This window comes from Roseivivax sediminis, from assembly GCF_900112685.1.
Lineage (GTDB): Bacteria > Pseudomonadota > Alphaproteobacteria > Rhodobacterales > Rhodobacteraceae > Roseivivax > Roseivivax sediminis.
In genome coordinates this window covers 62592-117071 of the sequence record NZ_FOMS01000009.1, presented here as the reverse complement: position 1 = coordinate 117071, position 54480 = coordinate 62592, and the positions used below count along the sequence as shown (strand labels likewise).

Annotated in this window: 57 protein-coding genes (1 of these 57 cut by a window edge); 36 read left to right on the top strand and 21 right to left on the bottom strand. The window is 69.9% G+C overall.

Going from position 1 to position 54480, the window contains the following annotated elements:
- Positions 1–32 precede the first annotated feature (32 nt).
- From ispH to F3H57_RS14770, 5 genes are all read left to right on the top strand, one after another.
- Entirely contained in the window at positions 33–983 is a 951-nt protein-coding gene (gene ispH / locus F3H57_RS14790; RefSeq protein ID WP_149756696.1) for a 4-hydroxy-3-methylbut-2-enyl diphosphate reductase, read from the top strand.
- Positions 984–1048: 65 nt separating this feature from the next.
- Complete coding sequence (locus tag F3H57_RS14785) at positions 1049–1663, top strand: LysE family translocator (RefSeq protein ID WP_149756695.1); 615 nt, start codon at positions 1049–1051, stop codon at positions 1661–1663.
- 50 nt (positions 1664–1713) lie between these two features.
- Complete coding sequence (locus F3H57_RS14780; protein ID WP_149756694.1) at positions 1714–2166, top strand: DUF3429 domain-containing protein; 453 nt, start codon at positions 1714–1716, stop codon at positions 2164–2166.
- A 118-nt stretch (positions 2167–2284) separates the two neighbouring features.
- Entirely contained in the window at positions 2285–2749 is a 465-nt protein-coding gene (gene rnhA, locus F3H57_RS14775; RefSeq protein WP_149756693.1) for a ribonuclease HI, read from the top strand.
- Positions 2746–3390 (top strand): trimeric intracellular cation channel family protein, encoded by a 645-nt coding sequence (locus F3H57_RS14770; protein WP_149756692.1) that lies wholly within the window; start codon positions 2746–2748, stop codon positions 3388–3390. Before rnhA ends, F3H57_RS14770 begins: the two co-directional genes overlap by 4 nt.
- A gap of 3 nt (positions 3391–3393) precedes the next feature.
- On the opposite strand, the gene F3H57_RS14765 is transcribed toward F3H57_RS14770, so the two are convergent.
- Genes F3H57_RS14765 through F3H57_RS14755 form a run of 3 tightly spaced genes read right to left on the bottom strand, consistent with a single transcriptional unit; the run spans position 3394 to position 5256 of the window.
- Positions 3394–4602: a MalY/PatB family protein gene (locus F3H57_RS14765; protein WP_149756691.1), complete on the bottom strand. Its 1209-nt coding sequence runs from the start codon at positions 4600–4602 to the stop codon at positions 3394–3396.
- 37 nt (positions 4603–4639) lie between these two features.
- Positions 4640–4846 (bottom strand): helix-turn-helix transcriptional regulator, encoded by a 207-nt coding sequence (locus tag F3H57_RS14760; RefSeq protein ID WP_149756690.1) that lies wholly within the window; start codon positions 4844–4846, stop codon positions 4640–4642.
- Complete coding sequence (locus tag F3H57_RS14755; RefSeq protein WP_149756689.1) at positions 4843–5256, bottom strand: hypothetical protein; 414 nt, start codon at positions 5254–5256, stop codon at positions 4843–4845. Before F3H57_RS14755 ends, F3H57_RS14760 begins: the two co-directional genes overlap by 4 nt.
- 116 nt (positions 5257–5372) lie before the next feature.
- Between F3H57_RS14755 and def (F3H57_RS14750) the strand changes: the two genes are divergently transcribed.
- From def (F3H57_RS14750) to radC, 8 genes are all read left to right on the top strand, one after another.
- On the top strand, positions 5373–5891 hold the full coding sequence (gene def / locus F3H57_RS14750; RefSeq protein ID WP_149756688.1) for a peptide deformylase: 519 nt from the start codon (positions 5373–5375) through the stop codon (positions 5889–5891).
- On the top strand, positions 5888–6340 hold the full coding sequence (locus tag F3H57_RS14745; protein WP_149756687.1) for a hypothetical protein: 453 nt from the start codon (positions 5888–5890) through the stop codon (positions 6338–6340). The genes def (F3H57_RS14750) and F3H57_RS14745 overlap by 4 nt, the downstream gene beginning before the upstream one ends.
- Positions 6340–6837: a peptide deformylase gene (gene def / locus F3H57_RS14740; RefSeq protein ID WP_149756686.1), complete on the top strand. Its 498-nt coding sequence runs from the start codon at positions 6340–6342 to the stop codon at positions 6835–6837. Before F3H57_RS14745 ends, def (F3H57_RS14740) begins: the two co-directional genes overlap by 1 nt.
- Positions 6834–7331: a peptide deformylase gene (gene def, locus F3H57_RS14735; protein ID WP_149756685.1), complete on the top strand. Its 498-nt coding sequence runs from the start codon at positions 6834–6836 to the stop codon at positions 7329–7331. Before def (F3H57_RS14740) ends, def (F3H57_RS14735) begins: the two co-directional genes overlap by 4 nt.
- Before the next feature lie 172 nt (positions 7332–7503).
- Positions 7504–7953 carry a peptide-methionine (R)-S-oxide reductase MsrB gene (gene msrB, locus F3H57_RS14730; protein WP_149756684.1) on the top strand — a complete coding sequence of 150 codons (450 nt, stop codon included), beginning with the start codon at positions 7504–7506 and terminating at the stop codon, positions 7951–7953.
- Entirely contained in the window at positions 7950–8456 is a 507-nt protein-coding gene (msrA, locus tag F3H57_RS14725; RefSeq protein WP_149756683.1) for a peptide-methionine (S)-S-oxide reductase MsrA, read from the top strand. Before msrB ends, msrA begins: the two co-directional genes overlap by 4 nt.
- Before the next feature lie 315 nt (positions 8457–8771).
- A complete protein-coding gene (locus F3H57_RS14720; RefSeq protein WP_149756682.1) occupies positions 8772–9137 on the top strand; it encodes a hypothetical protein in 366 nt (121 codons plus the stop codon).
- A 50-nt stretch (positions 9138–9187) separates the two neighbouring features.
- Positions 9188–9946: a RadC family protein gene (gene radC, locus F3H57_RS14715; protein WP_149756681.1), complete on the top strand. Its 759-nt coding sequence runs from the start codon at positions 9188–9190 to the stop codon at positions 9944–9946.
- A gap of 126 nt (positions 9947–10072) precedes the next feature.
- Here the strand turns inward: radC and F3H57_RS14710 are convergent, their stop codons facing one another.
- The 3 genes from F3H57_RS14710 to truA all read right to left on the bottom strand — a co-directional run bounded on the left by F3H57_RS14710 (position 10073) and on the right by truA (position 13163).
- Positions 10073–11599, bottom strand: a complete 1527-nt coding sequence (locus tag F3H57_RS14710) for a cryptochrome/photolyase family protein (protein WP_149756680.1) — start codon at positions 11597–11599, stop codon at positions 10073–10075.
- Positions 11596–12261 carry an SDR family NAD(P)-dependent oxidoreductase gene (locus F3H57_RS14705; RefSeq protein ID WP_149756679.1) on the bottom strand — a complete coding sequence of 222 codons (666 nt, stop codon included), beginning with the start codon at positions 12259–12261 and terminating at the stop codon, positions 11596–11598. The genes F3H57_RS14710 and F3H57_RS14705 overlap by 4 nt, the downstream gene beginning before the upstream one ends.
- A gap of 131 nt (positions 12262–12392) precedes the next feature.
- Positions 12393–13163, bottom strand: a complete 771-nt coding sequence (truA, locus tag F3H57_RS14700; RefSeq protein ID WP_149756678.1) for a tRNA pseudouridine(38-40) synthase TruA — start codon at positions 13161–13163, stop codon at positions 12393–12395.
- Positions 13164–13271: 108 nt separating this feature from the next.
- Here truA and F3H57_RS14695 point away from each other — a divergent pair, with 108 nt between their 5' ends.
- The 10 genes from F3H57_RS14695 (at position 13272) to F3H57_RS14650 (ending at position 24330) form a co-directional block, all read left to right on the top strand.
- Positions 13272–14687, top strand: a complete 1416-nt coding sequence (locus tag F3H57_RS14695) for a YcjX family GTP-binding protein (RefSeq protein ID WP_149756677.1) — start codon at positions 13272–13274, stop codon at positions 14685–14687.
- Complete coding sequence (locus F3H57_RS14690; protein ID WP_316633400.1) at positions 14684–15127, top strand: GNAT family N-acetyltransferase; 444 nt, start codon at positions 14684–14686, stop codon at positions 15125–15127. Before F3H57_RS14695 ends, F3H57_RS14690 begins: the two co-directional genes overlap by 4 nt.
- Complete coding sequence (locus tag F3H57_RS14685) at positions 15124–16137, top strand: YcjF family protein (RefSeq protein WP_149756676.1); 1014 nt, start codon at positions 15124–15126, stop codon at positions 16135–16137. Before F3H57_RS14690 ends, F3H57_RS14685 begins: the two co-directional genes overlap by 4 nt.
- A 340-nt stretch (positions 16138–16477) precedes the next feature.
- Positions 16478–18238 (top strand): heparinase II/III family protein, encoded by a 1761-nt coding sequence (locus F3H57_RS14680; protein WP_149756675.1) that lies wholly within the window; start codon positions 16478–16480, stop codon positions 18236–18238.
- Positions 18239–18257: 19 nt separating this feature from the next.
- A complete protein-coding gene (gene purH / locus F3H57_RS14675) occupies positions 18258–19844 on the top strand; it encodes a bifunctional phosphoribosylaminoimidazolecarboxamide formyltransferase/IMP cyclohydrolase (RefSeq protein WP_149756674.1) in 1587 nt (528 codons plus the stop codon).
- A 55-nt stretch (positions 19845–19899) separates the two neighbouring features.
- Positions 19900–20394, top strand: coding sequence for a signal peptidase II (gene lspA / locus F3H57_RS14670; RefSeq protein ID WP_149756673.1), 495 nt, complete (start codon positions 19900–19902; stop codon positions 20392–20394).
- A 72-nt stretch (positions 20395–20466) separates the two neighbouring features.
- Positions 20467–20997: a DUF3035 domain-containing protein gene (locus F3H57_RS14665; protein ID WP_149756672.1), complete on the top strand. Its 531-nt coding sequence runs from the start codon at positions 20467–20469 to the stop codon at positions 20995–20997.
- An 85-nt stretch (positions 20998–21082) separates the two neighbouring features.
- Positions 21083–22513, top strand: coding sequence for a M16 family metallopeptidase (locus tag F3H57_RS14660; RefSeq protein ID WP_149756671.1), 1431 nt, complete (start codon positions 21083–21085; stop codon positions 22511–22513).
- Entirely contained in the window at positions 22510–23838 is a 1329-nt protein-coding gene (locus F3H57_RS14655) for a M16 family metallopeptidase (RefSeq protein WP_149756670.1), read from the top strand. The genes F3H57_RS14660 and F3H57_RS14655 overlap by 4 nt, the downstream gene beginning before the upstream one ends.
- A gap of 66 nt (positions 23839–23904) precedes the next feature.
- A complete protein-coding gene (locus tag F3H57_RS14650; protein ID WP_149756669.1) occupies positions 23905–24330 on the top strand; it encodes a DUF4174 domain-containing protein in 426 nt (141 codons plus the stop codon).
- 140 nt (positions 24331–24470) lie between these two features.
- On the opposite strand, the gene dapA is transcribed toward F3H57_RS14650, so the two are convergent.
- Complete coding sequence (gene dapA / locus F3H57_RS14645) at positions 24471–25346, bottom strand: 4-hydroxy-tetrahydrodipicolinate synthase (protein WP_149756668.1); 876 nt, start codon at positions 25344–25346, stop codon at positions 24471–24473.
- Between the two features lie 142 nt (positions 25347–25488).
- Between dapA and F3H57_RS14640 the strand changes: the two genes are divergently transcribed.
- The gene (locus F3H57_RS14640; RefSeq protein ID WP_149756667.1) at positions 25489–27462 is read left to right on the top strand and encodes a lytic transglycosylase domain-containing protein; all 1974 of its coding nucleotides are present in this window, start codon (positions 25489–25491) and stop codon (positions 27460–27462) included.
- A 132-nt stretch (positions 27463–27594) separates the two neighbouring features.
- Here F3H57_RS14640 and F3H57_RS14635 read toward each other — a convergent pair whose 3' ends face one another.
- Both F3H57_RS14635 and mnmD read right to left on the bottom strand, forming a co-directional pair.
- Positions 27595–28464, bottom strand: coding sequence for a DMT family transporter (locus F3H57_RS14635; RefSeq protein ID WP_149756666.1), 870 nt, complete (start codon positions 28462–28464; stop codon positions 27595–27597).
- Positions 28461–29144: a tRNA (5-methylaminomethyl-2-thiouridine)(34)-methyltransferase MnmD gene (mnmD, locus tag F3H57_RS14630; protein WP_149756665.1), complete on the bottom strand. Its 684-nt coding sequence runs from the start codon at positions 29142–29144 to the stop codon at positions 28461–28463. The genes F3H57_RS14635 and mnmD overlap by 4 nt, the downstream gene beginning before the upstream one ends.
- 47 nt (positions 29145–29191) lie before the next feature.
- Between mnmD and F3H57_RS14625 the strand changes: the two genes are divergently transcribed.
- The 4 genes from F3H57_RS14625 to F3H57_RS14610 all read left to right on the top strand — a co-directional run bounded on the left by F3H57_RS14625 (position 29192) and on the right by F3H57_RS14610 (position 32620).
- The gene (locus F3H57_RS14625) at positions 29192–30232 is read left to right on the top strand and encodes an NAD(P)/FAD-dependent oxidoreductase (RefSeq protein ID WP_149756664.1); all 1041 of its coding nucleotides are present in this window, start codon (positions 29192–29194) and stop codon (positions 30230–30232) included.
- Positions 30233–30313: 81 nt separating this feature from the next.
- Positions 30314–31021, top strand: coding sequence for an ABC transporter permease (locus F3H57_RS14620; RefSeq protein ID WP_149756663.1), 708 nt, complete (start codon positions 30314–30316; stop codon positions 31019–31021).
- The gene (locus F3H57_RS14615) at positions 31014–31775 is read left to right on the top strand and encodes an ATP-binding cassette domain-containing protein (RefSeq protein WP_149756662.1); all 762 of its coding nucleotides are present in this window, start codon (positions 31014–31016) and stop codon (positions 31773–31775) included. Before F3H57_RS14620 ends, F3H57_RS14615 begins: the two co-directional genes overlap by 8 nt.
- Before the next feature lie 17 nt (positions 31776–31792).
- Positions 31793–32620 carry a substrate-binding domain-containing protein gene (locus F3H57_RS14610; RefSeq protein ID WP_149756661.1) on the top strand — a complete coding sequence of 276 codons (828 nt, stop codon included), beginning with the start codon at positions 31793–31795 and terminating at the stop codon, positions 32618–32620.
- A gap of 107 nt (positions 32621–32727) precedes the next feature.
- Here F3H57_RS14610 and F3H57_RS14605 read toward each other — a convergent pair whose 3' ends face one another.
- From F3H57_RS14605 to F3H57_RS14590, 4 genes are read right to left on the bottom strand one after another with little or no spacing between them, the layout of a single operon-like run.
- Positions 32728–33726: a YeiH family protein gene (locus tag F3H57_RS14605; protein WP_149756660.1), complete on the bottom strand. Its 999-nt coding sequence runs from the start codon at positions 33724–33726 to the stop codon at positions 32728–32730.
- 30 nt (positions 33727–33756) lie between these two features.
- Entirely contained in the window at positions 33757–34263 is a 507-nt protein-coding gene (locus tag F3H57_RS14600) for a flavin reductase family protein (protein ID WP_149756659.1), read from the bottom strand.
- 13 nt (positions 34264–34276) lie between these two features.
- Positions 34277–35173: an aldo/keto reductase gene (locus F3H57_RS14595; RefSeq protein WP_188129708.1), complete on the bottom strand. Its 897-nt coding sequence runs from the start codon at positions 35171–35173 to the stop codon at positions 34277–34279.
- Positions 35170–36327 (bottom strand): LLM class flavin-dependent oxidoreductase, encoded by a 1158-nt coding sequence (locus tag F3H57_RS14590; RefSeq protein ID WP_149756657.1) that lies wholly within the window; start codon positions 36325–36327, stop codon positions 35170–35172. The genes F3H57_RS14595 and F3H57_RS14590 overlap by 4 nt, the downstream gene beginning before the upstream one ends.
- A gap of 128 nt (positions 36328–36455) precedes the next feature.
- Here F3H57_RS14590 and F3H57_RS14585 point away from each other — a divergent pair, with 128 nt between their 5' ends.
- Positions 36456–37538 (top strand): Gfo/Idh/MocA family protein, encoded by a 1083-nt coding sequence (locus F3H57_RS14585; protein WP_149756656.1) that lies wholly within the window; start codon positions 36456–36458, stop codon positions 37536–37538.
- 64 nt (positions 37539–37602) lie between these two features.
- Here F3H57_RS14585 and F3H57_RS14580 read toward each other — a convergent pair whose 3' ends face one another.
- The gene (locus tag F3H57_RS14580) at positions 37603–40470 is read right to left on the bottom strand and encodes a patatin-like phospholipase domain-containing protein (protein WP_149756655.1); all 2868 of its coding nucleotides are present in this window, start codon (positions 40468–40470) and stop codon (positions 37603–37605) included.
- A gap of 261 nt (positions 40471–40731) precedes the next feature.
- Between F3H57_RS14580 and F3H57_RS14575 the strand changes: the two genes are divergently transcribed.
- From F3H57_RS14575 to F3H57_RS14560, 4 genes are read left to right on the top strand one after another with little or no spacing between them, the layout of a single operon-like run.
- Positions 40732–41382 (top strand): paraquat-inducible protein A, encoded by a 651-nt coding sequence (locus F3H57_RS14575; protein ID WP_149756654.1) that lies wholly within the window; start codon positions 40732–40734, stop codon positions 41380–41382.
- Positions 41352–42014: a paraquat-inducible protein A gene (locus F3H57_RS14570; RefSeq protein ID WP_188129698.1), complete on the top strand. Its 663-nt coding sequence runs from the start codon at positions 41352–41354 to the stop codon at positions 42012–42014. Before F3H57_RS14575 ends, F3H57_RS14570 begins: the two co-directional genes overlap by 31 nt.
- Positions 42011–44845: an MlaD family protein gene (locus tag F3H57_RS14565; RefSeq protein WP_188129697.1), complete on the top strand. Its 2835-nt coding sequence runs from the start codon at positions 42011–42013 to the stop codon at positions 44843–44845. The genes F3H57_RS14570 and F3H57_RS14565 overlap by 4 nt, the downstream gene beginning before the upstream one ends.
- Positions 44846–44850: 5 nt before the next feature.
- A complete protein-coding gene (locus tag F3H57_RS14560; RefSeq protein ID WP_149756651.1) occupies positions 44851–45408 on the top strand; it encodes a PqiC family protein in 558 nt (185 codons plus the stop codon).
- A gap of 28 nt (positions 45409–45436) precedes the next feature.
- On the opposite strand, the gene F3H57_RS14555 is transcribed toward F3H57_RS14560, so the two are convergent.
- From F3H57_RS14555 to pip, 3 genes are all read right to left on the bottom strand, one after another.
- Positions 45437–47026, bottom strand: coding sequence for a hypothetical protein (locus F3H57_RS14555; RefSeq protein ID WP_149756650.1), 1590 nt, complete (start codon positions 47024–47026; stop codon positions 45437–45439).
- Between the two features lie 131 nt (positions 47027–47157).
- Positions 47158–48711, bottom strand: coding sequence for an ABC transporter substrate-binding protein (locus F3H57_RS14550; protein WP_149756649.1), 1554 nt, complete (start codon positions 48709–48711; stop codon positions 47158–47160).
- Positions 48712–48915: 204 nt separating this feature from the next.
- Entirely contained in the window at positions 48916–49884 is a 969-nt protein-coding gene (gene pip, locus F3H57_RS14545; protein ID WP_149756648.1) for a prolyl aminopeptidase, read from the bottom strand.
- A 52-nt stretch (positions 49885–49936) separates the two neighbouring features.
- On the opposite strand from pip, the gene ubiG reads away from it, so the two are divergent.
- Positions 49937–50677, top strand: coding sequence for a bifunctional 2-polyprenyl-6-hydroxyphenol methylase/3-demethylubiquinol 3-O-methyltransferase UbiG (gene ubiG, locus F3H57_RS14540; RefSeq protein WP_149756647.1), 741 nt, complete (start codon positions 49937–49939; stop codon positions 50675–50677).
- Here the strand turns inward: ubiG and F3H57_RS14535 are convergent.
- The 4 genes from F3H57_RS14535 to F3H57_RS14520 are packed head-to-tail and all read right to left on the bottom strand — an operon-like array spanning position 50674 to position 52966.
- Positions 50674–51120 (bottom strand): MarR family winged helix-turn-helix transcriptional regulator, encoded by a 447-nt coding sequence (locus tag F3H57_RS14535; protein ID WP_149756646.1) that lies wholly within the window; start codon positions 51118–51120, stop codon positions 50674–50676. The genes ubiG and F3H57_RS14535 overlap by 4 nt on opposite strands.
- Positions 51120–51953, bottom strand: a complete 834-nt coding sequence (locus tag F3H57_RS14530) for a carbon-nitrogen hydrolase family protein (RefSeq protein WP_149756645.1) — start codon at positions 51951–51953, stop codon at positions 51120–51122. Before F3H57_RS14530 ends, F3H57_RS14535 begins: the two co-directional genes overlap by 1 nt.
- Positions 51950–52207: a glutaredoxin 3 gene (gene grxC / locus F3H57_RS14525; RefSeq protein WP_149756644.1), complete on the bottom strand. Its 258-nt coding sequence runs from the start codon at positions 52205–52207 to the stop codon at positions 51950–51952. The genes F3H57_RS14530 and grxC overlap by 4 nt, the downstream gene beginning before the upstream one ends.
- A gap of 30 nt (positions 52208–52237) precedes the next feature.
- Positions 52238–52966: a double zinc ribbon domain-containing protein gene (locus F3H57_RS14520; RefSeq protein ID WP_223163094.1), complete on the bottom strand. Its 729-nt coding sequence runs from the start codon at positions 52964–52966 to the stop codon at positions 52238–52240.
- Between the two features lie 18 nt (positions 52967–52984).
- Between F3H57_RS14520 and F3H57_RS14515 the strand changes: the two genes are divergently transcribed.
- Positions 52985–53812: a methyltransferase domain-containing protein gene (locus tag F3H57_RS14515; RefSeq protein ID WP_149756642.1), complete on the top strand. Its 828-nt coding sequence runs from the start codon at positions 52985–52987 to the stop codon at positions 53810–53812.
- A gap of 58 nt (positions 53813–53870) precedes the next feature.
- On the top strand, positions 53871–54480 hold the 5' portion of the coding sequence (gene hemH / locus F3H57_RS14510; protein ID WP_149756641.1) for a ferrochelatase. 452 nt of this gene lie beyond the right edge of the window; only the first 610 of its 1062 coding nucleotides appear in the window; its start codon is at positions 53871–53873; its stop codon lies beyond the right edge, outside the window.

Genomic DNA, 54480 nt, shown 5'->3' with positions numbered 1-54480 from the left:
CCTTAGGTCTGGGGCAAACAACGAGGTGCTTCATGTCCCTGCCCCCGCTCACGCTCTATCTCGCGGCGCCGCGCGGCTTCTGCGCCGGCGTCGACCGCGCGATCAAGATCGTGGAAATGGCCCTCGAGAAATGGGGCGCGCCGGTCTACGTGCGTCACGAAATCGTACATAATAAGTACGTGGTCGACAGCCTGCGCGACAAGGGCGCCGTCTTCGTCGAGGAGCTTGAGGAATGCCCGCCCGATCGGCCGGTGATCTTCTCCGCCCACGGTGTGCCCAAGGCGGTCCCGGCCGAGGCGGCGGCGCGCGAGATGGTCTATGTGGACGCGACCTGCCCGCTGGTGTCGAAGGTCCATATCGAGGCCGCGCGCCATTCGGAAAACGGCCTGCAGATGATAATGATCGGCCATGCCGGCCACCCCGAGACGGTCGGCACGATGGGCCAGCTCCCCGACGGCGAGGTGCTGCTGGTGGAGACGCCCGAGGACGTGGACCACGTGGAGGTCCGCGATCCCGACCGACTCGCCTTCGTCACCCAGACGACCCTGTCGCTCGACGACACCGCGGAGATCGTGGCGGCGCTGAGGCAGCGCTTCCCGAACATTATCGGGCCGCACAAGGAAGACATCTGCTACGCCACCACCAACCGGCAGGAGGCGGTGAAGGCGATGGCGCCCGAGTGCGACGCACTGCTCGTCGTCGGTGCGCCCAACTCGTCCAATTCGAAGCGCCTGGTGGAGGTCGGCGCCCGCGCCGGCTGCCGCTACGCGCAGCTCGTCCAGCGCGCCGCCGACATCGACTGGCGCGCGCTCGAGGGGATCGGGTCGATCGGCATCACCGCCGGCGCCTCCGCCCCCGAGATCCTGATCGACGAGGTCATCGACGCGTTCCGCACCCGCTACGACGTGACCGTGGAGACCGTGACCACGGCCGAAGAGAACGTCGAGTTCAAGGTCCCGCGCGTCCTGCGCGAACCGGCCTGAGGCACCTTGCCAGCGCGGCAGTGCCGGGGCACCGTGCCGGTCTGTTCACCAGCAAGGGCCGCCTCATGTCGCTGCAGTTCCTCCTGACCGCCTTCGTCGTGGTGATCGCGCCGGGAACCGGGGTTCTCTACACGCTGGCCGTGTCGCTCGGGCAGGGGTGGCGCGCCGGGCTCTTTGCGGCGCTCGGCTGCACCTTCGGCATCCTGCCGCATCTCGCCGCCGCGATCCTCGGGCTCGCGGCCATCCTGCATACCAGCGCGCTGCTCTTCGCGGTCGTGAAATGGGCGGGCGTCGCCTACCTTCTGTGGCTCGCCTGGCAATCGGCCCGGTCGGGCGGCGCGCTCAACGTTACCGAGGACCGGCAGGCCGAATCCGCCCTGCGCATCGCCCGGCGCGGCGCGCTGATCAACGTGCTCAATCCAAAGCTGTCGATCTTCTTTCTGGCGCTGCTGCCGCCCTTCCTCTCCGGCGACCCGGCGCGCGCGGCCGCGGAAATGAGCGCCCTCGGCGCCGTCTTCATGGGCCTCACCTTCGCGGTCTTCGCGCTCTATGCCGCGCTGGCGGCGGCGGCGCGGGACCGGCTCCTGGCGTCCGAACGGGCGATGCGATGGATCAGCCGCAGCTTCGCCGGGCTCTTCGCGGCGCTCGCCGGGCGGCTGGCGCTCGAGCGGGCGGCGTGACAGCGCCCGCGCGCGACCTACCCTGCGCTGCGCACGAGATGTGAGGCGCCATGACACAGATCCCCCGCTCCGCCCTGATCCTCGGCCTCGCCGGCGTGATCCCCTTCGCCTGGGGCGCGCTGACGCTGGCGGTACCGGCCGCCGCCGCCTGGGGGCAGGCCAATCTCGGCCCGCGCTTCATCGGCCCCTACGTGCAGCTCTACTACGGTGCCATCATCCTCAGCTTCATGTCCGGCGTGCTCTGGGGCTTCGCCACAAAGACCGAAGGCACCCGCGCCGCCACCGGCTACGCATTGTCGGTGATCCCGGCACTCTGGGCGTTCTTCATGACAGGGGGCGGCCCGGTCTCCGCCGGCATGAACCTGATCTTCGGCTTCGCCGGCCTCCTCGCGCTCGACTACGCGTTCTGGACCTGGGGCCTCGCCCCACGCTGGTGGATGCAGCTCAGGGTCCTTTTGACCGGCCTCGTGATCGCCTGCCTCTCCATCGGTGTCTTCACCTGAGACAAGCGCGCCCCGCCCCTCCCTTCTTCTCGTTCCAAGTACTCCGGGGGTGCGGGGGCGGAACCCCCGCGCGATGCCGCCCTTGACGCCGCCCGAACGCCGCGCGACAGAGCCGCCGATGCCCGAACTCTATGCCTTCACCGACGGAGCGTGCTCCGGCAATCCCGGCCCCGGCGGCTGGGGCGTTCTCATGCGCGCGATGGACGGAAACACCGTCGTCAAGGAGCGTGAGCTTTCCGGCGGCGAGGCCGCGACCACCAACAACCGGATGGAGCTTCTGGCCGCGATTTCCGCGCTGGAGGCGCTGAAGCAATCCTCGTCCATCACCATCGTCACCGATTCGGCCTATGTGAAGAACGGCGTGACCGGCTGGATCCACGGCTGGAAGAAGAACGGCTGGAAGACCTCCGCCAAGAAGCCGGTGAAGAACGAGGAGCTGTGGCGCCGGCTCGACGCCGCGCAGGCGCGTCACGACGTGCGCTGGGAATGGGTCAAGGGTCACGCCGGCCACCCTGAGAACGAGCGCGCGGACGAGCTTGCCCGCGCCGGCATGGCCCCGTTCAAGGAAAAGGGCCGGGCATGACCCTGGTCGCGGTTCTCGACTACGCTGCGATCACCATGTTCGCGCTGACCGGCGCCTTGGTGGCGAGCCGCGAACAGCTCGACATCGTCGGCTTCGCCTTCCTCGCCTGCCTGACCGGCATGGGCGGCGGCACGCTGCGCGATCTGCTCCTGGACCGGGACGTGTTCTGGATCGCCGACCCGGTCTACCTCGTCTCCGCGACCCTCGCCGCCGTGGGGGTGTTCTTTCTCGCCCACCGGCTCGAATCGCGTTGGGAAACGCTGAAATGGCTCGACGCCGCCGCCCTGTCGGTGGCGGTCGCCGCCGGCGCGGTCATCACCGCCGACGCGGGCGAGGCGCTGCCAGTGATCGTCGTCATGGGCATGATCACCGGCTGCGTCGGCGGGCTCGCGCGCGACGTGGTGTCCAACGAGGTCCCGCTGATGCTGCGGCCGGGTCAGCTCTACGTCACCTGCGCCTTCTCGGGGTCGCTGGCGTTGGCGCTCGCCGACCTCGCCGGCGCCCCCTCGGCCCTCTCGGCGGTGCTCGCGGCGGTCGTCTGCTTCGTTCTGAGGGCAGGCGCGATCCGTCGGGGGTGGGAGCTGCCGATCTACAAGCCCCGCCCGAAGACCGACGCCTCCCACCCCGACAACGACAAGTAAGTGCTATTGCAGGTCCGCGAAGGCCCGCTGCAGCCGCGTGCCCGCCTCCTCCACCCGCGCCCGAGGCGTGGCGAGGTTGAAGCGCAGGAAGCTCTCGCCGCCGGTGCCGAAGGTCTGCCCGTGGTTCACCGCGATCCGCGCGTCGCCCTCGACCCGCCGGGTGAATTCCTCGGCCGCCATGCCGGTGCCGGAGAAGTCCACCCAGGCCAGGTACGTCGCCTCCAGCGGCATGGAGCGCACCCCGGGGATCGCGTTCACCATCTCGTCGAAAAGGCGCCGGTTGCCCTCGAGATAGGCGGCCAACTCGTCCACCCAGGCCGCGCCCTCCGGCGAATAGGCCGCGGTCGCCATGACCACGCCGAAGGCGTTGGGCGACACGCCCATCGCGCCCAGGCGCTTCGCGAAGGGCTTGCGCAGGTCTGCGTCCGGGATGATGACGTTGCCGACATGCCCGCCGGCGAGGTTGAAGGTCTTGCTCGTCGCGGTGAGCATCACCGTGCGGTCCAGCACCTCGGGCGCCGCCAGCGGCATCGGCACGTGGCTCTGGCCGGGCATCACCAGGTCGTGGTGCACCTCGTCCGACACCAGGATCAGGTCGTGCCGGCGGGCGAATTCCGCCACCTCGCGCAGCTCTTCGCGGCTCCAGACCCGCCCGCCCGGATTGTGCGGCGAGCACAGCACCACCATCTTCTCGCGCCCGGTCATCAGCGCGTCATAGGCGGCGAAGTCCATCTCGTAGCGCCCGCCCTTCTGCACCAGCGGGCATTCGGTGACCTCGCGCCCGGCCGCACGGATCACCCGCGCGAAGGCGTGGTAGACCGGCGTGAACAGCACCACCGCGTCGCCCGGATCGGTCCAGGTGTCGACGCACATGGCGGTGCCGTTCACCAGCCCGTTGACGGTGAAGATCGCCTCCTGCGGAAACTCCCAGCCGTGGCGTTCGCACATCCACCAGCAGATCGCCTCCCGGTAGGGGCCGTCCTTGCCGAAATAGCCGTAGACGCCGTGCGCGACCATCGCTTCCAGCGCGCGCTGGACGGCGTCGGGCGGGCGGAAATCCATGTCGGCGACCCACATCGCCAGCCCGTCCTCGGGGCTGACGCCGTAGATCGGCTCCATCATGTCCCACTTGGCGCAATGCGTGCCCACGCGGTCGATCTCTTCGTCGAAACGGCTGGTCAATTCGGTCTCCTTCGCGGTCTCGCGCGACATGCGGCGTCCTTCGCCGCCTCGCGCGCAACTTGGCACGTCACTCCCCGGCCTCAAGTCGAAACAGGTCCTCGACCCGGCAGCCGAGCGCCCGTGCCAGTTTCAGCGCCAGCACGGTGGAGGGCACGAAGACCCCGTTCTCGACGGTGTTCACGGTCTTGCGGCTGACCTCCACGCGCTCGGCCAGCTCCGCCTGCGTCAGACCCGCGGCCTGCCGACGTGCCTTGAGGTTGGAGACGAGGCTCATCCGCGTCCGCCCCAGCGCCGCGCGAGGAACCACACGAACGGCACCGCGGCCGCGCCGAGCGAACAGGCCATGAACGCCCGGCCGACCGGCAGGATATCCGCGGCGACGAGGTTCCCGCCGATCGCGAAGGCGAAGACGAACGCCCAGTAGCCGCGCGCCTGCGCGTGCAGCCAGTCGTGCTGGTAGCCCTCGTCGAAGGCGATGTTGGCAGCGCGCCGCGGCGCGAACCACGCCGCCGAGAACAGCAGCACCGCCCCGATCAGCCCCACCGGCGCGCCGAGCCAGCCGGGCAGAGCCGCGAGATCCGGCGCGAAGACCGCCCCCAGCGCCATGCCGAGGAAGAACACCGCGAGTGCGGCAAAGACCGCCTGCGTGATCCAGGTGATGCGGCCGGGGGTGAGAAAGGTCATGGGGATCTCCTTGCCAGAGTAACCTTTGCGTTACATACAGCTTTGGGCGGAGTAACGTCAAGGTTACATCTTCCGTCTGCGTTGCGCCCGCGGGCCGAAGCCCCTAAATCCGCCGCATGAAACGGTCGATCATCATCCACCCCGACCCGCGGCTGAAAAAGCCCGCAGCGCCGGTCGCCGATCTGTCGGACGACCTGCGCCGGCTGGCCGGCGACATGCTGGAAACCATGTACGACGCGCCAGGCATCGGGCTCGCGGCGCCGCAGGTCGGCGTGCTGTCGCGACTGATCGTTCTCGACTGCGTGAAGGACGAGGACGCCGAGCCGCGCCCGCTGGTGATGTTCAACCCCGAGGTTCTCGCGGCCTCGGAAGAGCGCAAGGTCTACGAGGAAGGCTGCCTGTCGATCCCCGACCAGTATGCCGACGTGGAGCGGCCCGCGCAGGTGCGCGTCGGCTGGCTCGACCGGGACGGCAACCCGCGCGAGGAAGAGTTCGACGGCCTCTGGGCGGTCTGCGTCCAGCACGAGATCGACCACCTCAACGGCAAGCTCTTCATCGATTATCTCGGGCCGATGAAGCGTCAGATGATCACCCGCAAGATGCAGAAGCTGAAGCGCGAGATGGCCCGCTCGTGACGGCGCCGGCGCCCTATGCGCCGCGCCCGGTCCGGGCGCTCGGGCTGTGGCAGGCCGGTAAGCTGCGGCTCAAGGCCTATCATATCGGGGCAAAGGCACCGTCCGACGCCGCACTCGCCGCCGCCCGGCAAGAGGCCGCGCGGGTGGAGGCCGCGGCGAGGGCCGAGGGCGGCGCCTCCGGGCTCGGCTTCGTGGTGATGCACGCGGGCGAGATGGGCACCTGGCTCCTGATGGACTGGTGGGCGCACGGCGATATCCTCTGCCAGCGCCTGTCGCTGGCCCCTCCGGACGGTGCCTACGAACCGATGGACGACCGTCCGTTGACGGCCTGCGTGTGGGAGCTTCCGATCCTGATGCACGAACGCGATGCCTATGTGCGCCACATGATGACCGCGCGCCCGGACGCGGACGCCTACCTTGCCGACACGCGACCGGGGGAGGCCGTCTAATGGCGGCGCGCGAGGTCCTGAACTGGCCCGACCCCCGCCTGTCGCAGCGCTGCGTGAAGGTCGGCGACACCGACGTCTCGGCGCTGGTGGGCGATCTTCTCGACACGATGTACGCGGCCGGCGGGCGCGGGCTGGCGGCGCCCCAGATCGGCGCCATGGTGCGTGTCTTCGTCGCCGATACCGGCTGGAAGGAGGGCGCCTCCGCCCCCCGCGTCTGCATCGACCCGGAGATCGTTGCCGCCTCGGACCGCACGGTCGCCTTCACCGAATCGTGCCTGTCGATTCCCGGGATCAGCGCCGAGGTGACCCGCCCCGCCGAGGTGACGATCCGCTATCGTGATGCGGCGGGCGGGATCCGGACCGAGATCCTGAACGGCATCGATGCGGTCGTGGTGCAGCACGAGCTCGACCATCTCGACGGCATCGTGACCTTCGACCGGGTCGATCCGGCGCTGCGCGCGGAGCTCCTGGAAATCTACGCGGGCAGCGCGGCATGAGTGTCCGCCCCATCCTGCGCTGGCCCGACAAGCGGCTGCGGACCCCCGCCGCGCCGGTCGACGCGGTCACCGACGACATCCGCGCCCACTGGCAGGACATGATCGACACGATGGAGGCGATGCCGGGCGTCGGCCTCGCCGCGCCGCAGATCGGGGTGATGCTGCGCCTCGCCGTGGTCGACGCCTCGAACGACCGCGGCCAGGCCGTGCGCATGGCCAACCCCGAGATCCTGCATGCCAGCGTAGAGCTGCGTGACCACGAAGAGGCGAGCCCCTGCCTGCCCGGCGTGAATGCCGCGATCACCCGCCCCCGCGCCGTCACGGTGCGCTTTCTCAACGAAGAGGGCGAGGTCGAGGAGCGCGATTTCGTCAAGCTCTGGGCGACGAGCGTGCAGCACCAGATCGACCACCTGGACGGCATGCTCTACGTCCACCGCCTGTCCAAGACGAAACGCGACATGCTGATCCGCCGCGCCCGGAAGCGCGCCCGCTGACCCGCCGCCCGCACCCCTTCCCCTTTTTCCGGCTTCTTTGGGCCCCAAATACTCCGGGGTGAATTGCGCCGCAGGCGCAAGAGGGGCAGCGCCCCTCCCGCCCGCCTCCGCGCCTTTTGATTTTCCGCCCGCGTCCCCACATCATGGGCAAAGACAGATCAGGAGGACATCCATGGCCGACTACCGGAAGGATCCCGACGCGGTCGCCCGGCTCACGCCCGAGCAGTACCGCGTCACCCAGGAAAACGGCACCGAGCGGCCGGGCACGGGCGAGTATCTCGCCAACAAGGAGCCCGGCATCTATGTCGACGTGGTCTCCGGAGAGCCGCTCTTCGCCAGCGCCGACAAGTACGAATCGGGCTGCGGCTGGCCCAGCTTCGTCAAGCCGCTGGAGCCCGCGCATGTGAGCGAGCTGCGCGACACCACGCACGGCATGATCCGCACCGAGGTCCGCTCCGCCCATGGCGACAGCCATCTCGGTCACGTCTTTCCGGACGGCCCGCAGGACCGGGGCGGCCTGCGCTACTGCATCAACTCCGCCAGCCTGCGGTTCGTCCATCGCGATGACATGGAGGCCGAAGGCTATGGCGCCTACCTGAACCAAGTGGAGGACGTGGCATGACCGAACGCGCCGTACTCGCCGGGGGCTGCTTCTGGGGCATGGAAGATCTGATCCGCAAGCTGCCGGGGGTGGAAGGCACCCGCGTCGGCTATACCGGCGGCGACGTGTCCAACGCGACCTATCGCAACCACGGCACCCATGCCGAGGGCATCGAGATCCTGTTCGAGCCGCAGGTGATCTCCTATCGGCGGATCCTGGAATACTTCTTCCAGATCCACGACCCGACGACGAAGAACCGCCAGGGCAACGATGTCGGCATGAGCTACCGCTCGGCGATCTACTACGTGGACGAGGACCAGCGGCAGACCGCGCTCGACACGATCAAGGACGTGGAGGCCTCGGGCCTCTGGCCGGGCAAGGTGGTGACCGAGGTCGAACCCGTGGGCGACTTCTGGGAGGCCGAGCCGGAGCATCAGGATTACCTCCAGCGCTTCCCCAACGGCTATACCTGCCACTTCCCGCGTCCCGACTGGGTCCTGCCCAAGCGCGACGCGGCGGAGTAGGCGCAGCCGCAGCACGGCGCTGGCCGCCCCGGGCAGGGGGCGGCCCAGGATCGCTATCGGTCTCCCGAAACCTTAGTTCTCAAGCAAGAGCGCGACCGGCGCACCGCGCACCGCCGCGTGCGCCGGCAATTTTCCGTGCGCGGGTCCCCCATTCGTGCGCCAGCATCGCCCCGATCGGGTCAGTCCGGCCTACCCGCACATGGCTCATGGCGGCTATGTCGCATCGGCTGTGGTCGTTTCTGCGTCGCAGCGATTACGCTGCACTGCAGAAGGCCCGCCTTCGGGCCACCGACCATTTGTCGAAAGGACATGATCATGATCACCGCATCCCCGCGCACGCTGTCCGCTGCTGCCCTTCTCTCGCTGTTCGCCGCCGTTCCGGCGACCGCCGGCGAAACCGTCCTTGTCTCCTCGGGCGACGGCGCGACGCTGACCGAATATGGCGTCGCCGTCTCGGTCTACTGGACCGAAACCGACGATGCCGCCGCCGAGGTGGTCGCCACCTACAAGCCCGTCGTCGCTCCGGCCGAGCCCGCCCGCCTGGCCATGCGCCTCGAGGACGGTGACGCGGTCTCCTTCGGCCTGCCGGGCATTCCGGGCCTGTCGCTCGCCTTCGAGCACACGGGCGAGGGCGTCCGCTTTGCTACCGAGACGCTTGGCACCGACTACGCGAGCAACTGAGCCGGTCATTGTTAACCGCGCGGTAACCCATCGCCCGCCAGAGTGCGGGCATGACCGCCGATCGCGAATTCCACGAGGCACAGGGCGCCCTCTTCGAGAGCGAGGCGGTCCCGGGTCTGCCGCCCGGCACGCGGCTGCCGTCCTATATCCGCGACCACCGCGAACGGTTGCGGGAACGGTTCCTCTCCGGCGGCGCAGACGCGCTGCCGGATTACGAGATGCTGGAGCTGATCCTGTTCGGCGCGGTGCCGCGGCAGGACATGAAGCCGCTGGCCCGGCGCCTTCTCGACACGTTCGGCGACTTCAACGCCGTCGTGTCGGCGCCGCATGCCCGGCTGATGCAGGTCACCGGCGTCGGCGCCGCCGTAATCTGCCAGCTCAAGCTGGTGGAGGCGGCTGCTCACCGGCTCAGCCGCGCCCGCGTGATGCAGCGCCCCGTGGTGTCGAGCTGGGACGCCCTCCTGGACTATTGCCGCACCGCGCTCGCACACGGAGAGATCGAACAGTTCCGCGTCCTCTACCTTGACCGCAAGAACGTTCTCATCGCCGACGAAGCGCAGGCCCGCGGCACCGTCGACCATGTTCCGGTCTACCCGCGCGAGGTCGTCAAGCGCGCGCTCGAACTCAACGCCTCGGCGCTGATCCTCGTGCACAACCACCCGTCGGGCGACCCCACGCCTTCCCGCGCGGACATCGACATGACCGCCCAGATCCAGCAGGCCGCCGAGGCGCTGGGCCTGACGCTGCACGATCACCTCGTGATAGGAAAGGCGCGCGAACTCAGCTTCCGCTCCGAAGGGCTGATCTGACGTGGCACGCCCCTTTCCTCTGTCTCCGAATATTCAGGGGAGCGCGAGGGGCGCCGCAAACGTCGCTCGGACCGATGCCGCGAACCAATGGCGACCCTCGCTCCCGCAGCTTGCGCCTGCGCCGGCTCAGACCGTTTCCCCGTCCGACATCCGCCGCAGGAACTCCTCCGCCTCACGCAGGACCGTCTCCTTGCGGTCCTCTGCCATCCGGTCCCAGGTCGCGTACATCTGCGCCATGCGCGGATTGCTCTCGAAGCGCTCCCGGTGCCGGTGCATGAAATGCCAGTAGAGCAGGTTGAACGGGCAGGCGCCCTCTCCGGTCTTGGCCTTCACGCTGTAGGCGCAGTCGCCGCAATAATCCGACATCCGGTCGATATAGCTGCCGCTCGACACGTAGGGTTTCGACGCGATCACACCGCCATCGGCGAACTGGCTCATCCCCACCGTATTCGGCGCCGTGACCCACTCGAACGCGTCGAAATAGACGCGCATGTACCAATCCTCGACCTCGGCGGGGTCGATCCCGGCGATCAGCGCGAAATTGCCCGTCACCATCAGGCGCTGGATGTGATGCGCGTAGGCCTCTTCCCGCGTCTGCGCCACCGTCTCCGACAGGCAGCGCATCTTTGTCTCCGCCCCCCAGTAGAGCGGTGGCAGCGCGCGCTGTTGGTTCAGCCCGTTGCGCCGCGGATAATCCGGCCCCTCGTGGAAATAGATCCCGCGCATGTATTCGCGCCAGCCGATCACCTGGCGGATATACCCCTCGGCGGCGTTGATCGGCGTGTCGCCCGCGCGCCAGCTCTCCTCCACCGCCTCGCAGACCTCCCGCGGGTCCAGAAGGCCGATGTTCATGTAGGCCGAGATCACCGAGTGATAGAGGAACCGCTCGTCCCCCATCATCGCATCCTGATAGTCGCCGAAGCGCGGCAGCGCGTGCTTGACGAAATGCGCCAATGCGCGCCGCGCCTGGCTCTGGTCGGTGGCGAACCAGAACGGGCGGACCTCTCCGAACCAGTTGCCGAAGCGCGCTTCGACGAGCTCCAGCACCGCCTCGACCGTGTCGTCGGGGGTGAACTGCATCGGCCCGCCGAAATCGACCGCCTCGGGCGCCGGTTTGCGGTTGTCGTGGTCGAAATTCCACTGCCCGCCCGCCGGTTTGCCGTCCTCCATCAGGTACCCGGTCGCCTTGCGCTGCTCGCGGTAGAAAAACTCCATCCGCAGCGTCTTGCGCCCCGAGGCCCATCGCTCGAAATCGTCGTGGCTGGCGATGAACCGGTCATCGGCCAGTTGCCGGCAGGTCAGCGGCATCTCCGAGAGCGCCTTGATCAGCCGCCATTCGCCGGGCTCGGTGGCGATGACCTCCGAGGCGCCCGTCTCCTCGGCCCGGCGCAACAGCTCGCCGGGGATCGAACCGGCGTTCCCGGTGTCGTCGAGCTCGGCATAGCGCACGTCCCAGCCGTCCGCGCGCAGCCGCGCGGCGAACTTGCGCATCGCCGCGAAGATCAACGCGATCTTCTTGGGGTGATGCTGCACGTAAGTCGCTTCCTCGGCGACCTCCGCCATCATGACGACGTCGCTGCCCTTGTCCGCCTCCCGCAGCGCCGAGAGGCTCTCCGACAGCTGATCGCCCAGCACCAGGACCAGCCGGCTCACCAGGGGATCTCCTCGAAGGCGTAGTCGTAGAAGCGCCCGGTATGCTCCGGCCCCAGCCTTTCGAAGACGTCGCACAGGCGCTCCGCCGCGCGGGCCGGGGCCACTGTCGGGTGGCTGTCCGAATAGCCCTCGGTGAACGGCGTCTCGACCGTGCCGGGATGCAGCGCCACGCAGGCGAGGTGCCGGTGCGAGCGGGCGAACTCCACCGCCGCGGTATGCACCACCTGGTTCACCGCCGCCTTGGCCGTGCGGTAGGAATACCACCCGCCGAGCCCGTTGTCGCCGATCGACCCGACCCGCGCCGACAGCACCGCCATCACCGCGCGCTGCCGCCGCGGCACCAGCCGGATCGCGTGCTTCAGCACCATCGCCGGGCCGACCGCGTTGACCATGAACTGATCGCGCATCGCGTCCGGATCGAGCCGCCGGATCGTCTTCTCCGGCGCCGCCCCGCCGATGCGCAGCGCGCCCGTGGCGCAGAACACCAGGTCGAAGGGCCCGTCCAGCGCCCCGAGCACGCGTTCCACCGAAGCCTCGTCGGTCACGTCGAGATTGTCTTCGGACCGCGACAGCCCGGTCACGGCCACGCCGCGCCGCTCGAGCTCCGCGGCCACGGCCGACCCGATCCCGCCCGAGGCCCCGATGATGAGTGCGTTTTCCATTGCGCGCGAGCTAGCGGCCCGCGCCCGCCGTTCAAGCGCCCCACGCCGCCACTCCGGCGCCCCGGTCCTCCCTTCATCTGGCCAAAAAAACCCCCGCCGGAGGCTCCCGTCCGCGCCACGCGCGCCGGGCCTCACTCCGCGAACGGATCCTCCGGGTAGCCCACCCCGGTCAAATAAAGCCCCTGCGGCGGCGCCACAGGCCCGCAGGCCGCCCTGTCCCGCGCCTCGAGCGCCCGGCCCACGTCCTCGGGCGCCCAGGCGCCGCAGCCCACGCGCTCCAGCGTACCGACGAAGCTGCGCACCTGGTTGTGCAGGAAAGACCGAGCGCAGAGAGAGAACCGGATCTCGTGTCCCGCCGCCGTCTCCACCGCGTCCACCTCCAGCCGGTCGAGCGTCTTCACCGGGCTCTTCGCCTGGCAGATCGAGGACCGGAAGGTGGTGAAGTCGTGCCTGCCGACCAGATAGGCCGCCCCCGCCCGCATAGCCTCCACGTCGAGCGCACGCTGCACCTGCCAGACCTGACCGGCCTCCAGCGTCACCCGCGCGCGCCGGTTCAGCACACGGTAAAGATACCGCCGCTCGCGGGCCGAGAACCGCGCGTGCCAGTCGCCGGCCACCTCCGCCGCCGCGACCACCGCGACCGGCGCCGGCTTCAGGTGGTGGTTGAGCGCGTTCATCAGCGTGAACGGCGCCCAGTCCTTGGCCATGTCGCAATGGCAGACCTGCCCGCGCGCATGGACCCCGGCATCGGTGCGCCCGGCGGCGGCGATCCGCGGCACGTCAGGCTCCAGCCGCGCCAGCGCCGCCTCGAGCGCGCCCTGCACGCTCGGGACGTCGTCCTGCCATTGCCAGCCCGAGAAGGGCCCGCCATCGTATTCCACCTTCAGCGCGTATCTCGGCATGGCCCGCGGCCTAGCCCAGCGCCCGCGCACCGGCAAGCGACCCTTTCACATCGGCCGCCGCGCCTCTATCTCTCGCCGGAACGCGACCCACGCATACCGGAGCCCGCCTTGATCCTCGGAGACATCGCAAACCGCATCGGCCGCAGCGCCAGAGGCCTGACCGGCGCGGTCGGCGAGACGTTCGGAGAGCCGACACTGCGGCTCGGCGTCACCGGCCTGTCGCGCGCGGGCAAGACGGTGTTCATCACCTCGCTGGTCGCCAACCTGATGGATCGCGGCCGCATGTCCCAGCTTGCCGCCGCCGCCGAGGGCCGGATCGACGCGGCCTACCTGCAGCCCCAGCCCGACGACACGCTGCCGCGCTTCGATTACGAGAAACACCTCGCCGCGCTCACCGCCGATGCGCCGCACTGGCCCGAAAGCACCCGCGCGGTGAGCGAGCTGCGACTGTCCATGCGCATCCGCCCCACCGGCCTGCTCGCCGGCTTCCAGGGCGCGCGGCGGCTGCATCTCGACATCGTCGACTATCCCGGCGAATGGCTGCTCGATCTCGGATTGCTGGAGAAGAGCTTCGAGGATTGGTCCCGCGACACCCTGGCGCGTGCCGAACGGCGCGAGATCGCCGGGGATTTCCTGTCCCGTCTCAAGGCCGAGGACAGCTCGCAAGAGCTGGAGGAGGCCCGCGCGCAGGCGCTCTCCGAAAGCTTCACCGCCTATCTCCGCGCGGCGAGCGAGGCGGGCTATTCCGACTGCTCGCCGGGGCGCTTCCTGTTGCCGGGCGACCTCGCCGGCTCGCCGGTGCTGACCTTCGCGCCGCTGCCGCCGGGCGACGGCACCGCCGGCCGCAAATCGCTCCGGCGGGAATTCGAACGGCGTTACGAGGCCTACAAGGACCGCGTGGTCAAACCCTTCTTCCGCGACCACTTTTCCCGGATCGACCGGCAGATCGTTCTGGTCGACGCCCTCGGCGCGATCCACCGCGGCCCCGGCGCGGTGGAGGATCTGCGCCACACCATGTCCGACGTCCTGTCGGCCTTCCGGCCCGGCCGGAACGCGTTTCTCAGCCAGATCCTGATGGGCAAGCGGGTCGAACGCATCCTCTTTGCCGCCACCAAGGCCGATCACCTGCACCACCGCCAGCACCCGCATCTGAGCGCCTTCATGCAGGCGCTCACCCGCGAGGCGGCGGACCGCGCGCATTTCGCCGGCGCCCGGACCGACGCCATGGCCATCGCCGCCCTGCGGGCCACCGTGGAGGAGACACGCTCTCACCGCGGCGAGGACCTCGATTGCGTGCGCGGCACGCTGACCTCGGGCAAGAGCGCCGCGTTCTATCCCGGCGAGCTGCCGCAGGATCCCCAGCGCCTGCTCGGCCCGGCGCGCGACGGCTCCGAGCACTGGCTCGACGCCGATTACGGGCTGATGACCTTCGCGCCGGCGAAGCTGTCGCTCAGGCCGGGCGAGGGGCCGCCGCACATCCGGCTCGACCGGGCCGCGCAATTCCTGTTCGGGGACAGGTTGTGATCGCCCCCGCCCTGCGCCCGGCGCGGCCCACCGATGCGGGGTCGGTGGCCGAGATCCTCTCGGGCTGGATCGACGCGACCCCCTGGGTGCCGCGCGTCCATACGAGGGCCGAGGATCTGTCCTTCGCCGGCATGATGATCGAACGCGGCTGGGTCGTCCTGGCGGAGACCACCGACGTCGACGGCTTTCTCGCCCGTGACGGGGAACGCGTGCATGCCCTCTATATCCGCCCAGAGGCACGGGGGCGGGGCCTCGGCGCGCGCCTGCTGGCCGAGGCCAAGGGCGCCGCGCCGCGGCTGGTGCTCTGGACCTTCGCCGCCAACGTCCCGGCGCAGCGGTTCTACGCCCGCCACGGCTTCGTCGAGACCGCCCGCACGGACGGCGCCAACGACGAGGGCTTGCCGGACATCCAGTACCGCTGGGAAAGGAAGGCGGCATGACTGAGCGCAAGGGCCATCGCGGCCCCGTCCTGTTCGAGCTCGACAAAGAGGCCGAGCCCGGCGAGAGCCCGGCCGAGGCCCCGCCCGTGCCCGAGACAACGCCGCCGCCCGAGGGCGCGGCGATGAAGGCGGCCGCCCGCGTGGCGGCCCGGCAATCCTCGCCGCTGGTGCGATGGTTCTGGCGGCTCCTGGGCGCCATCGTGATGCTTCTCGTGACCTCCGCCGCCTGGGCGTTCGTGGCCAGCCTGATGGCGCAGAACGTCGTGCTCGGCTGGGCGGTGACGGGGCTCTTCGGGCTTTTCGCGCTTGTGGTGCTGCTGATCGCCGTGCGCGAGGCGCGGGCCTTCGCCCGGCTCGGGCGCGTCGACGCGCTGCACCGCGACGCCGGCGCCGCGCAGAACGAGGGAGGCCTAGAAGCCGCCCGCCGCGTGGTCGACCGGCTGGACACCCTCTACACTGCGCGCGACGACACCCGCTGGGGCCGCGAGCGCCTGGCCGAGCGGCGCGGCGACGTTTTCGACGGTCCCGCGCTCCTGTCTCTGGCCGAACGCGAGCTGCTGGCTCCACTCGACCTGGCGGCGGCGCGCGAGGTGCAGGCGGCGGCGCGGCAGGTGGCCGGCGTGACGGCGCTCGTGCCGCTCGCCTTTGCGGACGTGGCGGCGGCGCTGTCGTCGAACCTGCGGATGATCCGCCGCGTGGCCGAGATCTACGGCGGCCGGTCCGGCACGCTCGGCACCTGGCGGCTGACGCGGGCGGTCTTCGCGCATCTTCTGGCCACCGGCGCCATCGCGGCGGGCGAGGACATGCTGGAGCCGATCCTCGGCGGCTCGATCCTCGCGCGTCTGTCGCGCCGCTTCGGGGAAGGTGTGGTCAACGGGACGCTGACCGTGCGGGTCGGCGTCGCCGCGATGGAGGTCTGCCGGCCCATCCCCTTCACCAGGGAGACCCGCCCCTCGGTCCGGAACCTCGTCGCGCAGAGCCTCACGGGTCTTTTCGACAAGTCGCGGTAGGGCAGAGCGCCGGTCGAACCATGCCCGCGCGAACTCAAGGCCGTCAGGCCGCCGCGCATCGCCGGGCCGCCCCCCGGACCGGCGATCTGGTGACGCTTGGCGCGGTGCTCGGAGGTCTTGCCGAGTTGGCTGCCATAAAGTGCGTCGTTCGACGACCAGGATCGCCGATCCGCGGCCCGGCGCTGCGCGGCTTGCGCCCGGCCGGGCCTGGGGACCCCCTGTCGCCATACGGACCCGCTTTGTCCCGCGCCGGATTTCCAGCGGTGACTTTGCACCGCCCCGCCCTTATCCTTCCGGCAACGACGCGCCGAAGGGCGGCGGACGAGAGGCAAGGCAGCAGATGTCCAGACTGGACCGGTGGCGGGCGGCGGCGGCACGCACGCACAATCGTTACCACGCCTGGCGCGCGGCGCGGGCGCGGCCGGCGACGGCGTTCCGATCTGCCCCCGAACCCCGCACCGTCGGATCCTTCGCCCGCGGCCGTCAGCTTGCCGCCGGGAACCTGATGTTCGCCGGCCACCTGATCGAGGCGCCCGGCTGGTCGATCTGGGATGTCGATGCGCCCGACGCCGCCTTCGTGGAGGAGATCCACGGCTGTGCCTGGCTCGATGATCTTGCCGCCGTGGGCGAGCCCCGCGCGCGTGTCGTGGCGCAGGACTGGGTCTGGGGGTGGATCGACCGCTACGGCGCCGGCACCGGCCCGGGCTGGCAGCCCGAGCTGGCGGGCCGGCGCATCATCCGCTGGACGCATCACGCGATCTTCCTGCTGCGCGGGCGATCCTCCGAGCAATCGGCCGCATTCTACCGCGCCCTCGGGGCGCAGACGATCTATCTCGCGCGGCGCTGGCAGAAGACGCCGCCGGGGCTGGCGCGGTTCGAGGCGCTGACCGGCCTGCTCTATGCCGGGCTGTCGCTCGAGGGGATGGAGGCGTACGTGGACCCGGCCCGCGCGGGCCTTGCGCGCGAATGCGGCCGCATCGTCGACAGCGCGGGCGGCCTGTCCACGCGCAATCCCGAAGACCTTCTGGAGGTGTTCACGCTGCTCACCTGGGCGGCGACGGCGCTGAGCGAGGCCGGGCGCGTGCCGCAGGGCCCCCATGCCGACGCGATCGCCCGCATCGCCCCGACGCTGCGCGCGCTGCGGCACGCCGATGGTGGGCTGGCGCGGTTCCACGGCGGCGGTCGCGGCCTCGAGGGCCGACTCGACCAGGCGCTCGCCTCCTCGGGCGTGAAGGCGCGGGCGGCGACGGGTCTGCCCATGGGCTTCGCGCGGCTCTCGGGCGGCCGCACCAGCCTCATCGTCGACGCCGCGCCGCCGCCCGCGGGGGCGGCCTCGTTCGACGCCCATGCCTCCACGCTGGCGTTCGAGCTGACATCGGGCCGCCGGCCGCTGGTGGTCAATTGCGGATCGGGCGCGATCTTCGGCTCCGAATGGCGACGGGCGGGCAGGGCGACGCCGTCGCATTCCGCGCTCTGCCTTGACGGCTATTCCAGCGCGCGGCTGGGCAAGGCCGGGTTCGTCGGCGCCGCCCGGCGCGAGATGCTGGAGGACGCGCCGACGCGCGTGCCGGTGGAGCTGAACCCCGGATCGGACGGACTGCGTTTCGAGGGGGCGCATGACGGCTACGTCTCGACCCACGGGCTGACCCATGCGCGGACGCTGGAGCTCAGCCACGACGGCCGCGCGCTTGCCGGTGAGGATCTGCTGGTGGCGATCGCGGCGCGCGACAAGCGGCTTTTCGACATGCGCATGGACGCGGTGCGGCTGACCGGGCTCGCCTTCCAGATCCGGTTCCACCTGCACCCCGAGGTCGATGCCGAGATCGACCTTGGCGGCGCGGCGGTGTCCCTGTCGCTGCCATCGGGGGAGGTCTGGGTGTTCCGCCACGACATGCGGGCCGAACTGGCGCTCGAACCCTCTGTCTACCTCGAAAAGGGGCGGCTCAGGCCGCGGGCCGCGAAACAGGTCGTTTTATCCGGCCGCGCGATGGAGTATGCGAGCCGCGTCCGCTGGACGCTGGCAAAGGCGCAGGAGACCGCGGTGGCGATCCGCGACATTGCGCCGGCCCGTTACGAGGACGACACCGAAGACGTCACATGACCAGACAGGCCCCTTGCACATGACCGATCTCGTTCCCGTCCGCCGCGCGCTCCTCTCCGTTTCCGACAAGTCGGGGCTCGTCGAGCTTGCGCAGGCGCTGGCGGCGCGGGGGGTGGAGCTTCTGTCCACCGGCGGCACCGCCCGCGCGATGCGCGAGGCGGGGCTCACGGTGCGCGACGTCTCGGACGTCACGGGCTTTCCGGAGATGATGGACGGCCGCGTGAAGACGCTGCATCCGGGCGTGCACGGCGGCCTTCTGGCCTTGCGCGACGACGAGGACCACGTGGCGGCGATGGAGGCGCACGGGATCGGTGCCATCGACCTTCTGGTGGTCAACCTCTACCCGTTCGAGGCGGCGGTCGCGGGCGGCGCCGATTACGACACCGCGATCGAGAACATCGACATCGGCGGGCCGGCGATGATCCGCGCGGCGGCCAAGAACCACCGCTTCGTCAACGTGGTGACGGACGTGGAAGATTACGCCGCGCTGCTGGACGAACTGAAGGCGCGGGACGGGCAGACCTCCTACGCCTTCCGCCAGCGGTTGGCGCTGACCGCCTATGCCCGCACGGGCGCCTACGACGCCGCCGTCTCGGGCTGGATGGCGGACGCGCTGGGCGAGACGGCGCCGCGCCGCCGGGTCGTCGCAGGGCGGCTGAAGCAGACGCTGCGCTACGGCGAGAACCCGCACCAGTCGGCGGCGTTCTACGTGGACGGCGCCGCGCGGCCCGGGATCGCGACGGCCGAACAGCTTCAGGGCAAGGAGCTGAGCTACAACAACATCAACGACACCGACGCGGCGTTCGAGCTGGTGTCGGAACTGGCGGGCGAGGCGCCCGCCTGCGCGATCATCAAGCACGCCAATCCCTGCGGCGTCGCCGTCGGCGCGACGCTGGCCGACGCCTATTCCCGCGCCTTCGACTGCGACCGGACCTCGGCCTTCGGCGGGATCGTGGCGCTGAACCGCCCGCTCGACCGCGCGACGGCAGCGGCGATCACCGAGATCTTCACCGAGGTGGTCATCGCACCCGGTGCCGACGAGGACGCGCGCGCGGTTTTTGCCGGCAAGAAGAACCTGCGGCTGCTGCTGACCGACGGGCTGGCCGATCCGGCGGCCGCGGGGCTGGCGCTGCGACAGGTGTCGGGCGGGCTTCTGGTGCAGGACCGCGACACCGGCGCGGTCGGCGAGGCGGATCTGCGGGTGGTCACCAAGCGCCAGCCGAGCGAGGCGGAGATGCGCGATCTGCGCCTCGCCTGGACCGTGGCCAAGCATGTGAAGTCCAACGCCATCGTCTACGTCAAGGACGGCGCCACCGTGGGCGTCGGCGCGGGCCAGATGAGCCGGGTCGATTCGACCCGGATCGCCGCGCGCAAGGCGCAGGACATGGCCGAGGCGCTGGATCTGGGGGCGATCCCGACGCAGGGCGCGGCGGTGGCGTCGGATGCGTTCTTTCCCTTCCCCGACGGGGTGCTGACCGCGGCGGAGGCCGGCGCGAGCGCGCTGATCCAGCCGGGTGGCGCGATGCGCGACGAAGAGGTGATCGCGGCGGCCGACGAGGCGGGGCTCGCCATGGTGTTCACCGGCATGCGGCATTTCCGGCATTGACGGCGCGGAACTCATCCAGCCCTTGCGGGCTCTCTTCGCACGGGGGCGGCGGCGCATGAGGATCGTGGCGATTTCGGCGGCGGTGATCTTCGTGCTCGACCAAGTGTCGAAATACTGGATCGTGCACGCCATGGCGCTCGACGTGCGCGGTGTGATCGACGTCTTCCCGCCGTATCTCACGTTCCGCATGGCATGGAACTACGGCATCAATTTCGGCCTGTTCGCCGGGCAGCAGGATCTGACGCGCTGGGTGCTGGTGGCCGTGGCGCTGGGAATCGTGCTTTTCGTTCTGGTCTGGCTGCGGCGCGACCCGCCGGGGGTGCCGGGGCTGATTGCCGGCGGGGTGCTGATCGGCGGCGCGCTGGGCAACGTGGTGGACCGGCTACTGTACGGCGCGGTGGCCGATTTCCTCAACATGTCGTGTTGCGGCATCGACAACCCTTACGCGTTCAACGTCGCCGACATCGCGATCTTCGCCGGGGCGGCGGGGCTCGCGCTCTTTCCCGGGGGCGGCAAGCCGCCGGGACGGCAGCGGAAAAACCGCGCGTGACGACGCCGGCGAGTTGCGGTAAGGCTCGGGGCGCGCGCGGAACGGCGCACCAAGGCGGGACGGAGTAGAACGATGCGTGTTTGGCTGATCGTGGGGCTGCTTGCGGCAACCGGGCTGGGCGCCTGTTCCTCGGCGCGGGACGGCGGAAGCAATCTGCGCAAGCTCAACACCTACAGCGGCACGCCCGAGGAATTCGGCATCGTGCCGAACAAGCCCCTGTCCGAGCCGCAGAATTTCTCCGCGCTGCCGCAGCCGACGCCGGGCGGCGCGAACCGCGCCGATGCCACGCCCCTCCAGGATGCCGTCGCCGCGCTGGGTGGCGATCCGGCCCGGATGGCCGAACGCGGCATCCCGGCGGCCGACGGCGCGCTGATCGCTGCGGCCGGACGCCGCGGAGTGGACGCGGCGATCCGGCAGGATCTTGCTGCCGACGACGCGGCCTTCCGCCGCCGCAAGTCGATCCTGAACTGGCGTCTGCTGCGCGAAGACGAATACAATCGCGCCTATCGCAGCCAACAGCTCGACCCGCAGGACTGGCTCCGGCGCGTCCGGCGGCCGGGCACCAACATCCGCACCCCGTCGGCCCCGCCACCGGAGCGGTGACCTTACAAATCTGCAAGGTCGCTTGATCTCCCCGCGCCGGGCCGTAGCTTGCACGCATACCCGGTTCGAGGAGACACCACCCCCGATGCTCACACGGCTGATCCCCCTCGCGGCCGCTGCGCTGTTCGCGCTACCGGCCGCCGCGCAGGACGCGATCGAAGAACAGGTTTCCACCTTCACGCTCGACAACGGCATGAAGGCCGTGGTGATCGAGAACCACCGCGCCCCGGTCGTCACTCACATGGTGTGGTACCGCGCCGGCGCTGCGGACGAGGATCCGGGCGTCTCGGGCGTTGCGCATTTCCTCGAACACCTGCTCTTCAAGGGAACCGAGACGCTGGAGCCGGGCGAGTTCAGCCGCGTTGTGGCCGAGAACGGCGGGTCGGACAACGCCTTCACCGGGCAGGACTACACCGCCTATTTCCAGCGCGTCGCCGCCGACCGCCTGGGCCGGATGATGGAGATGGAGGCCGACCGCATGGTCAATCTCCGGATCCGCCCGGAGGACGTGGAGACGGAGCGCAACGTGATCCTGGAAGAACGCAACCAGCGGGTCGAGAATTCCCCGGGCGCGCTGTTCCAGGAGCAGGTGAGCGCGGCGCTGTTCCTCAACCATCCCTACGGCTCGCCGATCATCGGCTGGAAGCACGAGATGGAGGCGCTCGACCGCGACGCGGCGCTCGGGTTCTACGACACGCATTACGCGCCGAACAACGCCATCCTCGTCGTCGCGGGAGACGTCACCCCGGACGAGGTGCGCAGCCTCGCGGAGGAGCATTACGGCCCGATCCCGAAAAACGACGCCGTCGGCGCCCCGCGCGAGCGCTCGCAGGAGCCGCCGCATCGGGCCGAGCGGCGCGTCATCCTGGCCGATCCGCGCGTCTCCCAGCCGTACCTCCTGCGCGGTTACCTTGCGCCGGAACGCGACGCGGGCGCGCAGGACAAGGCAGCCGCGCTGTCGCTGCTGGCCGAGATCCTGGGCGGCGGGCAGACTTCGGTCCTCAACCGCGAGCTGCAGTTCGAGCGGACCGCAGCGGTCTACACCAGCGCCTTCTACGACGGCACCTCCTATGACGACACGCAGTTCGGGCTGGTGGTCGTCCCGGCCGAGGGCGTGAGCCTCGAGGCCGCGGAGGGCGAGCTCGACCGCGTGCTGGAGGAGTTTCTCGAAGAGGGGATCGACGCCGACCAGCTGGCGCGGATCAAGTTCCGGCTGAAGGCGCAGCAGATCTACGCGCTGGACAATTCCGACGGCATCGCGCGGCGCTACGGCTCGGCGCTCGCCAGCGGCCTCACGGTCGAGGATGTGCAGGCCTGGCCCGAGACGATCCAGTCCGTGACGGCAGACGAGATCGTCGCGGCGGCGCGCGAGGTACTCGACCGTGACCGGTCCGTCACCGGCTACCTGATCGGCGCCCGCCCGGAAGGGTCCGGCGAAGAAACCAGCGAGACTCCGGCCCCCACCGGCGACGGCACATCCCCGGCCGCATCCGAAGACAATGAGGTGATCCAATGATCCGTCTGACGCTCGCCGGCGCTGGGATTGCCGCGCTTCTCGGTCTCGCCGGCCCCGTCGCGGCCGAGGTCGACATCCAGGAGGTCACCTCCGAAGCCGGCTTCGACGCCTGGCTGGTGGAGGAGGACAGCGTGCCCTTCGTTTCGCTCGAACTTCAGTTCGAGGGTGGAGCGGTGCTGGACCGCGAAGGCAAGGGCGGCGCGACCAACCTGATGGTGGCGCTTCTCGAGGAGGGCGCGGCGGATCGCGACGCCCGCGCCTTCGCCGCGGCGCAGGAGCAACTGGCCGCGACGTTCCGTTACGACGCAAATCACGATTCGGTATCCGTCTCGGCCCGCTTCCTGACCGAGAACATGGACGAGGTGGTCGCGCTTCTGCGCGACAGTCTGGTCGCGCCGCGCTTCGACGAGGACGCGATCGAGCGGGTGCGCGCGCAGGTGCTCGCCAATCTGCGCGCGGCCGAAACGGACCCGGACGAGATCCTCGAACGGCGCGCGGCAGAGCTGACCTACGGCGATCACCCCTATGCACGACCCGTGAACGGCAGCACCGAATCGGTCACCGCCCTCGGCCGCGAGGACATCGTCGCGGCGCACGAGGCCGCGCTGGTGCAGGACCGCGTGCTGATCGGCGCCGCCGGCGATATCTCTGCCGAGGAGCTGTCGGAGCTTGTCGACACGCTCCTCGCAGACCTGCCGGAAAGCGGGCCGGAGCTGCCGGGCGAGGCGTCGCTGGCACTCGACGGCGGCGTGACCGTCGTGCCGTTCGAGACGCCGCAATCGGTAGCGCTGTTCGGCCATGCCGGGATCGACCGGCACGATCCGGACTTCTTCCCCGCCTATCTGATGAATCACATCCTCGGCGGTGGCAGCTTCGAATCGCGGCTGATGGAAGAGGTGCGTGAAAAGCGCGGCCTGACCTACGGGATCTACAGCTACCTGGCCAACCGCGACCATGCCGACCTGGTGATGGGCCGCGTCGCTTCGGCCAATGACCGCATGGCCGAAACGATCGACGTCGTCCGCGGCGAATGGCGCCGGATGGCCGAAGATGGCGTCACCGAGGAGGAACTGGAGGCCGCCAAGACCTACCTGACCGGCGCCTATCCTCTGCGCTTCGACGGCAACGGCGCGATCGCCGACATCCTCGTCGGGATGCAGGCGCAGGACCTGTCGCCGGACTACGTCACCACCCGCAACGACAAGGTGGAGGCGGTGACGATCGAGGACCTCAACCGCGTCGCTTCAGAGCTCCTGAACCCCGAAAACCTGCACTTCGTCGTCGTCGGGCAGCCCGAGGGCGTCGAGAGTACCGCGACTCAGTAGATCACCCGCCGCCGCCGGCCCGCGCCGGCGGCGCCCTGCGATGCCGCAGCGCATGGAGGCGCCCGCATGAGACGATGGCTCGCCTTGGTCCCCGCGCTCGGCCTGACGCTGGCCGCGCCGGCGGACGCGCAGCGCAGCGGCACCGTCACGCCGTTGCCGCCGGACACCGCCGAGCTGTCGGATTACCGCTGGTCGAATCGCCCGGTCCTGCTCTTTGCCGACGCTGATACGGATGCCGCTTACGCCGCGCAGCGCGCCGCCTTGGCAGCGGCCGCGCCCGGCCTCGCGGACCGGGACATCGTCGTTCTGACCGACACCGACCCGCAGGCGCGCGGCGCGCTTCGCGCCCGCTTCGCGCCGGAGGGCTTCCTCATGGTGCTCGTTGGCAAGGACGGCGGCGTCAAGCGGACGGAGACGGCGCCGATCTCCGCCGACGACCTCTTCGCCACGATCGATGCCATGCCCATGCGCCGCCGTGAGATGTCTCGTTAACCCCCGCCGGGTGGGGCCTCTTTCAGCCCTGCCTCCGCACGGATCAAACAGGGCAAGCGCGAAGCGCCCGCCCGAGCCTGGTTTCTTTGGGCTTCAAATACTCCGGGGAGCGCGAGGGGCTGGCCCCTCGCTCCGCCGGATCAGTTCAGCAGCCCCGCATGTCGCAGCCCGATATCCACCTTCTCGCGCGTCTCGGGGGTGAGCGGCACCAGCGGCACGCGCACCTCTTCCTCGCACAGGCCCAGCCGCGCCATGGCGTATTTCGCGCCGCACAGGCCCGGCTCGGTGAAGATCGCGTGGTGCAGCGGCATCAGCCGGTCCTGCAGCTCCAGCGCGCGCTGATAGTCGCCGGACAGGCACGCCTCCTGCACGTCCGAACACAGCCGCGGTGCCACGTTGGCGGTGACCGAGATCACGCCGATCCCGCCCTGCGCGTTAAAGCCGTGCGCGGTCGCGTCCTCGCCCGAGATCTGCAGGAAGTCCGGCCCGCAGGTGATCCGCTGTGCCGAGACGCGGGCGATGTCCCCGGTCGCGTCCTTTACCCCGACGATGCGCGGCAGCTTGGCCAGCTCGCCCATCGTCACCGGCGTCATGTCCACGGCCGACCGGCCGGGAATGTTGTAGATGATGATCGGCAGATTGCAGGAATCGTGCAGCATCTTGAAATGCGCATACAGCCCCGCCTGGGTCGGCTTGTTGTAATAGGGCGTCACCACCAGCGCACCGTCCGCGCCGACGCGTTCGGCGTGCATCATGAAGCGCATCGCCTCGGTGGTGTTGTTCGACCCCGCGCCGGCGATCACCGGCAGGCGCCCCGCGGCCGCGGTGACCACGGTCTCGACGACCGCCTCGTGCTCCTCGTGGCTGAGCGTCGGGCTCTCTCCGGTGGTGCCCACAGGCACCAGCGCGCGGGTGCCCTGGTCCACGTGCCAGTCGACAAGGCGTTTGAGCGTCTCGAAATCCACCGCGCCGTCCTTGAACGGCGTGACGAGGGCGACCATCGACCCCTTGAACATGACACGCTCCTTGCTTCATCGTTGCTTCCGGTCGCATCCCGGAGGCAGGCCGTCCCTGTCGCAGTCGTGAGTTGAGGGTCCGGCACGCTTCGGTATGCTCCGGGCCGTGTCTATCCTCTCTCGTTTTGGAAATTGCAAGCTTATGTCGCGACTCCGGGCCTGGCTTCTCCTGCCGTTCCTGCTTCTCGCACCGCTCGCCATCGCGCCCGGTCCGGCCGTCGCGCAGGAGGCGCGCGCCCTCGGCCGGGCGATGGACATGATGCGCCAGGGAGACTGGGCCGGTGCGCTGATCGAGGCGCGCGGCGACGGCCAGGTCGCCGTCGACGTGATCCTCTGGCACTACCTGCGCGATGGCAAGGGCGACGCCGCGCAGGTGCAGGACTTCATCGACCGCAACGCCGACTGGCCGGGCATGGATTACCTGCGCGAGAAGAGCGAGGAGGCGATCACCACCGCCCCGCATGCCGACGTGCGCGCGTTTTTCGCCGATCACCTGCCGCAGACCGGAAGCGGCGCATTGTCCTATGCGCGCGCGCTGACCGATGCCGGCGAGGTCGGGCTCGCCGAGGTGACGATCGTGCTGGCCTGGCGCACGCTGGCCCTTTCGGCCGAGGAGACGGCGGCCTTCCTCGCCGATCACGGCGACCTTCTGCGCCCGCACCACGCCGCGCGGCTCGACATGACGCTCTGGAACGGCTGGACGGTGAACGCCCGCCGGGTGGTCAACCTCGTGGACGACGGGCGGCGCGCGCTGGCCGAGGCGCGAATCGCGCTGCAGGACATGGCGCCGGGCGTGGACACCAAGATCGCGGCGGTGCCCGAGCGACTCACCGGCGATCCGGGCCTGGCCCATGACCGTTTCGAATGGCGCGTGCGCAAGGGCCGCGACGACGACGCCATCGATTTCCTGCTGGAGCGCTCCACCGATGCCGAAGCGCTCGGCGAGCCGGCCGCCTGGGCGTCGCGCCGTCGCCAGCTGACCCGCCAGACGATGCGCGCGGGCGAGCACGAGACAGCCTACCGCGTCGCGGCGAGCCACTACATGGTGCCGACGGGCGACTACGACTACGCCGACCTCGAATGGCTTTCCGGCTACATCGCCCTGCGGTTCCTCGACCGGCCGGAGCTCGCGGCAGAGCATTTCCGCAATTTCCGCACCTCCGTGGATACGCCGATCTCCCTGGGGCGCGCCGGCTACTGGATCGGCCGCGCCGAAGAGGCCGCCGGCAACGCCGAGGCCGCGCAGGAGGCCTACGAATTCGGCGGGCAGTACCAGACCGCTTTCTACGGCCTGCTGGCTGCAGAGAAGGCCGGGATGCCGCCCGATCCCGGCCTCTCCGGCGCGGGCCCGACGGAATGGCAGGACGCCGCCTTCACCGAGTCCAGCGTCTTCAGGGCCGCGGTGATGCTGCTCGCCGCCAACCAGGACTACCTGGCAGAGCGTTTCTTCACCCACCTGTCGGAAAGCCTCGCGCCCGAGGAGATCGCCCGCCTCGGCGCCATGCTCGAGGAAATGAACCGCCCGCACATCCAGGTCATGGTCGGCAAGCGCGCCGCCCAGGCGGGGCTGGAGGTTCACGGCCCGTACTACGCCGTTCCCAGCTTCGCCGATCGCCGCTTCCCGGTGCCGACGGAACTCGTCCTCGCCATCGCGCGCCGCGAATCGGAATTCGACCCGGTGGTGGTCAGCCATGCCGGCGCGCGCGGCCTGATGCAGCTGATGCCGGGCACCGCGCGCGATGTCTCCGGCTGGATCGGAGAGACCTACTCGGTCTCCCGCCTGACCTCGGATCCGGCCTACAACGCCCGTCTCGGCTCGGCCTACCTCGAATACCTCGCGCGGCGCTTCGACGGCAACATCGTGATGATGGCCGCGGGTTACAACGCCGGCCCCGGGCGTCCCCTGCAATGGATGGAGCGCTTCGGCGACCCCCGCGAGGGCGAGATCGACGTCATCGACTTCATCGAATCGATCCCCTTCCAGGAGACGCAGAACTACGTGATGCGCGTCGCCGAGAGCCTGCCGATCTACCGTGCCCGCCTCGGCCAGGACCCGCACCCCGTGCCCTTCTCCGAGGAACTCACCGGCACAACGCTCCTCCCCCTCGGAGAGTGAGGCGCGGCTCCACGCCCGCAGAGTCCCACCCCGCACCCTCTCGCGCCGCCCCGGCTTTCATCTGCCCGTAAATATCCCGGGGAGCGCGAGGGGCTGGCCCCTCGCTCCCGCACCTCCCAACGATGCGCACCGTCACCCCTTCGCCACGCGCTCGCGCCAGAAGGTGAACAGCCCCGCGGCCACGATGATCGTCGCGCCGATCACCACGTTGGGGCGCAGCGCCTCGCCGAAGACCACGAGTCCCAGCGTCGAGGCGAAGACCAGTTGCAGATAGGCGAAGGGCTGCACCGCGCCCGCCTCGGCCACCTCGTAGGTCTTGATCAGCGTGAAATGCCCCAGCGCGCCGGTCACGCACAGGACCGCCATCATCACCCAGTCGGGCCGCGTCATCGGCTCCCAGAACCAGATGCCGATGGCGGTCGAGACCACGGCGCCCACCGTGCCGGTCCAGAAAAAAGAGGTCGCCGCGTCGTCCTTGCGCGCGACGTAGCGGTTGAGCAGCCCGTAGAGCGCGAACATCAGCGCCGCCAGCAGCGGGATCGCCGCGTAGGGCGAGAACACGCCGCCCGAGGGCTGCAGCACGATGATCACGCCGACGAAGCCCACGCCGGTCGCCGCCCAGCGGCGCCAGCCCATCCGTTCGCCCAGGACCGGCCCCGACAGCGCGCCGATCAGCAAGGGATAGCAGGCGAAGACAGCGTGGCTCTCCACAAGGCCGAGGAAGACGAAGCCCAGCACCATCACCATGATCTCGAGCGCCAGGAGCGCGCTGCGGAACGCCTGCAGGAGCGGCTGCGCCGAGCGTGCGGCGGCGCGGACGCTGCCGGCCTGCCGGCGGGCGATGGCGATCACGAAGGCGGCGAAGAACCAGTAGCGGATCATCACCACCATGAAGACGTTGTAATTGTCCGCCAAGTGGCGCGACAGCCCGTCCTGCGCCGCGAAGATCAGCGTCGTCGTCACCATCAGCCAGATGCCGAGGCGGGTGTCGTTGCGCGTCATGGGATGGCCTTTCCGGGGGCGGCCTTTCGGGCGACGGTCATGTGCCGTTTGCGCCCGTAGCCCGGCACGCGGGTGGTCACAAGGCCGCCCGCGTCGAGCGCCCGGCGCACGTGCCCGGCGGCGGTATAGCTGGCCGCGGTGCCGCCCGGCGCGGTGTGCCGCGCCACTTCGGCCATCAGCTCCGCCCCCCACAGCTCTGGGTTCTTGGCCGGGGAAAACCCGTCGAGGAACCAGGCATCGGCCGCCCCGTCCCAGTCCGGCAATGTCGCGCGCGCATCCCCGGCGATCAGCCGGAAGTCGAGGTCCGGCAGCTCGATTCTCTCTGCGCCCCAATGCGGCGCCAGTTCCGCCGACAGGGCGGCCACCTCCGGGAACGCGGCCTGCGCGCGCACCATCTCGGCAGGCGCCAACGGATAGGCTTCGAAGCTGGTATAGATCAGGCGGCCGCCCACGCCGGCGGCGCGCCAGAGCGCCAGCGCGGCGAGAAGGTTCAGCCCGGTGCCGAAGCCGAGCTCGGCGATGCGGAAGCCGTCCCGGAACCGCTCCGGCAGGTCGTTGCCCGACAGGAACACGTGCCGCGTCTCCGCCAGACCGTCCTCCAGCGAATAATACGGATCGTCGAAACGGCGCGAGACCGGCACACGGCCGTCGCGCCAGACGGTGTCGGGCTGGTCGCTCATGAACGCACCGATTAGGTGATGACACGGCAAAGCGGAAGGTATCGAGGATGACACAGGCGGACGTTACGGTGCGCGGGGCGGGAATCTTCGGCCTTTCGGTGGCATGGGCCTGCGTCCGGCGCGGCGCGCGGGTGCGGGTGATCGACCCGCATGGCGTCGCAGCCGGTGCCTCCGGCGGGGTGGTCGGCGCGCTCGCCCCGCACGTGCCGGAGACCTGGAACCCCAAGAAGGCCTTCCAGCTCGAAAGCCTGCTGATGGCCGAAGGGTTCTGGTCCGAGGTGCAGCAGACCGGCGGCGTCGATCCCGGCTATGCCCGGCTCGGACGGCTGCAGCCGATCGGGGACGACGCGGCGCTGGAGCGCGCCCGGGACCGGATCGCCGGGGCCCAAGCGCATTGGCAGGGCCGCGCGGTGTGGGAGGTCATTCCGGCCGATGAGGCGGGCCCCTTCGCCCCGGTCTCGCCGACCGGCTGGCTGGTGCGCGACACGCTCACCGCCCGGCTGCACCCCGCCCGCGCCTGCGCGGCGCTGGCGGCCGCCCTGCGCGTGCGCGGGGCGCGGATCGATCCGGAGGGGCCGGACGAAGGCGCCGTGATCTGGGCCACCGGCTGGCGCGGCCTCTCTGACATCGTGAACGATGCCGGCCGCCCCGCCGGCACCGGCGTGAAGGGGCAGGCGCTGCTTCTGCGCCACGACGCGGGCGCGGTGCCGCAGGTCTTCGCGGACGGCCTGCACATCGTGCCGCACGACGACGGCACGGTGGCGCTTGGATCCACCTCGGAGCGGGAGTTCGAAGACCCCGCCGCCACCGACGAAGCCGCCGACGCCCTGGCGGATCACGCCGTGCAAGTGCTTCCCGTCCTGGCGGGCGCGGAGATTCTGCAACGTTGGGCAGGGGTGCGCCCCCGCGCGCGCAGCCGCGCGCCGATGCTCGGCCCCTGGCCCGGTCGTCCCGGGCATTTCGTTGCCAATGGCGGCTTCAAGATCGGCTTCGGCGTCGCGCCGCGCTGCGCGGAGGTGCTTGCGGATCTCGTTCTGGAGGGGCTCGATGAGATTCCGCAGGCCTTCAGGGTGGAAGCGTCGCTCTGAGCGACCACATTCCGGGCTTGCCGCGCCGGGCCTCCTGTTGTTAGCTTGCATAAATTCCGACTTCCGTGGGGTGCGGAAAGTATGCAGGACATGACAGAGGCCCTCGGCCTTGCAGTCGATCTCGTCGCCTCGGGCGATCCCGACCTCGTGGAGATCGTCGGCCTGTCGCTGCAGGTCAGCCTGTCGGCCACGCTCGTTGCCTGCATGATCGGCCTGCCGCTGGGCGCGCTGGTCGCGGTCACGCGCTTTCGCGGTCGGGGCGCGGTGCTGACGCTGATGAACGCGCTCATGGGCCTGCCGCCGGTGGTGGTGGGGCTGATCGTCTACCTGCACCTGTCGCGGGCGGGGCCGCTGGGTTTTCTCGGCCTCCTTTACACGCCCGGCGCGATGATCATCGCGCAGACGATCCTGATCGCGCCCATCGTGGCGGCGCTGTCGCGGCAGGTGCTGGAGGACATGCATTCCGAATACGACGCGCAGTTCCGGTCGCTCTGCCTCACTCGGGGGCAGACCATTGCGGCGCTTCTGTGGGATGCGCGCTACCCGCTGCTGACCGTGGCGCTCGCCGGTTTCGGCCGCGCGGTGGCAGAGGTCGGCGCGGTGATGATCGTCGGCGGCAATATCGACCATCTGACGCGGGTGATGACCACGGCCATCGCGCTCGAGACCTCCAAGGGCGCGCTGCCGATGGCGCTGGCGCTGGGCATCGTGCTGATGGCGCTGGCGCTCGGCGTCAACGCGGCGGTGCAGGGGGTGCGGTCCACCGCGGCACGGTACGCCTATGTCTGACGCCACGCTCGCCTTCACCGGCCTCGGCGCGCGCGAGGCGGCGCCGGCCGGGCCGCTCCTGCCGCTGCGCGCGCGGGGGCTGACGGTCGTCCTCGGCGGGCGCGCGCTGATCGACGGGCTCGACCTCGATCTGGGACCGACAGGCTGCACCGCAATCATGGGGCCCAACGGCGCCGGCAAGAGCCTGCTTCTGCGCCTTCTGCACGGGCTGGAGGCGCCCTGTGGCGGCACGATCGACTGGAACGGACATGCGCCGGGCACGGCGGTCACCCGCCGGCAGGCGCTGGTCTTCCAGACGCCGGTTCTGTTGCGGCGGTCGGTGGCGGCCAATCTCGACTTCGTGCTGAAGGCGCGGCGCAAGGACCGCTCGCGCCGCGACGCGATGCTCGATCATGTCGGGCTTGCGGGCAAGGCGGCGCAGCCGGCGCGGCTGCTGTCCGGCGGCGAGAAGCAGCGCCTCGCGCTCGCGCGCGCGTTGGCGCTGGAGCCGGAGATGCTGTTTCTCGACGAGCCCACCGCGAGCCTCGATCCCGGCTCGGTCCAGCGGATCGAGGCGATCGTCGCGGAGGCCGGCGCCGCCGGCACCCGCGTCGTCATCGTCACCCACGACATCGGCCAGGCCCGGCGGCTGGCGGACGACGTGGTCTTCCTCAACCGGGGCCGGATGGCGGAGCACGCGCCGGCCGATACGTTCTTCGCCGCGCCGTCGACGCGCGCGGCGCGGGACTTCCTCGACGGCCGCCTGGTCGTCTGATCACAACGGAGAGTTACATGCCGACCAGATCCCTTCTTGCCGCCACCGCGCTTGCCGGGCTTGCCACGGGCGCCTGGGCGCAGGAGTCGATCATCGTGCAGTCGACGACCTCGACCGCCAATTCGGGCCTCTACGATCACCTCCTGCCGATCTTCGAGGACGAGACCGGCATCACCGTCAACGTGGTCGCCGTCGGCACCGGCCAGGCGATCCAGAACGCGCGCAATTGCGACGGGGACGTGCTACTCGTGCACGCCAAGCCGGCCGAGGAGGAGTTCGTTGCCGACGGCTTCGGCACCGAGCGCACGGACCTGATGTACAACGACTTCGTCATCGTCGGCCCGGCTGACGACCCGGCCGAGGTGTCCGGTATGGAGGACGCGCAGGAGGCGCTGAGCGCCATCGCCGAGGCGCAGGCGCCTTTCGCCTCGCGCGGCGACGACAGCGGCACGCACAAGAAAGAGGTCTCGCTGTGGTCCGAGGCCGGGGTCGAGCCGACGGGCGGCTCGGGCGAGTGGTACCGCGAGACCGGGTCGGGCATGGGCGCGACACTCAACGCCGGGATCGGCATGGGCGCCTATGCGATGACCGACCGTGCGACCTGGATCAGTTTCGAGAACAAGCAGGATTACGAGATCCTGGTGGAGGGCGACAGCGATCTCTTCAACCAGTACGGCGTGATTCCCGTCAGCCAGGAGGCGTGCCCCTCGGTGAATGCCGCAGCCTCGGAGAACTTTGCGGATTGGCTGGTGTCGCGAGAGGGACAGGCGGCGATCGCGGCCTACCGGGTGGACGGCCAGCAGCTGTTCTTCCCCAACGCTCCGAGCGAGGGCGGCGAGAGCTGAGGAGCGCGTCGTGGGGGCTCTGCCCCCACACCCCCGGAGTATTTCTGGCCCAAAGAAGCGGGGCGCGGGCGTGAAGGCCCTGAGTCAAGAAGCCCGTGGGCTGTGCCTCAGGCCAGAAGCATGGCGCCGCAGAGCACGAAGAGCCCAAGGAAGGCCGTTTCCGCCGCCAGCATGAGGATCGCGGGGCGGCCGACCTTCAGAAGCTCGGGGATGGAGGTTTTCATGCCCACGGCGGCGATGGCCGTCAGGAGCGCCCAGCGCGAGATGCCGTTCGCCGCCTCGCGCAGGCCCTCGGGCACGAGGCCGGCCGAGCCTAGTGCGGCAAGGGCGAGAAAGCCGATGACGAAACCGGGCAGGAGCGGCGGGCGCGCCTCGCCCGAGCCTTGCGCGCGCAGCACCAACGCGGCGATGAGCACGACGGGGGCGAGCAGGCTCACCCGGATGAGCTTGACCAGCGTGGCGACGTCGCCGGTCTGGTCCGACACCGAGTAGCCGGCGCCGACGACCTGCGCGACGTCGTGGATCGTGCCGCCGAGGAAGACGCCGGTGACGACCGGTCCGAGGCCCGCAGTGGCGGCAACGATCGGGTAGAGGATCATCGCGACGGTCGACAGGACGGTGACGGCGACGACGGTGAAGACGAGGTCCTGCTCCGACCGGTCGGTCCGGGGCAGGATCGCGGCGATCGCCATGGCCGCCGAGGCGCCGCAGATCGCCACCGAGCCGCCGGTGAGAAAGGCAAATCGCCTCTCGCGTCCGAAGAGCGGCGCGGCGGCGAGCGCCGCGAGGATGGTGGCGGCGACACCGAGGACGGTGAGGAAGACGAAGCCGGCGCCGAGGCTGGACAGCAGATCGACCGAGATCCGCAGGCCCAGAAGCGCGACGCCGAGGCGCAGGACGTGGCGCGCGGCAAAGTCGATGCCGGAGGCGGGGCGCCCCTCTTCGGACAGGAAGTGCAGCGCGATGCCGAGCAGGATCGCCATGAGCATCGCCGGCGCGCCGTAATGGTCCGACAGGAACTGCGCGGTGATCGCGACGAGTGCCGACACCGCGAGCCCCGGCGCGATGCGCCGGGTCGCGGCGCGCAGCGCGCGGGGGGAGCTCATCCGCCGTGGCCGGCGTCTTCGCATCGCCGGTCAACCCAGGGCGCGGAAGCCGCCGAACTGGCCGTTGAGAAACAGCAGCGGCTCGCCCTCGCGCATGCGCACACGCTGCACGCGGCCGACGACGATGACGTGGTCGCCGCCGTCATGCACCGCGTCGCGCGCGCATTCGAAATGCGCCAGCGCGGTCTCGATCAGCGGCACACCGTTCTCGTTCTCGGTCAGGTCGCCGGGGCGGAAGCGGCGGGCGTCGCGCGCGACCTCGCTGCAGAGCGCCGCCTGGTCGGCGGCGAGGACGTGGATCGCGAAATGCTGCGCCTCGGTGAAGGGCACGAAGCGGGCCGACGCCTTGGCCGGCGACCACAGCACCAGCGGCGGGTCGAGCGAGAGCGACGCGAAGCTGTTGGCGGTGATCGCGATCGGGCCGTCGGGCGTCTGCGTGGTGACGATGGTCACGCCCGTCGCGAACCGGCCGAGCGCGTCACGGAAGGCGCGCGTGGTGTCCGGGCCGGGCTGAAAGGTCTGATTTTCGGTGTCCATCGCGCCGTCCATGTCACGGTACCTCGCGGCCGAGCGCAAGCGTATATAGTTCGAACCAGGTTTCGCGGTCCAGAGACAGCGCTTCGGCCTCGCCGAGGCGGGCGATCCGCGAAAGCGTGTTGGTGCCCATGACCGGCAGGATTCGCGCCGGATGCGCCAGCAGCCAGGCCACCGCGACCGCCGACGGCTCGACACCGGCCTCTGCCGCGATCTCCTCGAGCCGGGCGCTCAGGGCGGGCCGCGATCCGTCGAAGAGCGCGCCGCCGCCGAGCGGCGACCACGCCATGATCGGCACGCCGCGTTCCTGAAGGAAGGCCACGTCGCCATTCGTGAATCCCTCGGGCGCGGACAGCGACAGTTCGATCTGGTTCGTGAGAAGCTTGGCGTTCATCGCCGATTGCAGCAGCGTCCAGTCGTGCAGCTTGAAGTTCGACACGCCCACATGCGCCACCTTGCCCGCAGCGATCACGCCGTCGAGCGCCGCGCCGGTTTCGTGATGATCCATCAGCGGGTCGGGGCGGTGGATCAGCAGCAGGTCGATCCGGTCGATCCCCATGAGCTCGAGCGACTGGTCCACCGAGGCCTCGATATGCGCCGCGGAGGTATCGTAGTGCTTCACGCGCCGGTCCGCGTGGCGGCCTGCCGGCGCGACGATGCCGCATTTGGTGACAATCTCGATCCGATCGCGCAGGTCGGTGCCTTTCAGCGCGGCGCCCAGGACCTCTTCGGCGGCATAGCCGCCGTAGATGTCGGCCTGATCCATTGTGGTGATGCCCTGCGCGAGGCAGGCCTCTATCTTCCCGCGGACGCGGGCGGGCGAGGTGTCGGCATCGTCCGACAGCCGCCACATGCCGTAGGCGATGCGGCTCAATTCCAGATCGGATGCGAGCTTGAGGCGGCTGACGGTCACGTGCGGTCTCCTTCTCCCAGCGGGGTGGCCGGGGGGCTCACGGGCACGCGTCCATAGGCGTGCGGCAGCGAGCAGGTCTTGAGGTTCGGCAGCACCTTCTGGCCGAAGATGCGGCATTCGTCGAGATGCGGATAGCCCGAGAAGATGAAGGCGCGGATGCCCATGTCCCGGTACCGCTCGATCTTGGACATGACCTGATCGACCGATCCGACAAGGGCCGCGCCGCAGCCCGAGCGCGCCCGGCCGATGCCGGTCCAGAGTCCCGGCTCCACGTAGCCGTACCTGTCCGCCAGCTCGCGCGCCCGCGCCTGATGCGACACGCCGAGCGATGCGCTGTCATGCGCGCGTTCGCGGATGAGCTGGCCGAGCTCGTCGTCGAGTTTCGAGACGAGGTAATCGGCATAGTCGCGCGCCTCGGCCTCGGTGTCGCGGACGATCATGTGCACGCGCAGGCCGTAATCGAGCGTGCGGCCGTAGCGCTTCGCCACCGCGTTCACGTCGCGCATGCGCTGGGCGAGCTGGGCCTCGGGTTCGGGCCACATGAGATACACGTCGCAATGCTGGCCGCAGAGCTCCAGCGCGTGCGGTGAGTAGCCGCCGAAGTAAAGGAGGGGCCCGCCGTTCTGCTGGTAGGGTTTCGCCGGGTCGGTCCAGAGGTCGGTGAAGCGGTAGATTTCGCCCTCGTAGTCGATGCGCTCGCGCGTCCAGGCCTGTTTGAGGATCTCCACCACCTCGCGCGAGCGCTGGTAGCGGTAGGCGCTGCCGGCCGTCTCTCCGGGGAAGTCCGAGGAGATGACGTTGAGCGTGAGGCGCCCCTGCATCATGTGGTCGAGCGTGGCGATCGTGCGCGCCAGCATGATCGGCTGCATCTCGCCGCAGCGGATCGCGGCGAGCATGTTGATGTCCGACGTGACCTGTGCGCCGGCGGCGACGAAGGACAGCACGTCCTGCCCAACCTGGTAGGAAGAGGGGCAGAGGATGTTGCGGAAGCCCTGCGCCTCGGCCTCGCGCAGGATGGTCGAGCAATGCGCCCAGCTCGACTTGAGGGCCGGATCGGGCACGCCGAGAAACTGGTAGTCGTCCGAGCAGAGCGCGGCGAACCACGACACCTCGGAGGCGTCCATGTCGGCGGAGGTGACGGGAACGACGGTCATGGCAGGCCCTGGTGAGACTTGGCGGAGACGGCACGGGATTGGCTATTGCGTAGCATCCGCCGGGACGTGCATCAATCATGTATCAATTCAGCCCGAGTCGGGGTCGGCGCGGGCGGACGAGGCAGGACATGATCAATTACGGCATCATCGGCGCCGGCATGATGGGGCAGGAGCATATCCGCAACATCCGGCTTCTGGGCGACGTGCGCATCGACGCCATCCATGAACCGGACCAGATGATGGCCGCCGCCGCCTCCGCGCTTGCGCCCGAGGCGGCGATGGTCGGCTCTCTGGACGATCTCTTGGCGCGTCCGTCGCTCGATTGCCTGCTGATCGCCTCGCCCAACCATTGCCATGTTGACCAGCTCGAGGCGGTCGCGGCGCGCCGGCCGCTGCCGGTGCTGGTGGAGAAGCCGCTCTTCACCACGGCAGAACAGGCAAAGCGGGCGGCCGTGCTGGGGCGCGACTACCCGGCGCCGATCTGGGTGGCGATGGAGTACCGCTACATGCCGCCCATCGCCATGATGGTGGAGCGGGTCGCCGAGGCGACCGGCGGCATCCGCATGCTGACCGTGCGCGAGCACCGCTTTCCCTTTCTCGACAAGGTGGGCGCCTGGAACCGGTTCAACGCCACATCGGGCGGCACGCTGGTGGAGAAGTGCTGCCACTTCTTCGATCTCATGCGCCTGATCCTGCGCGCCGAACCGGTGCGGGTCATGGCCTCCGCGGCCGGGGACGTGAACCATGCGGCGGAGGACTACGACGGCAGGCGCCCCGACATCTGGGACAATGCCTATGTCATCGTCGACTTCGACAGTGGCACCCGGGCGATGCTGGAATTGTGCATGTTCGCCGAGGGCGCGCGTTACCAGGAGCACCTGAGCGCGATGGGACCCAAGGGCAAGATCGAGGCGCTGGTGCCGGGCCCGACGCGGTTCTGGCCAACCGGGCTTGGCCCCGCGCCGGTGCCCAAGGTGGTGCTGAGCCCGCGCAACCCCAAAGGCGAGCAGGTGCTCGATGTGCCGGTCGACCCGGAGCTTCTGGAGGCGGGGGATCACAACGGGGCGACCTTCTACCAGCACCGCCGGTTCCTGTCCGTACTGCAGGGGACGGGAAAGGTGGAGGTCACGCTCGAGGACGGGGCGAAGGCGGTGTCCATGGGGCTCGCCGCGCAGCGCTCGGCGCGGGAGGGCGTGGCTGTGGCGCTCTGACGTGACCGTCCGGATTGCGGCGCGGGGATTCCGGAGTGGGACGCGGGGGTGGTCGGCGCCGGGTTCAGGGCTTGGGGCGGTAACTGTCGTTGGCGATGTAATAGGTGTCGCCGGGGGTTTCGAAGCGGGGGTCGGCGACGACCTTGTCGAGGGCGAGATCCTCGATCATCTGGCGGGCGATCGTGTCGCCCATGTCGCGGTAGGCTTCGAACTGTTCCGGGGTGAAGAACTGGTTCGAGGTGGGGTCGTAGGGAAAGTCCGCGTTGACGCCCTTGTAGCCTTTCGTCGTCGCGGCGACGTCGGGCACCATGGCCGACTTGAGGTAGACGATGAGGCCGCGTTCGGGCGGACTTTCGGGGCCGCGGTGGCCGGCCGAGGCGCGGTGGCCGTCATGGCCGGGGCCACGGGGATTGGCGTGGTAGGTCACAGAGGCGAGGAAATAGCCCTTCTCGGAATATTCGGCGCCCTTGGGAAACTCGCTCTCCGAGCCGCGCGCGACGAGGTCGGCCGGGCCTGTGTCGTGCCACAGATGGCGCTCGCTGGCCAGCCAGCGGTTGCGTTGCATGTCGAAGTCGATCTCGGCGCCGAAATCCTCGCGCACGCGGCGGATGGCGACGGTGAAGGACTTGTAGGAGGTCGTCGGGTCCTCGCCCGCCTCGCAGATCACGATAAGCTTGCAGCGCCGGCGGATCAGCTCGTAGAGGCCGAGATTCTCGAAATGCGCGCCGTCGCTGAGTTCCACGAAGGTCGGCGGGCGGGTGATGCGGCGCAGCTGGCGCGACAGCCAGGGCCGGTCGCACCAGTCCGGTTCGTCCGCGAGGCGGTCGGCGCGGCCGCCGAAATTGGCGAAGAACGCGCCGAGGAGGTGCCGCACCGGCGGATTGACGTGGTTACCGTAGGCGTTGAGGCGGGCCGGCCGCCAGCGCGGAAGGGGCGTCCAGCGCAGCCAGTAGCCGAGGCGCAGCGACAGCAGCGACATCGCCACGGTCACCACGGCGCGCGTCGTCGGCCCCTTTCCGGCGAAGCCGCCGCGCGGGTTGACCGCCGCGCCCGAGGCCGCGATGGCCGAGGCGAGCGTCAGCCTGCCGCCCGCGACCTCGGCGGTGCTGCGCCAGCCGGTGATGTCGGAGCCCGAGCCGATGGCCGACAGCACGAAGTTGTCGCCCTTGCGGCGCCGGGCGCGGGTGTCGGGGGTCCACCAGCACATGACGTTGGTGTTCACCAGGTGCAGCGGGCGCACGCATCGCCCGGTCCCGCGCAGGTCGGCGAGGCGCAGCCGGTCCGCCGCCAGCGCCGGGCGGGCGGGGCGCGCGAGCTTCATGTCCGGTTTGTCGGGGTCCCAGATCGTGCCGAGATCGGGCATGAACGCCTCGATCAGCCGGTCGCGGTAGTAGCGGCCGAGCGTGACGTCGTTGACGTTGCAGACCAGCGCCAGCGCAAGCGCTAGGACGAAGAGCGCGGCGGCGGTGCCGAAGCCGATCAGGCCGCGGCTGACATCGGCGGCGGCGGCATAGGAGAGGAGGATCACGCCGTAGACCAGCAGCGCCGAACCGGCGATCAGCAGGATCTCGGTCTTCTGACCGACCTCCTTGCCGAGCTTGGCGCGCAGATAGGCGAAGAGCGAGGAGCCGACGCCGATCAGCGTGGCGACGAGGCCCGGCAGCAGCCCGCCCTGTGCCGCCGGAGACGCGGCTTCCGCCTGTTCCCCCTCTCCGGAGACGGCGCGCCCGATCTCGTTCAGATGTTCCAGCACCCAGGGGATCGCGCCGAGCGCCAGGAGGACGAGCCCGGCGATCATCAGCCAGGCCGAGAACCCGGTCTGCCAGCGTCGCCAGGCGTAGTTGAAGCTCAGCGGTGTCTCCGGCTTGTTCGACCGGGGCACGCGGTTGCCGTCGGCCGGTGCGAAGCTCTTGAAGCGGGTGGAGATACCGAAAAATGCCATCAGCGCGATGATGAGGGCGAAGGCGCCGGCGCCGGCCGCGAAGATCCAGCCGAAGAGCGGGGTGGAGCCCTGGCCCGCCCCCATGGTGATGGCCAGATCGACCAGCCCGTTCCAGCCGGTCACGACCGCGTCGCGCACGGCGCCCGGAAGGCGCGACAGCGCGGTCCAGGCCTGATCCCACCGGTCCTCCGACCGGATCCAGGCCGAGAGGCGCGCGCCGAGGCCGGGCAGTGCCGGGCCGGCCACGTGCAGCGACAGGAGCGCGTAGAACAGGGCCGAGACCACGGACAGCCAGATGAAGATGTTGATCCCGATCGCGCGCAGGATGACGTAGACGCCTTCGGCCAGGCTGCGCAGGCCCGAAGGCATCAGATAGCTGATATTGGCGCGCACGTGGCGGATATAGGCTTCGTTCTGCGCGAGGTATTGCGACGGGCTCGGCCCCGGGTCGGCGGCGGTGCCGCAGCCGCACCAATGGGCGCGGCGGGCGTCCCGCCGCAGGTCCGGGGCGGTCCGGTTCTCGAGCGTCACGAACGGCACGCGCAGCGCGCGGCAGAGCTGGGCGCGTTGCGCGCCTTTCCGGGTTGGCTGCAGGTCCGGCGCCCCGGGCTGCGGCGTTCGGCCGAGCGGAGCTTCCTCGAGTGGCGCGCGGTCGCGCAGCCATTGCGAGACCGCCGCCGCCGCGTAGCCGCCGCCGGAGACCGACGACATGTAGTGCATGCGGTCGAAGATGCCGTGGCGCGCGAGGCAGCCGACCATGCCCATGCAGGTCACCGCCGAGCGCACTCCGCCGCCCGACAGGCAGATACCGTTGGGGCGTGCGCCCGCCGGGTCGCAGCCCAGCATCCGCAGTTCGGTCTCGTAGAGCCGGCGCCAGTCCACCGGTCCGCGACGGAAGCCGGGCTCGCCGGTGGCCTCGGGAAAGAGCGGGTCCGGCGGATCCTCGGGCGCGATGAGCAGGAGCCTACGCAGCCAATCGGGAAATTTCATCTTCGGCAATGTCCGTCGGGAAATCGAGATCAATACGACGTGCAGCCTGCCACAGGCGCGCACGCCCTGCACGAATTAATCCCGCACCGCGGGACGGGCGCTGACGGCGGGGCTGGTGAAACCGGACGCGCCGCGGCTCCGTATATACCCTTACCGGCCAGCGTCGCTTCGCGGCATCGCCGAGCTCAAGATGTCGCGCGCGGGTGGACATCCGGGGCAATTGCGCGAAGACTCACCGACGGTTCCTGGGAACGAAGGTCAATGACACACGTGCACACCGGCACCACGGCGCTCGGGCGTCCGCTCGAGGACCTGATCGCGTGCCCCTCCTGCGATGCGCTCTATGTCGCGCGGGTGCCCGAGACCGGGGGCCGGGCGGTGTGCGACCGTTGTCATACGGTCCTGATCGCGCCGAAGCGGCGGGCGGGGCTGCGGATCATCGCGCTGACGCTGGCGGTGCTGATCCTGGTAATCGCCGCGGTGTTCTTTCCGTTCCTGGAGATCCACCGCCTCGGGCTCGGCAATCGCGCGTCGCTGATCGATACGGCGACGGCGTTCTCCTCGGGGCCGATGGCGCTTCTGGGGCTGGGCACGCTGGCGATGATCGTCGTGCTGCCGCTGATCCGGATGCTGCTGATCCTCTACGTGCTGACGCCTGTGGTGTTTGATCGCGCTCCGTGGCCGCAGGCGCGGCGGCTTTTCCGCTGGTCGCAGCAGCTCAAGCCCTGGGCGATGGCGGAAATCTTCGCCATCGGTTGCGCCGTCGCGCTGGTGAAGGTGTCGGACCTCGCGCAGATCGGCTTCGGCCCCGCCTTCTGGATGTTCTCGGTTCTCGTGGTGATCGTGCTGTTCAACGACAACTACCTCTGCACATGGTCGGTATGGAAATCGCTGGAAACACCCCGAGACTGACCGCACGCGAAGCCGGGCTCGTCGCCTGCCGGTCCTGCGCGCGGGTCTGGACGCCCGACCACGCGCGGTGCGGGCGCTGCGGTGCGCGCCTGCAATCGCGCGACCCGGGCAGCCTGCAGCGGGTCTGGGCGTGGTGGATCGCGGGGCTGACCTGTTATGTGCCCGCGAACCTCTACCCGATGCTGATCACCGACACGCTGCTGCACGAATCCGCCAACACCATCGTCGGCGGCGCGGTGGAGATTGCCAGCCACGGCAGCTACGGCATCGCGGCGATCATCCTGATCGCCAGCGTGCTGATCCCGGTGGGCAAGTTCCTGGCCATTGCCTTCCTCGCCATCACCGCGCGCCACGGCAGCCGGGTCGACCCCGGAAAGCGCCAGCATCTCTACGAGATCGTGGAATTCATCGGCCGCTGGTCGATGATCGACGTTTTCGTGGTGGCGATCCTGTCGGCGCTGGTGCAGCTGTCCTCGGTCGCCTCGATCCATCCGGGGTCGGCGGCGCTGACCTTCGCGCTGTCGGTGATCTTCACCATGCTCTCCGCCCAGAGCTTCGATTCACGGCTGATCTGGGACGACGTGCGCGCCCGCAGGATCGCCGCCCGCCACAGGAAGGACGTATCCGCGTGACCGACGACGACACCAGGGAACTCGGCGAGGTTCCGACCGAGCCCGAGAGCCGCAGCGTTTGGAACAAGCTGTCGATCATCTGGCTCATTCCGATCGCCGCGCTCGCCATCGCGCTGGGCGCGGCGTACCAGAACTATGCCGGACAGGGGCCGCTGCTTGAGATCGCGTTCGACAACGCTGCCGGCATCACCGCAAACGAGACCGAACTGCGCTACCGCGACATCGGTGTCGGGCTCGTGGAGGATGTGGGGTTCGACGACGGGCTGGAGAAGGTCATCGTATCGGTGCGCGTCGAAAGCGAGATGGCCGAGTACATCGACCAGGACGCGCGGTTCTGGGTCGTGCGCCCCGAGGTCAGCGCGCGCGGGGTCTCGGGCCTCGATACGGTGCTGTCCGGGGTCTACATCCAGGGGGCATGGGACAACCAGGCGAACGGCTTTCACGGCGATTACGAGGGACTGGCCAGCGCGCCGCTGATCGGGTCCGAGGAAGAGGGCACGCAATTCGTGCTGACCTCGCCCGACGGCCTGCCGACATCCAAGACGCCGATCCTCTACAAGGGGGTCGAGGTCGGCATGGTCGATGCCGCAGAGATCGACGAGACCGGCGCCGGCGTGCGGGCCGAGGCGGTGATCTACGCCGATTACGCGGGGCTCGTCACCACGCAGACCCGGTTCTGGGATATCTCGGGCTTCAACTTCACCCTGGGCGCGTCCGGAGCGCGGCTGAACTTCACCTCCTTCGCCTCGCTGATCTCGGGCGGCGTGACCTTCGAGACCCTGTCCTCGGGCGGAGAGCCGCTGTCGGCCGGGGCGGAATACGAGCTCTTCCCCGACGAGGATTCCGCGCGCGACGACTTCCTTGTCGAAGGCGATGGCGCCACCGTCGACATGACGATGATCTTCGACGAGAACGTGTCGGGCCTGTCGACCGGCGCCGCGGTGGAGCTTGGCGGTCTGCGCGTGGGCGAGGTCGCCTCGCTCACCGGGCTGGTGGACGAGGAGCGCTTCGGCGACGACGAGGTGCGCCTGCTGGTGACCGCGCGGGTGAACCCGGCGCGGTTCGGGCTGGGCGAGGGCGCGGAGGCCGAGGCGCTCTACAACTACCTCGAAGGGCGGATCGCGGACGCCGGGCTGCGCGCGCGGCTCACCAACGCCTCCATTCTCACCGGCGGTCTGAAGGTGGAACTGGCCGAGGTCGACGGGTCCGAGCCGGCAGAGCTCGACCGCGACGCCGATCCCTATCCGCGCCTGCCCACGGCCCCGGCGAACATAACCGACGTCACCGCGACGGCGCAGGGCGCGCTGCAGCGCGTGGCGGACCTGCCGATCGAGGAGGTCATGCAATCCGCGATCGGTCTGATGAACCAGGCCACCGCGCTGATCGGCAACGACGATCTGCAACAAAGCCCGGGCGAGCTGCGCGGTATCCTGTCGGCTGTCCGCAGCCTGACGCAGAGCGACCGGATGCAGGGCATTCCCGATCAGGTGTCGGAGCTGATCGCCCAGCTTCAGGACACGACCGACGTGCTGAACGGCGTGGTCGGGCGGATCGAGGAAGAGGACACCGTGGGAGAGCTGACCGCCGCGATCTCCACTATCGGGACCGCCGCGGAGGACCTGCCGGGGCTGCTGACCGAGGCGCAGTCGCTGGTGGAGAACGCGAACGCCGTGCCGCTTCAGGATTTGTCCTCCGAGGTCTCGACGCTGCTGGCGGCGGCGCGAACCCTGATGACCGAGACCGAGACCCTGATCCAGAGCGACGACGTGCAGGGCGTGCCGACGGAACTGCGCGGTCTGCTGTCTTCCGCCCGCGGGGTGGTCGAAAGCGAGGGCGTGCAGGGGCTTCCCGACGATGTCGCCGCGCTTCTGGCAGAACTTCAGGGCACGAGCGCGTCGCTCAACTCCGTCGTCACGCGGATCGAGGACCAGAACACCGCCGAGACGCTGACAGAGGCCGTCGCGTCGATCGGGCGCGCGGCGGACCGGCTGCCCGCGCTTCTGGACGAGACGCAGGCGGTGATCGCCGGCGCCGGCGACGTGCCGTTCGACCGCATCTCCTCCGAGGTGTCGGAGCTTCTGCGCGCGGCGCAGACGCTGGTCGGGCAGATCGAGGGGCTGGTGGCCAGCGAGGACGTGCAGGGCGTGCCGGCCGAGCTGCGCGGCATCCTCGCCTCCGCCCGCGGCGTGGTCGACAGCGAGGAGATACAGCGGCTGCCGGCCGAGATCGACGGCCTCGTGACCGGGCTCGGCGAGGCGAGCGACACGCTCAACCGCCTTCTGGCCGAGGTCGAGGCGCAGGACGCGGTGGGCAAGCTCGTCGCCGCCGTGGAAGACGTGCAAGCAGCGGCGGACGGTCTGCCGGCGGTCGTGGACGAGGCGCGCGGCATCCTCGAGAATGCCGGGCAGGTGCCGCTCGACCAGCTCACCGCCGACGTCCAGGACCTGGTGAATTCGGCCGACGCGCTGATCGACCAGGAGACGACGCGCGCGCTGCCGGGCGAGCTCAATGCCGCGCTGACCGATCTGCGCGCCACCCTGACGGAACTGCGCGAAGGCGGGCTGGTGGAGAACGCCAATGCCACGCTCGCGTCGGCGCGCGGCGCGGCGCGGTCGATCCAGGATGCGAGCGAGACGCTGCCGGCCCTGTCGGCGCAGCTGCGCCAGCTTGCGACGCAGGCGGGCACGACGCTCGGCAATTACGACGAGAACGCGGCCTTCACCCGCGACACCCGCGCGGCGATCCGCCAGGTCAGCGAGGCCGCCGAAGCGGTCGAGCGGCTTGCGCGCACGATCGAACGCAATCCGAACTCGCTCATTCTGGGACGGTGATGGACATGAACTGGACGACCCCCCTCGGCGCGCTGGCGCTGACCGTGCTCGCCGCCTGCGGCGGCGGCGACATCCGCTACGCGACACCGCCATCGGCGCCCGAGGCGCGCGTCGGATCGGCCTACGCGACCCTTGAGGTGGTGGAGGTGCAGCTGCCCACCTACGCCGCGTCAGAGGATATCTTCGTCGCGGATGCGGGCGGGGCGCTGACCGCGCTCGGCCCGCTCTGGGCCGACGATCCGGCGCGGGCGATGACATTGCAGCTTGCCCGCGACCTGTCCGCGATCACCGGCGCGCAGGTGGCGCCGGAGCCGTGGCCGTTCCGAGACTATGCCGCCGCCAAGCTCGACGTGCGGCTGGAGGACATGCTGGCCACGGCGGCAGGCACGTTCCGCCTCTCGGGGCAGTTCTTCGTGGCCCCGGACGATGGCGGCCGCGACCGTTCCGGCCGTTTCGCGATCGAGGTTCCGCTGGCCGAGGACGCGGACGCCGCTTCCATCGCGGCCGCGCGCAGCGCCGCGGTCTCGCAACTGGCCGAGGACATCGCGCGCCGCGGGCTCTGAGCCGTCGGCACCGGTCCGGAGTACCGGGTCAGAGCAGCCCCCAGAGATCGGCCGCCTCGATCATGTCGGGGGATGCGCCGCCGATGTCGGACGGGGCGTCGTAGAGGCGCAGTGTCTCGATCCCCGCGACGCTCAGGCCGAGCCCGGGGATCTTCCAGTGGCCGAGCGCGATGTCCCAGGCCGACCGCCCCACCTGCGCCGCCTCGAACGCGGACACCGCCTCGGGCGTGGCGGCGAGGTAGAGCGTGTCGGCGCCGGTGCCACCGATCATCGTATCCGCATCGTCCGGCGCGCTCCGTCCGGTCCAGACGAAGACGTCGTCGCCGCCGCGGCCGAGATGCAGGTCGGAGCCGGCGCCGTCGATCAGCACGTCCGGGCCATGTCCGCCCTTTGCCATGTCGTCACCCGGCCCTCCGGCGATGAGGTCCTTGCCGTAGCCACCGTACAGCGAATCGTCGCCCGACCCGCCGGACAGGATGTCCTTGCCGCCGCCGCCGAAGACCGTGTCGTCGCCGAGTCCTGCAAGCGCGATATCCGGCCCCCTGCGCAGCGCGACGATGTCCGACCCGCCGTTGGCGAGCACGAATTCGTCGCCGTCGCCGAACAAGCCGAGCGTCCCCAGATCGCTCCGGACATGAGACTCGCGGGTCAGCCAGGCGTCGCTGTAGACGGCAATCAGATCGTGCATCGCTGTGGTCGGGTGCAGCTCGTCATAGAACTGCACACGGTCCGGCGGGAGGTCCGCCACCTCCGGGTTGCGGGGGAAACCGAGCGTCGGCGGGCCGCCCGGGCTGGCGGGCGGCCCGATATCCGGATCTGCGCCGGAGCCGAAGAGGATCGGTCCCTTGGCGGTGAAGCCGAAAGCATCGGGGTCGGCGCCGAGCGCGCGTGTCAGGGCGGCGAAGTCGATCACCGTGCTCGGGATGCCCTCGTCGGCGAAGTCTTTCGCGATATCCTGCAGTCCCGACAGGTGCAGGCCGATCAGCGTCTCGAGGGCGACGCGGACCGGGGCGCCCAGCTCCGCGGTTCCGGGGACGAAGGTGGTATCGGGAAAGCCGTAGAAGATCAGCGTATCGGCGGCGCCGGCCTCCACGACACGTCGCGCCGCGTCGGCGGTGCTGTCGAGGATCCCTCCGACCCGAGCGATTGCGTCGAACACCAGTGCCGGCGAGCCGGTGTCGAGCGCCGCGAGATCCAGCAGGCCGATCAGGAATGCCGCGGCAGTGTCAGGCTGGCCGGGGGTGGCGAGGAAACGGTCGACCTGTCCGCCCAGGTTCACGTCGACTGAGAGCTCAGACCGATCGGCATCGTTCCGGAGAAGCGGTGCGATAGGCGCGTCGTCGAAGGGTGGAGCTGGACCGTCCAGCTCCAGAATCTGCCACAGCGGCCGTGTCCCGATGGCACGGGCTCCCGAGACCGCAAAGACCTCGGCCCCGACGCCGACGAGTGTTGGCAGGGTCTGGCTGTAGACCGGCCCGTTGGACATGACCCCGGCGTAGCCGGCCCCGGCCAGCGGGAATGGAATCTGCAGCACGGCCCCGGTCAAGCGCTGGATTTCTCCGGCGTCGCTGAGGCTGTCTCCGAAGATGGCGAGGCGCTCGAAGTCGAGTCTGGGCATCGGGGCAATTCCTCGGGCAACGACCGGCCGCAGGCCGCCGGTCAACAATGTCGCCCGCGCGGCCTTCACGCAAACCCGGATCGACGACCGCCCCGCCAATCGCGGCGGAGCGCTGGATCAGTCCGCCGGGGTCAGACCTTCCACCACCGCTCGGCCTGGCGGGAATTATCCATCTGCCAGAGGTTGCCGATCTGCTCCGGTGTGCCGACGTCGTTGGACAGCGCGTCAACCCAGTTGGCGAACATCGGGATGACGACGCCGCTGTCGTCGCGCAGGATCTGCTGCATCTCGGTGTACATCTCGCGGCGCCGGACGGTGTCGAGAGTCGCGCGCGCCTCGACCAGCATGGTCTGGAAGCGCTCGCCGTGCCCGCCGCCCCACCGGCTGTCGTTCCACGCCACGCCCTGCTGATAGGCGGAGGAGAACATCCAGTCTTCCGTCGCGCGGCCCGACCAGTAGCTGGCGCACCACGGTTTTCTGAGCCAGACGTCCGACCAGTAGCCGTCCGCCGGTTCCTGCACGACGTTGATGTTGATGCCGCCGGCCGACGCGTTCTCCCGGTAGAGCTGGGCGGCGTCGACCGCACCCTCGAAGGCCGCGGAGGCGGCCGAGAGGGTTACGTCGAGCGAGTCCATTCCCGCCAGCCTGAGGTAGTATTTCGCCCGATCGGGATCGTAGGGGATAGGATCGAGCTCGGCCATGTACTGGTTCGCCGGGCCGATCGGGCTGTCCCTGGCGACCCTGCCGTGACCGGAGAGGATCTTCGCGACCATCTCCTCGCGGTTGATGCCGTGTTTGAGCGCGCGGCGCACGTTCACGTCGTCGAAGGGCGCGACGTTGGTGAGCATCGGGAAGGTGTAGTGCTGGTTGCCCGTCACCTCCTGCACGCGCAGGTTGGGATTGGCGCGCAGCAGCTTTTCGGACTTGAAGTCGACGCGGTTGATGCCATCGACCCGGCCGGTCAGCAGCGCGTTCATCCGCGCGGCGGTGTCGTTGATCGCGATGTACTCGACCTCGTCGACCCAGCCGGCCTGCCCGTCCTTGTAGTGGCCGTCGACGCGGGTGCCGACGAAGCGCACGCCGGGATCGAAGCTTTGCACGCGGTAGAGCCCGGTACCGATGCCGTTCGCGATGGCCTCCTCGATCTGGCCCGCCGGGTAGATCAGCAGGTGATAGTCCGACATCAGGTAAGGGAAGTCGGCGTTGCCGGCGTTCAGCACGAACTGAACCTGGTGCGCGCCCAGCTTCCTGATCTCCGTGATCGGTTCGACCAGCGGCGTGGCGCCCGATTTCGCGCCTTTCGCGCTGTGCATCCGGATCGACTCGATGACGTCGTCGGCGCCGAAGGCCTTGCCGTTGTGAAAGCGCACGCCCCGGCGCAGATTGAAGGTCCAGGTCTTCGCGTCGGAGGAGGCTTCCCAATCGGTCGCCAGCTCCCCGACAAGGCTGCCGTCGGCGGCGACCTCTGTCAGGCAGTCGAACACCGCGCCTTGCGCGGCGGAGACCATGAAAACGTCCGCATGCCTGCGCGCGTCCCAACTGTCGGAGGTGTTGGCGCCGGACAGGCCGAGAACGAGGCGCCCGCCCCGCCTGGCCTCCTGCGCGCGGACCGGAAGGCCCGTGGCGGCGAGCACGCCGGCCGCGGCGCCGTTGCGCAGGAGGCCGCGTCTCGAAATCCTGGTCATCTGTCGTCGTCTCCCTGTTGGTCCCGCGGGCAGGCGGCCCACCAACCACCGCCAACGCTGTCGCGCCCTGGGCGAAGAGGACTTGCGCAACGACGCGGTTTACTGTGGACCCGGACCCGGGGCGGGGCCTGATACGATCATCTCCGGCAACTGTAGTCGCTGGCCGGGCAAGCGCAATGTCCCCGACGCGAGAGAGGCGCGTCGCTACTGGGCCAGTTCGTCCATCGCCCGCACAAGTTCCGCGCTGATGCCCGGCTCGGACAGGGCGTGGCCGGCATTGCGGATCATTCGCAGGTCGGCGGTGGGCCAGGCCTTTGCCAGCCGCCAGGCGCGCACCGGTGGGCAGATCATGTCGTAGCGGCCCTGGACGATGGTGCCGGGGATGTCGGCGATGCGGCCTGCGTTTTTCAGGATCCACTCGTCGCAGTCGAGAAAGCCGCGATGGGTGAAATAGTGGTTCTCCAGCCGCGCGAAGGCGCGCGCGTAATCGCCCGGCGCCTCGCCCCCGTGGCCCGAGGAATGGACCGAGGCGAGCGCGTTCTCCCACGCCGACCAGGCGCGGGCGAAGCGCGTTTCCATCCGGATGTCGCCGGAGAAGAGCCGCCGGTGATAGGCGGCGATCATGTCGCCTCTCTCGTCCTCGGGGATGAGATCGGTGAACCGCGCCCAGGTCTCCGGCCAGAACAGGCCGGCGCCGCCGCCGTAGAACCAGTCGAGCTCCGCCTCCGTCATCAGGAAGACGCCGCGCAGGACCAGCGCGCGCACCGCCTCGGGGTGGGAGATGGCGTAGATCAGCGCCAGCGTCGCGCCCCAGGAGCCGCCGAAGACGACCGTGGGGCCGAGCTCCAGCGTGTCGCGGATAAGCTCGATATCGGCGACGAGATCCCATGTGGTGTTGTTCTCCACGCTCGCATGCGGGCGCGAGCGGCCGCAGCCGCGCTGATCGAACAGGATGACGCGGTAGACATTGGGGTCGAAGTAGCGGCGCATCGCCGGGGAGCAGCCACCGCCGGGGCCGCCATGAAGCACGATCACCGGCTGGCCATGCGGATTGCCGCATTGCTCCACGTACACGCTGTGCCCGCCGCCGACGTCCAGCATCCGCTGATCGAACGGGTCGGCGGGAGGATAGAGATATTGCACCGCGCGCTTTTGACCGAGCTCTTTGTCCATGCCCAAGCTATATGAGAAACAAGGCCCCGAAGACCATGGGAAATGCACGGACATGACAGAGACGAGCGTCGACGCGGCAGAGATCGCGAAGTTCGAGGCGATGGCCGCAGAGTGGTGGGATCCGAGCGGCCAGGCGGCGCCGCTGCATGCGATGAATCCCTGCCGGCTGGACTACGTCGCGGCGCAGATCGCCGGGGAGTTCGGCCGCGACCGGGGCGCCGCGGCGCCGCTCGGGGGCCTGCGGGTCCTCGATATCGGTTGCGGCGGCGGACTTCTGTCCGAGCCGATGGCACGGCTCGGCGCGGAGGTCACCGGAATCGACGCGGGAACCGAGACGGTGGCGGCGGCCGGCGCCCACGCCCGCGCCGGGGGGCTCTCCATCGACTACCGGGCGGAGACGGCCGAGGCGCTGGCCGAGAGCGGGGCGGCGTTCGACACCGTGCTGGCGATGGAGATCGTGGAGCATGTGCCGGACCCCGAAGCTTTCCTCGCGGCGGCCTGCGGCCTGGTGGCGCCGGGCGGGCTTCTGATCGTCTCCACGCTCAACCGCACGGCGCGCAGTTTCGCCGCGGCCATCGTCGGGGCGGAATGGGTGATGCGCTGGCTGCCGCGCGGCACCCACGACTGGAACCGTTTCCTGACGCCGGACGAGCTTGCGGGGATGATCGAGGCGGGCGGCTGCGAGGTCGTGGACCGCAAGGGCATGGTCCCCGATCCGCTGCGCGGCGGCTTCCGGCTGGCGCAGCGGGACCTGTCTGTGAATTACGTGATGACGGCGCGGCGCCCGGCCTAGGCTTCGGGCTGCGCCTCGAGCGCCTGGCGCAGGGCGCGCAAGGCCGGGAGGGCCGCGCGCAGGCGCGTGTCGTCCAGCGCCGCGGTCGCCTCGGTCAGGACGGGCGCGATGGCGGCGAGCGCCTCGTCGCGGGCGCGGCGGCCGGCGGGGCTGATGGCGACAAGCTTGCTGCGGGCATCGTCCCAGTCGGGCCGGATATGCACGTAACCCGCCGTGTCGAGCCGGGTGAGCGTGTTGGTCATCGCCCCGCGCGTGAGGTGGAGCATCCGCGCCATCTGCGCCGGTGTGCGTTCCCCGCCCGACCGCGCGAGCAGGTTGAGCGCGGAGAAATGCGACAGCTCCATTCGCGCGGGCAGCACACGGGCGAGCCGGCTCTTCAAGAGCTGGTCGGCGGCGAGGATCTCGCTCACGAGCGTGATCGTGAGGTCTTGCGTGTCAGCCATCAGGGCCCCGTGAAGGCGCGGTCGTGCGTCAGGGACGGCACCTTGGCGCGCGCGTCCCGCACAGCATCCTGGTCGATGTCGACGAAGGTGACGCCGGGCTCCGTGCCGGCATCGGCGATGACCTCGCCCCAGGGCGATACGGCGAGGCTGTGCCCCCAGGTCTGGCGCTGCCGGCCGCGGCTGGCCGCATGCGTGCCGGTCTGTGCGGGGGCGAGGACGTAGGCCCCGCACTCGATGGCCCGCGCCTGCAGGAGTGGCGCCCAGTGCATCGGCCCGGTGCCGGGAGAGAAGGCCGCCGGCACCGTCAGGATCTCCGCCCCCGCCTGCGCGAGCGCGCGGTAGAGATAGGCGAACCGCACGTCGTAGCAGACGCTGATCCCGACCTTGCCGAAGGGCGTCTCTGCCACCACCGCGCTATCGCCGGGCGCATAGCCGGCGCTTTCGCGATAGGTCTCGGTCTCCGACACCTGCACGTCGAACATGTGCATCTTGTCGTAGCGCGCGGCGATGGCGCCCTCGGGCGAGACGAGGAACGACCGGTTCACGAAGCGCTCCTCCGGCGGATCGGCCTTGAGCGCGAGCGAGCCGATCAGCAGCCAGATGCCCAAGGCCGCAGCGTCCTCGCGCAGCCCGGCGAGCGTGGCATCCTCGCCCTCCGTCCGAAGCACCGCGTTCTGGTGCGTGCGGCTGGCCGAGACGCAGTTCGTGACCTCGGGCGTCAGTACGAAGCCGGCACCACCTTCGGCCGCCCGGCGGACGGCATCGCGCGTGCCCGGCAGGTTCGCGTCCGGATCGTCCGAGGACGTCAGCTGGATGAGCGCGGCGCGGCTCACGCGGCGAGCAGCGGGTCGAGCTTGCCGGCGCGGTCGAGCGCATAAAGCTCGTCGCAGCCGCCGACATGGGTGTCGCCCACGAAGATCTGCGGCACTGTCCGGGCGCCGCCGGCGCGCTGGATCATCTCGGGCTTGCGGTCTGGCGCCTGCAGCACGTCGATCTCGGTGAAGGTCACGCTCTTCTGGGTCAGCAGGCGCTTGGCGGCGTGGCAGAAACCGCAAAGCGGCGAAGTGTAGATTTCCACGGGTTGCATCGGTCGGATCCTTGTCGCTTTGCCCCAGACTTAGGCGTCCTTGCCGACGCGCGCCAGTGCAGCAACGCAGACCTCGGTTGCGCCAGCCTCATGCATGGCCTCCGTGGCCGCCGCGAAGGTGGCGCCGCTGGTCATCACGTCGTCGACGATCAGCACGGGGCGCCCGGCGATGCGGTCCCGGCGCGACCGCGTCACCCGGATCGTCCCGTCGAGCGCCGCGAAGCGTTCCTCGCGTGTCTTGCCGTCGAGGCTGGGGGTGCGCGCCGTCCGCACCAGCGCGTCGGCGAGGACGGTGCATCCGGTTTGCCGTCCGAGCGCCAGCGCCAGCAGCGCAGACTGGTTGTAGCGCCGGCGCAGCAGCCGCAGCGTATGCAGCGGCACCGGCACGATCACCGTGTCGGGGGTCAGCAGCGGCGCTGCGCTGCGCGCGAGCCAGTCCGCGCCGGGCCGCGCGATATCGTGGCGGTCGCCATGCTTCAGCGCCAGCACCATCCGGCGCGCCGATCCAGAATAGAGCATCGCCGCTCGGCCCCGCGCCCAGGGCCGCGCCACGCGCAGGCAGGTGTCGCAGAGGGCCCGGTCCCGGTCTCCCTCGCCGGGCAGCGGCGTGCCGCAGGCATCGCAGACCAGCCCGGTGATGAAGGGCGTTTCGGTCCAGCATGGCCCGCAAAGTCCGAAATCGCTGTCCACCCGGCCGCCGCAGGCAAGGCAGGCCGGCGGGTAGATCAGCCGGATCGCCGTTTGCAACCGTTCCGCCAGCACCCTATCTGCCCCCTGATGACCGAGGTTCCCGTCCTGACCGACCGCGCCGCTCTGGCGCGCAACCGCGACCGTGCCCGCGCCGCCGCCGCGCCGGCCCTCTTCCTGCACGAGCATGCCGCCGACGATCTGCAGGATCGGCTGGAAGTGGTTAACAGAACCTTCACGGCGCCGGCGGTCGTGACGCCTTTCCCCGAGGTCTGGCAGTCCCGCCTGCCCGAAGCGACGATCGTGCCCGATGACGAGACGCTGGCCCTCTCGCCCGGGGGGCACGACCTGGTCCTGCACGCGCTGTCGATGCACTGGGCGAACGACCCCGTCGGCCAGATGATCCAGAGCCGCCGGGCGCTGAAACCCGACGGGCTGTTCCTCGGCGCGGCCTTCGGCGGGCGGACCCTGCAGGAGCTGCGCGCCGCCCTCGGCCAGGCGGAGGTGGAGGTGACCGGCGGGCTCAGTCCCCGGATCGCGCCGATGGGCGATATCCGCGATCTCGGTGCGCTCCTGCAACGGGCGAGCCTCGCCCTGCCGGTCGCGGACGGTTTCACGCTGACTGTCACCTATGGCGATGCCTTCGCCCTCATGCGCGACCTGCGCGCGATGGGAGAGGGCAACGCGCTTGCCGCCCGTCTGCGGCACCCGACGCGGCCTGCGGTGCTGCGCCGCGCTGCGGAGATCTATGCCGAGAGCTATGCCGGCCCGGACGGCCGCGTGCCCGCGACGTTCGAGATCGTGGCGCTCACCGGCTGGGCGCCGGACGACAGCCAGCCGCAGCCGCTGCGCCCCGGGTCGGCGTCGCACCGGCTGGCCGAAGCGCTGGACACGGACGAGACCAAGCTGCGCGATTGAACCGGCGCGCCGGGTCGTTACGTAGGAGTGGTTGGGGAACAAGGACGGGAATGAACTGATGCTGGATACATCCAAGGCCGCCACGCGACCGGAGCACGCGCCCGCAGACCATCCGAAGGTGGCAGCCGGCAAGGTCGGCATCCTGCTCGCCAATCTCGGCACTCCGGATCATTACGATTACTGGTCGATGCGGCGCTACCTGAGCGAGTTTCTCTCGGACCGCCGGGTGATCGACTACTCGCCCTGGCTGTGGCAGCCGCTCCTGCAGCTCGTGATCCTCAGCAAGCGCCCCTTCGCCAGCGGCGCGGCCTACAAGTCGATCTGGAACGAAGAGGCGGGCGAGAGCCCACTGATGACGATCACCAAGGCCCAGACGGCCAAGATCGCCGAGTCGCTTCACGATCTGCATGGCGACCGTGTCGAGGTCGATTTCTGCATGCGCTACGGTAACCCGTCGACGCAGTCCAAGGTGCGCAAGCTGGTCGAGGCGGGGTGCCGCAAGATCCTCTTCTTCCCGCTCTACCCGCATTACGCCGGGGCCACCTCGGCCACCGCGAACGACGCCTTCTTCCGCGCGCTGGAGCAGGAAACCTGGCAGCCGACCTCGCGCACGGTCGATCCCTATTTCGAGCATCCGGCCTATATCGAAGCGCTCGCCCAGTCGATCG

Excerpts from the sequence above, each read along its gene's own strand:
- lspA (WP_149756673.1), top strand. The coding sequence starts at position 19,900 with ATGAGGATCGTGGCGATTTCGGCGGCGGTGATCTTCGTGCTCGACCAA.
- F3H57_RS14655 (WP_149756670.1), top strand. The coding sequence starts at position 22,510 with ATGATCCGTCTGACGCTCGCCGGCGCTGGGATTGCCGCGCTTCTCGGT.
- F3H57_RS14600 (WP_149756659.1), bottom strand. The coding sequence starts at position 34,263 with ATGGACACCGAAAATCAGACCTTTCAGCCCGGCCCGGACACCACGCGC.
- F3H57_RS14615 (WP_149756662.1), top strand. The coding sequence starts at position 31,014 with ATGTCTGACGCCACGCTCGCCTTCACCGGCCTCGGCGCGCGCGAGGCG.
- ubiG (WP_149756647.1), top strand. The coding sequence starts at position 49,937 with ATGACAGAGACGAGCGTCGACGCGGCAGAGATCGCGAAGTTCGAGGCG.
- radC (WP_149756681.1), top strand. The coding sequence starts at position 9,188 with ATGACCGCCGATCGCGAATTCCACGAGGCACAGGGCGCCCTCTTCGAG.
- F3H57_RS14640 (WP_149756667.1), top strand. The coding sequence starts at position 25,489 with ATGTCGCGACTCCGGGCCTGGCTTCTCCTGCCGTTCCTGCTTCTCGCA.
- purH (WP_149756674.1), top strand. The coding sequence starts at position 18,258 with ATGACCGATCTCGTTCCCGTCCGCCGCGCGCTCCTCTCCGTTTCCGAC.
- grxC (WP_149756644.1), bottom strand. The coding sequence starts at position 52,207 with ATGCAACCCGTGGAAATCTACACTTCGCCGCTTTGCGGTTTCTGCCAC.
- F3H57_RS14760 (WP_149756690.1), bottom strand. The coding sequence starts at position 4,846 with ATGAGCCTCGTCTCCAACCTCAAGGCACGTCGGCAGGCCGCGGGTCTG.
- ispH (WP_149756696.1), top strand. The coding sequence starts at position 33 with ATGTCCCTGCCCCCGCTCACGCTCTATCTCGCGGCGCCGCGCGGCTTC.
- F3H57_RS14560 (WP_149756651.1), top strand. The coding sequence starts at position 44,851 with ATGAACTGGACGACCCCCCTCGGCGCGCTGGCGCTGACCGTGCTCGCC.
- msrB (WP_149756684.1), top strand. The coding sequence starts at position 7,504 with ATGGCCGACTACCGGAAGGATCCCGACGCGGTCGCCCGGCTCACGCCC.
- F3H57_RS14705 (WP_149756679.1), bottom strand. The coding sequence starts at position 12,261 with ATGGAAAACGCACTCATCATCGGGGCCTCGGGCGGGATCGGGTCGGCC.
- F3H57_RS14580 (WP_149756655.1), bottom strand. The coding sequence starts at position 40,470 with ATGAAATTTCCCGATTGGCTGCGTAGGCTCCTGCTCATCGCGCCCGAG.
- F3H57_RS14620 (WP_149756663.1), top strand. The coding sequence starts at position 30,314 with ATGCAGGACATGACAGAGGCCCTCGGCCTTGCAGTCGATCTCGTCGCC.
- F3H57_RS14535 (WP_149756646.1), bottom strand. The coding sequence starts at position 51,120 with ATGGCTGACACGCAAGACCTCACGATCACGCTCGTGAGCGAGATCCTC.
- def (WP_149756688.1), top strand. The coding sequence starts at position 5,373 with ATGAAACGGTCGATCATCATCCACCCCGACCCGCGGCTGAAAAAGCCC.
- F3H57_RS14680 (WP_149756675.1), top strand. The coding sequence starts at position 16,478 with ATGTCCAGACTGGACCGGTGGCGGGCGGCGGCGGCACGCACGCACAAT.
- rnhA (WP_149756693.1), top strand. The coding sequence starts at position 2,285 with ATGCCCGAACTCTATGCCTTCACCGACGGAGCGTGCTCCGGCAATCCC.
- F3H57_RS14555 (WP_149756650.1), bottom strand. The coding sequence starts at position 47,026 with ATGCCCAGACTCGACTTCGAGCGCCTCGCCATCTTCGGAGACAGCCTC.
- msrA (WP_149756683.1), top strand. The coding sequence starts at position 7,950 with ATGACCGAACGCGCCGTACTCGCCGGGGGCTGCTTCTGGGGCATGGAA.
- F3H57_RS14625 (WP_149756664.1), top strand. The coding sequence starts at position 29,192 with ATGACACAGGCGGACGTTACGGTGCGCGGGGCGGGAATCTTCGGCCTT.
- F3H57_RS14685 (WP_149756676.1), top strand. The coding sequence starts at position 15,124 with ATGACTGAGCGCAAGGGCCATCGCGGCCCCGTCCTGTTCGAGCTCGAC.
- F3H57_RS14780 (WP_149756694.1), top strand. The coding sequence starts at position 1,714 with ATGACACAGATCCCCCGCTCCGCCCTGATCCTCGGCCTCGCCGGCGTG.
- F3H57_RS14660 (WP_149756671.1), top strand. The coding sequence starts at position 21,083 with ATGCTCACACGGCTGATCCCCCTCGCGGCCGCTGCGCTGTTCGCGCTA.
- F3H57_RS14605 (WP_149756660.1), bottom strand. The coding sequence starts at position 33,726 with ATGAGCTCCCCCCGCGCGCTGCGCGCCGCGACCCGGCGCATCGCGCCG.
- F3H57_RS14590 (WP_149756657.1), bottom strand. The coding sequence starts at position 36,327 with ATGACCGTCGTTCCCGTCACCTCCGCCGACATGGACGCCTCCGAGGTG.
- truA (WP_149756678.1), bottom strand. The coding sequence starts at position 13,163 with ATGCCGAGATACGCGCTGAAGGTGGAATACGATGGCGGGCCCTTCTCG.
- F3H57_RS14610 (WP_149756661.1), top strand. The coding sequence starts at position 31,793 with ATGCCGACCAGATCCCTTCTTGCCGCCACCGCGCTTGCCGGGCTTGCC.
- F3H57_RS14550 (WP_149756649.1), bottom strand. The coding sequence starts at position 48,711 with ATGACCAGGATTTCGAGACGCGGCCTCCTGCGCAACGGCGCCGCGGCC.
- dapA (WP_149756668.1), bottom strand. The coding sequence starts at position 25,346 with ATGTTCAAGGGGTCGATGGTCGCCCTCGTCACGCCGTTCAAGGACGGC.
- F3H57_RS14665 (WP_149756672.1), top strand. The coding sequence starts at position 20,467 with ATGCGTGTTTGGCTGATCGTGGGGCTGCTTGCGGCAACCGGGCTGGGC.
- pip (WP_149756648.1), bottom strand. The coding sequence starts at position 49,884 with ATGGACAAAGAGCTCGGTCAAAAGCGCGCGGTGCAATATCTCTATCCT.
- F3H57_RS14635 (WP_149756666.1), bottom strand. The coding sequence starts at position 28,464 with ATGACGCGCAACGACACCCGCCTCGGCATCTGGCTGATGGTGACGACG.
- F3H57_RS14720 (WP_149756682.1), top strand. The coding sequence starts at position 8,772 with ATGATCACCGCATCCCCGCGCACGCTGTCCGCTGCTGCCCTTCTCTCG.
- F3H57_RS14570 (WP_188129698.1), top strand. The coding sequence starts at position 41,352 with ATGGAAATCGCTGGAAACACCCCGAGACTGACCGCACGCGAAGCCGGG.
- F3H57_RS14765 (WP_149756691.1), bottom strand. The coding sequence starts at position 4,602 with ATGTCGCGCGAGACCGCGAAGGAGACCGAATTGACCAGCCGTTTCGAC.
- F3H57_RS14515 (WP_149756642.1), top strand. The coding sequence starts at position 52,985 with ATGACCGAGGTTCCCGTCCTGACCGACCGCGCCGCTCTGGCGCGCAAC.
- mnmD (WP_149756665.1), bottom strand. The coding sequence starts at position 29,144 with ATGAGCGACCAGCCCGACACCGTCTGGCGCGACGGCCGTGTGCCGGTC.
- F3H57_RS14785 (WP_149756695.1), top strand. The coding sequence starts at position 1,049 with ATGTCGCTGCAGTTCCTCCTGACCGCCTTCGTCGTGGTGATCGCGCCG.
- F3H57_RS14575 (WP_149756654.1), top strand. The coding sequence starts at position 40,732 with ATGACACACGTGCACACCGGCACCACGGCGCTCGGGCGTCCGCTCGAG.
- def (WP_149756686.1), top strand. The coding sequence starts at position 6,340 with ATGGCGGCGCGCGAGGTCCTGAACTGGCCCGACCCCCGCCTGTCGCAG.
- F3H57_RS14650 (WP_149756669.1), top strand. The coding sequence starts at position 23,905 with ATGAGACGATGGCTCGCCTTGGTCCCCGCGCTCGGCCTGACGCTGGCC.
- F3H57_RS14755 (WP_149756689.1), bottom strand. The coding sequence starts at position 5,256 with ATGACCTTTCTCACCCCCGGCCGCATCACCTGGATCACGCAGGCGGTC.
- def (WP_149756685.1), top strand. The coding sequence starts at position 6,834 with ATGAGTGTCCGCCCCATCCTGCGCTGGCCCGACAAGCGGCTGCGGACC.
- F3H57_RS14585 (WP_149756656.1), top strand. The coding sequence starts at position 36,456 with ATGATCAATTACGGCATCATCGGCGCCGGCATGATGGGGCAGGAGCAT.
- F3H57_RS14770 (WP_149756692.1), top strand. The coding sequence starts at position 2,746 with ATGACCCTGGTCGCGGTTCTCGACTACGCTGCGATCACCATGTTCGCG.